The organism is Mesorhizobium sp. WSM4806 (assembly GCF_055811635.1).
In genome coordinates this window covers 1-56,178 of record NZ_JBVVQZ010000022.1, presented here as the reverse complement: position 1 = coordinate 56,178, position 56,178 = coordinate 1, and the positions used below count along the sequence as shown (strand labels likewise).

Annotated in this window: 51 protein-coding genes and 4 pseudogenes (1 of these 55 only partly in view); 25 read left to right on the top strand and 30 right to left on the bottom strand. The window is 62.1% G+C overall.

All coding sequences use genetic code 11. The features are described from left to right. A protein-coding gene (locus AC0L2M_RS28260; RefSeq protein WP_128168297.1) for an ABC transporter permease crosses the window boundary here: on the top strand, nt 1–82 show its end. The gene continues 734 nt to the left of window position 1, outside the view; only the last 82 of its 816 coding nucleotides appear in the window; its start codon lies beyond the left edge, outside the window; it ends in the stop codon at nt 80–82. A 29-nt stretch (nt 83–111) separates the two neighbouring features. After that, the gene (locus AC0L2M_RS28255) at nt 112–1,539 is read left to right on the top strand and encodes a gamma-aminobutyraldehyde dehydrogenase (RefSeq protein ID WP_128168296.1); all 1,428 of its coding nucleotides are present in this window, start codon (nt 112–114) and stop codon (nt 1,537–1,539) included. Between the two features lie 69 nt (nt 1,540–1,608). Here the strand turns inward: AC0L2M_RS28255 and AC0L2M_RS28250 are convergent, their stop codons facing one another. The 7 genes from AC0L2M_RS28250 to AC0L2M_RS28220 form a co-directional block, all read right to left on the bottom strand. After that, nucleotides 1,609–1,950 carry a formate dehydrogenase subunit delta gene (locus AC0L2M_RS28250; protein WP_128168295.1) on the bottom strand — a complete coding sequence of 114 codons (342 nt, stop codon included), beginning with the start codon at nt 1,948–1,950 and terminating at the stop codon, nt 1,609–1,611. Next, a complete protein-coding gene (gene fdhD / locus AC0L2M_RS28245) occupies nt 1,940–2,767 on the bottom strand; it encodes a formate dehydrogenase accessory sulfurtransferase FdhD (RefSeq protein WP_128168401.1) in 828 nt (275 codons plus the stop codon). The genes AC0L2M_RS28250 and fdhD overlap by 11 nt, the downstream gene beginning before the upstream one ends. Nucleotides 2,768–3,044: 277 nt before the next feature. Next, entirely contained in the window at nt 3,045–5,921 is a 2,877-nt protein-coding gene (gene fdhF, locus AC0L2M_RS28240; RefSeq protein WP_128168294.1) for a formate dehydrogenase subunit alpha, read from the bottom strand. A 10-nt stretch (nt 5,922–5,931) separates the two neighbouring features. Then, entirely contained in the window at nt 5,932–7,488 is a 1,557-nt protein-coding gene (locus tag AC0L2M_RS28235) for a formate dehydrogenase beta subunit (protein ID WP_473536476.1), read from the bottom strand. Beyond that, the gene (locus AC0L2M_RS28230; RefSeq protein ID WP_077377054.1) at nt 7,485–7,964 is read right to left on the bottom strand and encodes a formate dehydrogenase subunit gamma; all 480 of its coding nucleotides are present in this window, start codon (nt 7,962–7,964) and stop codon (nt 7,485–7,487) included. Before AC0L2M_RS28230 ends, AC0L2M_RS28235 begins: the two co-directional genes overlap by 4 nt. A 131-nt stretch (nt 7,965–8,095) precedes the next feature. Then, nucleotides 8,096–8,995, bottom strand: coding sequence for a LysR family transcriptional regulator (locus AC0L2M_RS28225; RefSeq protein WP_473515072.1), 900 nt, complete (start codon nt 8,993–8,995; stop codon nt 8,096–8,098). Between the two features lie 97 nt (nt 8,996–9,092). Further along, nucleotides 9,093–9,470, bottom strand: coding sequence for a VOC family protein (locus tag AC0L2M_RS28220; protein WP_023802882.1), 378 nt, complete (start codon nt 9,468–9,470; stop codon nt 9,093–9,095). Between the two features lie 236 nt (nt 9,471–9,706). Here AC0L2M_RS28220 and AC0L2M_RS28215 point away from each other — a divergent pair, with 236 nt between their 5' ends. Further along, on the top strand, nt 9,707–10,900 hold the full coding sequence (locus AC0L2M_RS28215) for an Mrp/NBP35 family ATP-binding protein (protein WP_128168292.1): 1,194 nt from the start codon (nt 9,707–9,709) through the stop codon (nt 10,898–10,900). Nucleotides 10,901–11,040: 140 nt separating this feature from the next. On the opposite strand, the gene AC0L2M_RS28210 is transcribed toward AC0L2M_RS28215, so the two are convergent. Further along, on the bottom strand, nt 11,041–11,502 hold the full coding sequence (locus AC0L2M_RS28210; protein ID WP_473536475.1) for an SRPBCC family protein: 462 nt from the start codon (nt 11,500–11,502) through the stop codon (nt 11,041–11,043). Between the two features lie 157 nt (nt 11,503–11,659). Here AC0L2M_RS28210 and AC0L2M_RS28205 point away from each other — a divergent pair, with 157 nt between their 5' ends. Next, on the top strand, nt 11,660–13,465 hold the full coding sequence (locus tag AC0L2M_RS28205) for an IlvD/Edd family dehydratase (RefSeq protein WP_128174072.1): 1,806 nt from the start codon (nt 11,660–11,662) through the stop codon (nt 13,463–13,465). A gap of 179 nt (nt 13,466–13,644) precedes the next feature. Here the strand turns inward: AC0L2M_RS28205 and AC0L2M_RS28200 are convergent, their stop codons facing one another. Further along, nucleotides 13,645–14,064, bottom strand: a complete 420-nt coding sequence (locus tag AC0L2M_RS28200; protein ID WP_473536474.1) for a GFA family protein — start codon at nt 14,062–14,064, stop codon at nt 13,645–13,647. Between the two features lie 187 nt (nt 14,065–14,251). Here AC0L2M_RS28200 and AC0L2M_RS28195 point away from each other — a divergent pair, with 187 nt between their 5' ends. The 3 genes from AC0L2M_RS28195 to AC0L2M_RS28185 all read left to right on the top strand — a co-directional run bounded on the left by AC0L2M_RS28195 (nt 14,252) and on the right by AC0L2M_RS28185 (nt 17,077). Beyond that, nucleotides 14,252–15,070, top strand: a complete 819-nt coding sequence (locus AC0L2M_RS28195; RefSeq protein WP_287174115.1) for a chromate resistance protein ChrB domain-containing protein — start codon at nt 14,252–14,254, stop codon at nt 15,068–15,070. Further along, entirely contained in the window at nt 15,067–16,494 is a 1,428-nt protein-coding gene (gene chrA, locus AC0L2M_RS28190) for a chromate efflux transporter (RefSeq protein WP_084833904.1), read from the top strand. The genes AC0L2M_RS28195 and chrA overlap by 4 nt, the downstream gene beginning before the upstream one ends. 184 nt (nt 16,495–16,678) lie before the next feature. Further along, the gene (locus tag AC0L2M_RS28185) at nt 16,679–17,077 is read left to right on the top strand and encodes a hypothetical protein (protein ID WP_287066908.1); all 399 of its coding nucleotides are present in this window, start codon (nt 16,679–16,681) and stop codon (nt 17,075–17,077) included. Nucleotides 17,078–17,258: 181 nt separating this feature from the next. On the opposite strand, the gene AC0L2M_RS28180 is transcribed toward AC0L2M_RS28185, so the two are convergent. Then, on the bottom strand, nt 17,259–18,848 hold the full coding sequence (locus AC0L2M_RS28180; protein WP_287174118.1) for a trimethylamine methyltransferase family protein: 1,590 nt from the start codon (nt 18,846–18,848) through the stop codon (nt 17,259–17,261). A 301-nt stretch (nt 18,849–19,149) separates the two neighbouring features. Then, a complete protein-coding gene (gene pdxR, locus AC0L2M_RS28175) occupies nt 19,150–20,643 on the bottom strand; it encodes a MocR-like pyridoxine biosynthesis transcription factor PdxR (protein ID WP_473536473.1) in 1,494 nt (497 codons plus the stop codon). A gap of 126 nt (nt 20,644–20,769) precedes the next feature. Here pdxR and AC0L2M_RS28170 point away from each other — a divergent pair, with 126 nt between their 5' ends. From AC0L2M_RS28170 to AC0L2M_RS28160, 3 genes are all read left to right on the top strand, one after another. After that, nucleotides 20,770–20,919, top strand: a complete 150-nt coding sequence (locus tag AC0L2M_RS28170) for a hypothetical protein (protein ID WP_287180570.1) — start codon at nt 20,770–20,772, stop codon at nt 20,917–20,919. Nucleotides 20,920–21,013: 94 nt separating this feature from the next. Beyond that, the gene (gene pgi, locus AC0L2M_RS28165) at nt 21,014–22,657 is read left to right on the top strand and encodes a glucose-6-phosphate isomerase (protein ID WP_023802892.1); all 1,644 of its coding nucleotides are present in this window, start codon (nt 21,014–21,016) and stop codon (nt 22,655–22,657) included. 5 nt (nt 22,658–22,662) lie between these two features. Next, nucleotides 22,663–23,385, top strand: coding sequence for an HAD family hydrolase (locus AC0L2M_RS28160; RefSeq protein WP_023802893.1), 723 nt, complete (start codon nt 22,663–22,665; stop codon nt 23,383–23,385). On the opposite strand, the gene AC0L2M_RS28155 is transcribed toward AC0L2M_RS28160, so the two are convergent. Both AC0L2M_RS28155 and AC0L2M_RS28150 read right to left on the bottom strand, forming a co-directional pair. Next, entirely contained in the window at nt 23,369–24,130 is a 762-nt protein-coding gene (locus tag AC0L2M_RS28155) for a class I SAM-dependent methyltransferase (protein WP_473480047.1), read from the bottom strand. The two genes, AC0L2M_RS28160 and AC0L2M_RS28155, sit on opposite strands and share 17 nt — an antisense overlap. Before the next feature lie 29 nt (nt 24,131–24,159). Next, nucleotides 24,160–26,076 (bottom strand): long-chain-fatty-acid--CoA ligase, encoded by a 1,917-nt coding sequence (locus tag AC0L2M_RS28150; RefSeq protein ID WP_473536472.1) that lies wholly within the window; start codon nt 26,074–26,076, stop codon nt 24,160–24,162. A gap of 428 nt (nt 26,077–26,504) precedes the next feature. On the opposite strand from AC0L2M_RS28150, the gene AC0L2M_RS28145 reads away from it, so the two are divergent. From AC0L2M_RS28145 to AC0L2M_RS28125, 5 genes are read left to right on the top strand one after another with little or no spacing between them, the layout of a single operon-like run. Then, nucleotides 26,505–28,097 carry an ABC transporter substrate-binding protein gene (locus AC0L2M_RS28145; RefSeq protein ID WP_023802896.1) on the top strand — a complete coding sequence of 531 codons (1,593 nt, stop codon included), beginning with the start codon at nt 26,505–26,507 and terminating at the stop codon, nt 28,095–28,097. 58 nt (nt 28,098–28,155) lie between these two features. Further along, nucleotides 28,156–29,163, top strand: coding sequence for an ABC transporter permease subunit (locus AC0L2M_RS28140; protein ID WP_023802897.1), 1,008 nt, complete (start codon nt 28,156–28,158; stop codon nt 29,161–29,163). A 1-nt stretch (nt 29,164) separates the two neighbouring features. Continuing rightward, nucleotides 29,165–30,082: an ABC transporter permease subunit gene (locus AC0L2M_RS28135; RefSeq protein WP_023802898.1), complete on the top strand. Its 918-nt coding sequence runs from the start codon at nt 29,165–29,167 to the stop codon at nt 30,080–30,082. A 2-nt stretch (nt 30,083–30,084) separates the two neighbouring features. Next, the gene (locus tag AC0L2M_RS28130; RefSeq protein ID WP_023802899.1) at nt 30,085–30,978 is read left to right on the top strand and encodes an ABC transporter ATP-binding protein; all 894 of its coding nucleotides are present in this window, start codon (nt 30,085–30,087) and stop codon (nt 30,976–30,978) included. Further along, nucleotides 30,975–31,805: a dipeptide ABC transporter ATP-binding protein gene (locus AC0L2M_RS28125; protein ID WP_027151638.1), complete on the top strand. Its 831-nt coding sequence runs from the start codon at nt 30,975–30,977 to the stop codon at nt 31,803–31,805. Before AC0L2M_RS28130 ends, AC0L2M_RS28125 begins: the two co-directional genes overlap by 4 nt. Nucleotides 31,806–31,880: 75 nt before the next feature. Here the strand turns inward: AC0L2M_RS28125 and AC0L2M_RS28120 are convergent, their stop codons facing one another. The 3 genes from AC0L2M_RS28120 to AC0L2M_RS28110 form a co-directional block, all read right to left on the bottom strand. After that, nucleotides 31,881–32,414, bottom strand: a complete 534-nt coding sequence (locus AC0L2M_RS28120) for a DUF2380 domain-containing protein (protein ID WP_473536471.1) — start codon at nt 32,412–32,414, stop codon at nt 31,881–31,883. A 127-nt stretch (nt 32,415–32,541) separates the two neighbouring features. Beyond that, nucleotides 32,542–32,868, bottom strand: a complete 327-nt coding sequence (locus tag AC0L2M_RS28115) for a hypothetical protein (RefSeq protein WP_473536470.1) — start codon at nt 32,866–32,868, stop codon at nt 32,542–32,544. A 64-nt stretch (nt 32,869–32,932) separates the two neighbouring features. After that, nucleotides 32,933–33,358: a globin family protein gene (locus AC0L2M_RS28110; protein ID WP_023802903.1), complete on the bottom strand. Its 426-nt coding sequence runs from the start codon at nt 33,356–33,358 to the stop codon at nt 32,933–32,935. Between the two features lie 295 nt (nt 33,359–33,653). On the opposite strand from AC0L2M_RS28110, the gene AC0L2M_RS28105 reads away from it, so the two are divergent. Continuing rightward, nucleotides 33,654–34,781 (top strand): PQQ-dependent sugar dehydrogenase, encoded by a 1,128-nt coding sequence (locus tag AC0L2M_RS28105; protein WP_473536469.1) that lies wholly within the window; start codon nt 33,654–33,656, stop codon nt 34,779–34,781. Between the two features lie 1,142 nt (nt 34,782–35,923). On the opposite strand, the gene AC0L2M_RS28100 is transcribed toward AC0L2M_RS28105, so the two are convergent. The 6 genes from AC0L2M_RS28100 to AC0L2M_RS28075 all read right to left on the bottom strand — a co-directional run bounded on the left by AC0L2M_RS28100 (nt 35,924) and on the right by AC0L2M_RS28075 (nt 42,964). Then, nucleotides 35,924–36,439: a hypothetical protein gene (locus tag AC0L2M_RS28100; RefSeq protein WP_473536468.1), complete on the bottom strand. Its 516-nt coding sequence runs from the start codon at nt 36,437–36,439 to the stop codon at nt 35,924–35,926. Between the two features lie 309 nt (nt 36,440–36,748). After that, on the bottom strand, nt 36,749–38,158 hold the full coding sequence (locus AC0L2M_RS28095) for an adenylate/guanylate cyclase domain-containing protein (RefSeq protein ID WP_473536467.1): 1,410 nt from the start codon (nt 38,156–38,158) through the stop codon (nt 36,749–36,751). A 406-nt stretch (nt 38,159–38,564) separates the two neighbouring features. Beyond that, nucleotides 38,565–39,680, bottom strand: a complete 1,116-nt coding sequence (locus AC0L2M_RS28090) for a 2-hydroxyacid dehydrogenase (RefSeq protein WP_473536466.1) — start codon at nt 39,678–39,680, stop codon at nt 38,565–38,567. Nucleotides 39,681–39,707: 27 nt separating this feature from the next. Then, nucleotides 39,708–40,871, bottom strand: coding sequence for a tetratricopeptide repeat protein (locus AC0L2M_RS28085; protein WP_473536513.1), 1,164 nt, complete (start codon nt 40,869–40,871; stop codon nt 39,708–39,710). After that, nucleotides 40,765–41,067: an adenylate/guanylate cyclase domain-containing protein gene (locus tag AC0L2M_RS28080; RefSeq protein WP_473536465.1), complete on the bottom strand. Its 303-nt coding sequence runs from the start codon at nt 41,065–41,067 to the stop codon at nt 40,765–40,767. The genes AC0L2M_RS28085 and AC0L2M_RS28080 overlap by 107 nt, the downstream gene beginning before the upstream one ends. A 772-nt stretch (nt 41,068–41,839) precedes the next feature. Further along, nucleotides 41,840–42,964, bottom strand: coding sequence for an AI-2E family transporter (locus AC0L2M_RS28075; RefSeq protein ID WP_473536464.1), 1,125 nt, complete (start codon nt 42,962–42,964; stop codon nt 41,840–41,842). 527 nt (nt 42,965–43,491) lie between these two features. Between AC0L2M_RS28075 and AC0L2M_RS28070 the strand changes: the two genes are divergently transcribed. After that, complete coding sequence (locus AC0L2M_RS28070) at nt 43,492–44,094, top strand: HdeD family acid-resistance protein (protein WP_287282882.1); 603 nt, start codon at nt 43,492–43,494, stop codon at nt 44,092–44,094. Nucleotides 44,095–44,212: 118 nt separating this feature from the next. After that, nucleotides 44,213–44,587, top strand: a pseudogene (locus AC0L2M_RS28065) (DUF3604 domain-containing protein); the annotation flags it as partial. 250 nt (nt 44,588–44,837) lie between these two features. Here AC0L2M_RS28065 and AC0L2M_RS28060 read toward each other — a convergent pair. Beyond that, a pseudogene (locus AC0L2M_RS28060) lies at nt 44,838–44,966 on the bottom strand (FMN reductase); the annotation flags it as partial. A 416-nt stretch (nt 44,967–45,382) separates the two neighbouring features. Here AC0L2M_RS28060 and AC0L2M_RS28055 point away from each other — a divergent pair. The 6 genes and pseudogenes from AC0L2M_RS28055 (at nt 45,383) to AC0L2M_RS28030 (ending at nt 50,926) form a co-directional block, all read left to right on the top strand. Continuing rightward, on the top strand, nt 45,383–46,441 hold the full coding sequence (locus tag AC0L2M_RS28055) for an adenylate/guanylate cyclase domain-containing protein (protein WP_473536463.1): 1,059 nt from the start codon (nt 45,383–45,385) through the stop codon (nt 46,439–46,441). A 924-nt stretch (nt 46,442–47,365) separates the two neighbouring features. Further along, nucleotides 47,366–47,957 (top strand): annotated as a pseudogene (locus tag AC0L2M_RS28050) (divalent metal cation transporter); the annotation flags it as partial. A gap of 559 nt (nt 47,958–48,516) precedes the next feature. Then, complete coding sequence (locus AC0L2M_RS28045) at nt 48,517–48,693, top strand: hypothetical protein (protein ID WP_023799002.1); 177 nt, start codon at nt 48,517–48,519, stop codon at nt 48,691–48,693. Nucleotides 48,694–49,157: 464 nt separating this feature from the next. Then, entirely contained in the window at nt 49,158–49,532 is a 375-nt protein-coding gene (locus tag AC0L2M_RS28040) for a PRC-barrel domain-containing protein (RefSeq protein ID WP_023799003.1), read from the top strand. Between the two features lie 11 nt (nt 49,533–49,543). Next, a pseudogene (locus AC0L2M_RS28035) lies at nt 49,544–49,719 on the top strand (YciI family protein); the annotation flags it as partial. Between the two features lie 640 nt (nt 49,720–50,359). Next, complete coding sequence (locus AC0L2M_RS28030; RefSeq protein WP_473536462.1) at nt 50,360–50,926, top strand: NnrU family protein; 567 nt, start codon at nt 50,360–50,362, stop codon at nt 50,924–50,926. A 183-nt stretch (nt 50,927–51,109) separates the two neighbouring features. On the opposite strand, the gene AC0L2M_RS28025 is transcribed toward AC0L2M_RS28030, so the two are convergent. The 4 genes from AC0L2M_RS28025 to AC0L2M_RS28010 all read right to left on the bottom strand — a co-directional run bounded on the left by AC0L2M_RS28025 (nt 51,110) and on the right by AC0L2M_RS28010 (nt 53,421). Next, nucleotides 51,110–51,343: a twin-arginine translocation signal domain-containing protein gene (locus AC0L2M_RS28025; RefSeq protein ID WP_353685274.1), complete on the bottom strand. Its 234-nt coding sequence runs from the start codon at nt 51,341–51,343 to the stop codon at nt 51,110–51,112. Between the two features lie 53 nt (nt 51,344–51,396). Then, on the bottom strand, nt 51,397–51,999 hold the full coding sequence (locus tag AC0L2M_RS28020; RefSeq protein ID WP_473536461.1) for a hypothetical protein: 603 nt from the start codon (nt 51,997–51,999) through the stop codon (nt 51,397–51,399). Beyond that, nucleotides 51,987–52,742, bottom strand: coding sequence for a hypothetical protein (locus tag AC0L2M_RS28015; protein WP_473536460.1), 756 nt, complete (start codon nt 52,740–52,742; stop codon nt 51,987–51,989). The genes AC0L2M_RS28020 and AC0L2M_RS28015 overlap by 13 nt, the downstream gene beginning before the upstream one ends. Before the next feature lie 385 nt (nt 52,743–53,127). Continuing rightward, nucleotides 53,128–53,421: a hypothetical protein gene (locus AC0L2M_RS28010; RefSeq protein ID WP_128244406.1), complete on the bottom strand. Its 294-nt coding sequence runs from the start codon at nt 53,419–53,421 to the stop codon at nt 53,128–53,130. 1,517 nt (nt 53,422–54,938) lie between these two features. Between AC0L2M_RS28010 and AC0L2M_RS28005 the strand changes: the two genes are divergently transcribed. Then, entirely contained in the window at nt 54,939–55,244 is a 306-nt protein-coding gene (locus tag AC0L2M_RS28005) for a hypothetical protein (protein ID WP_473536459.1), read from the top strand. Nucleotides 55,245–55,350: 106 nt separating this feature from the next. On the opposite strand, the gene AC0L2M_RS28000 is transcribed toward AC0L2M_RS28005, so the two are convergent. The 3 genes from AC0L2M_RS28000 to AC0L2M_RS27990 are packed head-to-tail and all read right to left on the bottom strand — an operon-like array spanning nt 55,351 to nt 55,978. Then, nucleotides 55,351–55,575, bottom strand: a complete 225-nt coding sequence (locus AC0L2M_RS28000) for a hypothetical protein (RefSeq protein ID WP_473536458.1) — start codon at nt 55,573–55,575, stop codon at nt 55,351–55,353. Nucleotides 55,576–55,604: 29 nt separating this feature from the next. Further along, nucleotides 55,605–55,790, bottom strand: coding sequence for a hypothetical protein (locus tag AC0L2M_RS27995; protein ID WP_128244403.1), 186 nt, complete (start codon nt 55,788–55,790; stop codon nt 55,605–55,607). Further along, nucleotides 55,787–55,978: a DUF3606 domain-containing protein gene (locus AC0L2M_RS27990; protein ID WP_128244402.1), complete on the bottom strand. Its 192-nt coding sequence runs from the start codon at nt 55,976–55,978 to the stop codon at nt 55,787–55,789. The genes AC0L2M_RS27995 and AC0L2M_RS27990 overlap by 4 nt, the downstream gene beginning before the upstream one ends. Between the last annotated feature and the right edge of the window lie 200 nt (nt 55,979–56,178).

The window sequence follows — 56,178 nt, the reverse complement described above, 5'->3', positions numbered from 1 at the left end:
CGTGCTGGTGACGCTGCTGCCCATCCTCGTCGCCTATTACCTGACCCGCGACGGCGACCAGATCGCCGGTTCGGGCAAATGACGTCAAGAATCCATAAGGGAGAGACTGCCATGGACACAAAGATGCTGATCGGCTCGAAATTCGAGAAGGGCACCGAGACCGAGGAGCCGATCCTCAATCCGAAGACCGGGGCGACTATCCTCAACCTGCCTGAAGCCAGCCAGGTGCAGATCGAGGCGGCGGTGCTGGCGGCCGAAAAAGCCTTCGTCACCTGGTCGCGCACCACGCCCGCGCAGCGCTCCGGTTATCTCCTGAAGATCGCCGATCGCATCGAGGCCGCGGCACAAGATTTCGCCGCCCTCGAGGCGCTCAATTGCGGCAAGCCGATCAATGCCGTGCTCAACGACGAAATCCCGGCGATCGTCGACTGCTACCGCTTCTTTGCCGGCGCTGTCCGCTCGATGCCCGGCCAGGTCGCCGGTGAATACATTCGCGGCCACACTTCGATGGTCCGCCGCGACGCCATCGGCGTCGTCGCCTCGATCGCGCCGTGGAACTACCCACTAATGATGATGGCCTGGAAGCTGGCGCCGGCGATTGCCGGCGGCAACACGGTCGTCTTCAAGCCGTCCGAGCAGACGCCGCTGACAGCGCTGAAGCTGGCAAAAATCCTTGCCGAGATACTGCCCGAGGGCGTCGTCAACGTCGTGCTCGGCAGAGGCGACAGCGTCGGCAACACGCTGATCAACCACCCGAAAATCAATATGATCTCGATCACCGGCGATGTCGCCACCGGCAAGAAGGTGCTGCAGGCCGCCGCCAAATCGGTCAAGCGCACGCATCTCGAACTAGGCGGCAAGGCTCCGGTCATCATCTTCGACGACGCCGATCTCGGCGCGGTGGTCAATGGCCTGCGCGCCTTCGGCTATTACAATGCCGGCCAGGACTGCACCGCCGCCTGCCGCATCTATGCCGGCAAGAAGATCTACGACAAGCTCGTCGCCGATCTTTCCTCCGCCGTCTCGACCATCAAATACAACCGCCCCGACGACACCGAAAACGAGATCGGGCCGTTGATCTCACGCCGCCAGCGCGACCGCGTCTCGAGCTTCGTTGAGCGCGCCTCGGAGCTTAAGCACATCGAGATCACCACCGGCGGCAAGCCGGGCGAGGGCACCGGCTTCTTCTATCAGCCGACCGTCGTCGCCGGCGCGCTGCAGGAGGACGAGATCGTGCGCCGCGAAGTGTTCGGGCCGGTTGTCTCCGTCACCCGTTTTGCCGAGGTCGACGAGGCGGTGAACTGGGCCAATGACAGCGATTATGGCCTTGCGTCCTCGGTGTGGACCAAGGATGTCTCGCGCGCCATGGCGACGGCCGCGCGGCTGCAATATGGCTGCACCTGGATCAACACCCACTTCATGCTGACCAATGAGATGCCGCATGGCGGACTAAAGCAGTCCGGCTACGGCAAGGACATGTCGCTCTATGCGCTGGAAGATTATACCGCCGTGCGGCATGTGATGGTTGCGCACGGGTAGCGCCTTTTCCTTCTCCCCGTTGACGGGGAGAAGGTGGCCCGAAGGGCCGGATGAGGGGCAGCACCGGGCCTACTTCTGCGAAGCGGCGATATTCGACTCACCGGCCCCAAGGCCCTTGCCGCCTGGAACGACGCCCCCGGCATCGGCGCCGAAGCCCGCTGCTTCCGGTGCGGCCGGCCGCTTGATCCTTGCCGAGGCGGCCACGACAAGCTCGTTGAAGCCTTCGCCACCATTGTCCAGCATCTCGAACAATTGCCGCCGCATCCTCGGTTCCCAGAATTTGTTGATGTGCTCGGCGACGCCGGCAATGCCTTCCTCGCGCGGCTTGGAGTGAAAAAAGGCGGCAATCTGGTTGGCCATGCGGACCAGCTTTTCGCTGGTGCTCATGATGTGGCCTTCGTCATGCGACATGCTGGGCAACTCCGGAAGCCACCCGCTCGGGGTGGGTGAAAATATCGAAATCATCGCCGCGCACCAAAGCCACCAGCGTCATGCCGGCGTCCCCGGCGGTACGGATGGCAAGTGCCGTCGGCGCCGAAACAGCGATGATGAACGCAGCGCCGATCGCCGCCGTCTTCTGCACCATCTCGACCGAAACGCGCGACGTCACGACGACGGCACCCAAGGTGCCATCGATGCTGGCTTTGGCGAGCGCCCCGGCCAGCTTGTCGAGAGCATTGTGGCGGCCGACATCCTCGCGCGCCATGACGATGCCCTTGCCTGGGATATAAAAACCGGCGGCATGGACCGCACCGGTCTCGGCATGAAGCGGCTGCGCTTTCGACAAAAGCCTGACCGAACGGACGATGTCGTCGGTGTCAAGTGTAAGTCTTGACGAACCAACCGCCTCGACCGAGCGCATCGCCTCCTCGATCGACTCGATGCCGCACAGCCCGCAGCCGACCGGGCCCGCCAGGCGTCGGCGCCGCGCCTCGAAGCGCGTATTGGCCTGGTCCTTCAGCCTGATCTGGATGTCGATGCCGGCGCCGTGATCCTCGACCTCGATCGCCTCGATTTCCCGGCCGTCGGCGATGATGCCTTCGGTCAGCGAGAAGCCGAGCGCGAAATCCTCGAAATCGGCCGGACTTGCCATCATCACCGCGTGAGTGGTGCCGGCGAAGGAGAACGCCACCGGCGTCTCTTCCGGCACCATCCGGTTGGCGGCCGCACTGCCGCCGGCGCGGTGGGCGAGGCGGGAGATCTGGGTGGTACCGCAACGTTTGGGCATCACGCGGCACCCCCCTCTGGCCTGCCGGCCATTTTACTTAGGAAGCGTCGAAGGTTTCTTGCTTCAATTGACAGTTGCTCTCCTAGGCCATCCCCCACTCCGTCGCTGCTTCGCAGCGCCACCTCTCCCCCCTCCGGAGGGAGAGGAAGGGAGCCTGGAGTTCGCGCGCTTTCCTCTCCCCCGTCGATCGGGGGAGTGGTGTCGAGCTAAGCTCGACGGAGTGGGGGTCGACCAACCGTCAAGATTGAAGCGCTTTCGGTCGAATGCCTCGGCACGATTACTCCGCTGCTTCCAAGGTCGCGATGCGACGGCTGTTGCGGGCCTGCTCGTCATAGTCGAGCTGCCATTCCGACGGCCCGTTGGACGCGCCGACCTGCACCGCCGTCACCTTGTATTCCGGGCAGTTGGTCGCCCAGTCGGAGAAGTCGGTGGTGATGACGTTGGCCTGGGTGTCGGGGTGGTGGAACGTCGTATAGACCACGCCAGGCGACACCTTGTCGGTGATCAGCGCGCGCAGCGTCGTCTCGCCGGAGCGGCTGGTCAGGCGGACCCAGTCGCCGTCGCGCAGACCGCGGTTTTCGGCGTCATGCGGGTGGATCTCGAGACGGTCCTCGCTGTGCCACATGACATTGTGGGTACGCCTGGTCTGCGCGCCGACATTGTACTGCGACAGGATGCGGCCGGTGGTCAGCAGCAGCGGGAAGCGCGGTCCCGTCCTCTCGTCGGTCGCCACATATTCGGTGCGGATGAACTTGCCCTTGCCGCGCACGAAGCCGCTGATATGCATGATCGGCGTGCCTTCCGGCGCCTGTTCGTTGCAAGGCCACTGCACCGAGCCCATCTTTTCCAGATAGTCGTAGGAGACCTTGGCGAAGCTCGGCGTCGTCCTGGCGATCTCATCCATGATTTCGGACGGATGCTGGTAATTCCAGGCAAGCCCCATCGCCTGTGCGAGCTTCTGCGTCACTTCCCAGTCGGCCAGCCCGTTCTTCGGCGCCATCACCTTGCGCACGCGGTTGATGCGGCGCTCGGCATTGGTGAAGGTGCCGTCCTTTTCGAGGAAGGTCGAGCCGGGCAGGAAGACATGCGCGTAGTTGGCGGTCTCGTTGAGGAAAAGATCGTGGACGACGACACATTCCATCGCCGCAAGGCCTGCGGCGACATGCTTGGTGTCGGGATCGGACTGCAGGATGTCCTCGCCTTGCACATAGAGGCCCTTGAACGAGCCGTCGACGGCGGCGTCCAGCATGTTGGGGATGCGCAGGCCGGGCTCGTCGTCGAGCTTGACCCCCCACAGGCTCTCATAAATGTCGCGCACCGCGTCGCCGGAGACGTGGCGATAGCCGGGCAGCTCATGCGGGAACGAGCCCATGTCGCAGGAGCCCTGGACATTGTTCTGGCCGCGCAGCGGGTTCACGCCGACGCCCGGCCGACCGATATTGCCGGTCGCCATGGCAAGATTGGCGATGGCGATGACGGTGGTCGAGCCCTGGCTGTGCTCGGTCACGCCGAGGCCGTAATAGATCGCGCCATTGCCGCCGGTGGCAAACAGCCGTGCGGCGCTGCGGATCTCTTCAGGATCGACATTGGCGAGCTGGCCGACCACCTCAGGGCTGTTTTCCGGCAGCGCCACGAACGACGCCCAATCCTGGAACTCGTCCCAGTCGCAGCGTTCGCGGATGAAGGCCTCGTCGAACAGTCCTTCGGTGACGATGACATGGGCAAGCGCGGTGACCACGGCGACATTGGTGCCCGGCTTCAGCGGCAGATGATGCTGCGCCTCGATATGAGCCGAGCGCACGATATCGGTGCGGCGCGGGTCGAGCACGATCAGCTTGGCGCCCTTGCGCAACCGCTTCTTCATGCGCGACGCAAACACCGGATGTGCGTCGGTCGGATTTGCGCCGATGATCATCACCACGTCGGTCTGCTCGATCGAGTCGAAATCCTGGGTGCCTGCCGAGGTGCCGAAAGTCTGGCCAAGGCCATAGCCGGTCGGCGAATGGCAGACGCGGGCGCAGGTATCGACATTGTTGTTGCGGAAACCCTGGCGGATCAGCTTCTGCACCAGATAGGTTTCCTCATTCGTGCAGCGCGACGAGGTGATGCCGCCGATCGAGGTGCGGCCATACTGGTACTGGATGCGGCGGAACTCGTTGGCGGTGTGGGTCAGCGCTTCCTCCCACGACACCTCGCGCCATGGATCGGTGACCTTTTCGCGGATCATTGGATTGAGGATGCGCTCCTTGTGGGTCGAGTAGCCGTAGGCAAAACGGCCCTTGACGCAGCTATGGCCACGGTTCGCCTTGCCGTCCTTGTAGGGCACCATGCGCACGAGCTCGTCGCCGCGCATTTCGGCCTTGAACGAGCAGCCGACGCCGCAATAGGCGCAGGTGGTGACGACCGAATGCTCGGGCTGGCCGATCTTGATCACCGATTTCTCGGAAAGCGTCGCCGTCGGGCAGGCCTGCACACAGGCGCCGCAGGACACGCACTCGCTGTCGATGAAAAGCTGGTGCATGCCGGGCGACACACGGCTTTCGAAGCCGCGGCCCTCGATGGTCAGCGCGAATGTGCCTTGCACCTCCTCGCAGGCGCGCACACAGCGCGAGCAGACGATGCATTTCGATGGATCATAGGTGAAGTATGGGTTGGACTCGTCCTTCGCCATCCATTTGAAGTTTTCGGCGCCGTCGTTCTTCTTGAAGACGTGGTTGTCGCCCTCATAGCCGTAGCGCACGTCGCGCAGGCCGACGACGCCGGCCTGCGTCTGCAATTCGCAGTCGCCATTGGCCGCACAGGTCAGGCAGTCGAGCGGATGGTCGGAGATGTAGAGCTCCATCACGCCGCGGCGGATGTCCTTCAGCCGACCGGTCTGGGTGTGCACGACCATGCCCGGCGCCACCGGCGTCGTGCAGGAGGAGGGCGTGCCGTTGCGGCCGTCGATCTCGACCAGGCAGAGCCGGCAGGAGCCGAAGGCGTCGACCATATCGGTGGCGCAAAGTTTCGGGATGGCAATGCCGGCCTCCATCGAGGCGCGCATGATGGATGTGCCTTCCGGCACGGTGACGGTGAAGCCGTCGACGGTCAGCGTCACCTGCTTCTCGGACGTCGAGGCCGGCGTGCCGTAGTCGATTTCCTGAATGAGACCCATCGCGAGGTTCCTATTCTGCTGCTTCGGCGACTGGCGCCGGCTTGAAATCTTCGCGGAAGTGGTTGATTGCGCTCATCACCGGATAAGGCGTGAAGCCACCCAGCGCGCAGAGCGAACCGAACTTCATCGTGTTACAGAGGTCCGTCACCAGCTCGATCTGCTTTTCCGGCTCGCTACCCCTGGCGATCTTGTCGATCGTCTCGACGCCGCGTGTCGAGCCGATGCGGCAGGGCGTGCACTTGCCGCAGCTCTCGATGGCGCAGAACTCCATGGCGAAGCGCGCCTGCTTCAGCATGTCGGCGGTGTCGTCGAAGACGGTGATGCCGGCGTGGCCGATCAGCCCGTCCTTGGCGGCGAAGGCTTCGTAGTCGAACGGCGTGTCGAACAGGGAGCGTGGGAAGTAGGCACCCAGAGGGCCGCCGACCTGCACCGCTTTGACCGGCCGTCCAGTCGCCGTGCCGCCGCCGATGTCGTCGACGATCTCGCCAAGCGTCATGCCGAACGCCGCCTCGAACAGGCCGCCATATCTGACATTGCCGGCGATCTGGATCGGAATGGTGCCGCGCGAGCGGCCCATGCCGAAATCCTTGTAGAAGGCAGCACCCTTGTCCATGATGACAGGCACCGAGGCCAGCGAGATGACGTTGTTGATCACCGTCGGCTTGCCGAACAGGCCCTGGATGGCCGGCAGTGGCGGCTTGGCGCGAACGACGCCGCGCTTGCCTTCGAGGCTGTTGAGCAGCGAGGTTTCCTCGCCGCAGACATAGGCGCCGGCGCCGACGCGGATTTCCATGTCGAAGGCGTGGGGCGAGCCCAGCACGTTGAGGCCGAGCAGGCCGGCCTTGCGGGCGGCCTCGACCGCCTTTTGCATCATCGCCACCGCATGCGGATACTCCGAGCGGATATAGACAAAGCCCTTGGTTGCCCCGGTGGCGACACCGGCGATTGCCATTCCCTCGATCAGCACGAAGGGATCGCCCTCCATGATCATGCGGTCGGCGAAGGTGGCGCTGTCGCCCTCGTCGGCATTGCAGACGATGTACTTTTTGTCGGCGATCGTATCGAGCACCGTCTTCCATTTAATGCCGGTCGGGAAGCCGGCGCCGCCGCGACCGCGCAGGCCCGACTCGGTGACCTGCTTGACGATGTCGGCCGGAGCCATCGCCACGGCGGTCTGCAGGCCCTTCAGTCCGCCATGCGCCTTGTAGTGATCAAGCGACAGCGGATTGATGACGCCGCAGCGCGCGAAGGTCAGGCGCGTCTGCCTGGCCAGGAACGGGATCTTGTCGGGCGCGCCCAGCCAGCGCTTGTGGTGACCGCCGGTGAGGAAGCCGCTGTCGAACAGGCTTTTGACATCGGATGGCTTCACCGGCCCATAGGCGACACGGCCATTTTCTGTCGCCACCTCGACCATCGGCTCGAGGAAATAGGCGCCGCGCGAACCGTTGCGCACGATCTTGGCCTCGATGCCGCGATCGGCCAATTCCTTCTCAATCGCCTTGGCGACCTTTTCCGCACCGAGCGCCAGCGCGCCGGAATCGCCGGGAATATAGATGCGCGGGATCATGAGCGCACCTCGGCTACGATCTCGTCGAGTTTTTCGTCATCGAGCCGGCCGATCACCTCGCCGTCCAGCATCGCCGATGGCGCGCAGGCGCAAAGGCCGAGGCAATAGACCGGCTCTAGCGTCACCGAACCGTCGCGGGCCGTCTCGTGGAAGCCGATGCCCAGCAATTGCTTGAGCTTGGCGGCAATCGCGTCCGAGCCCATCGATTGGCAGGCTTCGGCTTGGCAGAGCTTCAGCACATGCCGGCCGGCCGGCCGGCTGCGGTAATCGTGGTAGAAGGTGACGACGCCGTGCACCTCCGCCTTGGAGATGTTCAGCGCTTCGGCGATGACCGGCAGCGCGTCATGCGGCACATGGCCAAACTCTTCCTGGATGCCGTGGAGGATCGGCAACAGCGGGCCTTCGAGGCCCTTCAGCTCCTGGACGATCGCCGCCGTGCGCGACGCGATCTCGGTACTTGCAGGCTGCATGATCATGCAGCGCCCTCCCTGGTCGTAGTAATCCGCTAAGTGCCTAGGAAATCGGAGGAAACCCGCTAAATCAATAAAGCTGATCCGTTGCTCGATAGAAATCTTCTATCGCTGCCGTCCAGCCTGCAATCTCTAGCTCAGTGGCGGGCGCGGAAATCGTCTGCCAGCGCCATTGCCTCGTCCAGCAGCGCCGAGACCAGCGGGGTGTGCGGCTCGCGCAGCGTCGCCACCAGCCCGACAGTGTGGCTGGCGTCCGGCTCGACGATCGGAATGGCCCGGATCGGCTCGGAAAAGCCGAATGTTTCCGAGAGGTTGAGCGGCATGATCGACGACCATTTTCCGGTACGGATATGCGAGAACAGCACGATCATCGAATTGGATTCGAGTGTCGGCCGCACCTGCGTGCCGGCTTCGGCCAAATGCTGGTCGATGATGCGGCGGTTCTGCATGTCCGGCGTCAACAGGCAGAGCGGCAGCTGGCTGAGCTCCGCCCATGTCACTTTGTCGCGGTCGGAATAGGGGTTTCCGATCGCGGTGATCAGCTGATAGCGCTCGTCATAGAGCGGCACGCTGGTCACCCGCCCCAGCGGCTCGTTGTCGAGATAGGTGATGCCGGCGTCGATGTCGAAATTGCCGAGCAGCGACAGCACCTCGATCGAGGTGCGCGACAGCACCGAGAAGGTGACGCCGGGATGTTTTGTCCGAAAGGGTGTCGTCAGCCGCGCCACCATGGCCAGCGCCGTCGGAATGGCGGCGATGCGGATGCGCCCCGAAAGGCCGTGACGCGCCGCCCGCATCTCTTCGCGCATGGTGCGGGTATCGCCGACGATGCGGCGCGCCCACGCCAGCACCTGTTCTCCCTCCGGCGTCAGCCCCTGGAAGCGCGAGCCGCGCAGAACCAGCATCACGCCGAGCTGGCCCTCCAGCTGCTTGATGCCGGCCGAAAGCGTCGGCTGGGTGACGCCGCACACCTCCGCCGCCCGGCCGAAATGCTCCTCCCTGGCCAGCGCGATGAAGAATTCCAGCTTGTCGATCATGAGCGGACGCTACCCGGCCGAGTGAGGCTGCGCCAGATGCATGCTGTTTTTGCTTGGCGAATCCTCATTGCGGCCGAAGCTTCGCCGCCGTCCAGGCCTAGCTGTCGACCAAGTTCAGAATGTTGCCGTCAGGATCCTTGAACCATGCGACCTTCATGCCGTAGCCGACATGGATGTCGCCTTCCAGCTTCAGGCCCGGCATCTCGTAGTGCTCGAAGACAACGCCTTTCGATTTCAGCGCCTTGACGATGGTGTCGATCTCGTCGCCGACCATCCAGGTCACCGCCGTCGCCTTGTTGGTTCCGGCGAATTGCGAGCGATAGACATTGATGCTGGTGTCGCCGCATTTGTAGACGATCAGTTCGCCACCCTCGTTGTGAACCTCCGTCAGCCCCAGAACGTCTTCATAGAAGGCCTTGGCCTTGGCCAGGTCCTTCACCGCGAGATTGGCCGTTGCGTTGCTGTTTGCGAGCATGATTGGTCTCCTTTGCTTGCGGGCGAGCACGTCCGAAGCCTGCAAAGATAGGGCTGCTTCGTCTTCAGGCGACGCAGCCTGTGCGATCGGCGTGCTTCTTCCCTAAAGACGTTTCGTCCTCTGCAAGACCGACAAACGGACGCAAGTCTTTGCAGCCACGCCCGTGCGTGTCGTTCCGCCGCTTGGTTCTGTTCGGGAACTGCACTATCTCAGGCGTAAAAGCAGAGGAAAAGCTGATGCCCGCCGTCCAGGAAAACGTCACCAAGGAAATCGTCATCGAGCGCCTGAAGACGGTCAACGGACCGGACTTCACCGGCAACATCGTCGACCTCGGCATGGTCTCCGAGATTTTCATTGCCGATGCCAAGGTTTTCTTTTCGATCACCGTGCCGGCTGCCCGGGCCCAGGAGATGGAGCCGCTGCGTGCCGCCGCCGAGCGTGTCGTCAAGGCGATCCCGGGTGTCGCCGGCGCCGTGGTCGCCCTGACGGCGGAAAAGAAGGGTGGCGGCATGGAGGCTCCGGTTCCGCAAAGGCCTGCCACCAGGCCCGTACCGCCGGCCGCACCCGCTGCCGCGCCGCGTCCGGCTCCGCACGCTCCGGCCTCGCACAGTCAGGGCAAGCGCGGCGTGCCCGGCATCGAGGCGATCATCGCTGTCGCTTCCGGCAAGGGCGGCGTCGGCAAGTCGACCACTGCCGTCAATATCGCGCTTGGCCTCGCCGCCAACGGCCTGAGGGTCGGCGTGCTCGACGCCGACATCTACGGCCCGTCGATGCCGCGGCTGCTCAACATCCATGGCCGGCCGCAGACGGTCGACGGCAAGGTCCTGAAGCCGATGGAGAATTACGGCCTGAAGGTGATGTCGATGGGCTTCCTCGTCGATGAGGAGACGCCAATGATCTGGCGCGGGCCGATGGTGATGTCGGCATTGACGCAAATGTTGCGCGAGGTCGAATGGGGTCCGCTCGACGTGCTCGTCGTCGACATGCCGCCCGGCACCGGCGACGCGCAGCTGACCATGGCCCAGCAGGTGCCGCTGGCCGGCGCCGTCATCGTCTCGACGCCGCAGGATCTGGCCCTGATCGATGCGCGAAAAGGCCTCAACATGTTCAGGAAGGTCGACGTGCCGGTGTTGGGCATCGTCGAGAATATGAGCTATTTCCTCGCCCCCGACACCGGCAAGCGCTACGACATCTTCGGCCATGGCGGCGCGCGCCGCGAGGCCGAGCGTCTCGGCGTCTCCTTCCTCGGCGAAGTGCCGCTCGAAATGGGCATCCGCGAAAGCTCGGATGCCGGCACGCCGGTGGTGGTCTCCAAGCCCGACAGCGCCGAGGCCAAGATCTACCGCGACATCGCCGCGAACGTCTGGGGCAGGGTCAAGGAAGAACGCGGCGCGGCCGAAGCCGCCGTGCCGAACATCGTGTTTGAGTGATCCTCCCCCTTGAGGGGAGGGTGGCCCGCAGGGCCGGGTGGGGTCGGTGGCGACGCACTCCACCTTTCTTGGTCAACGCCAGTTGTAGGTCGAGGCGGTTGAGGCGACCCCTCCCGCCCGCTTCGCGCGGCACCCTCCCCTCAAGGGCGAGGGGAGCCGCCCACCTTGTCGCCAAAGCTCGAAAAAAACTGTCCGGCCAGTTTCTTCGATGTCGATTCGATCAGACGGCTGCCGAGCTGGGCGATCTTGCCGCCGACATCGGCCTTGGCCGCATATCTGAGAATCGTCGCCTCCGGGCCATCGGCGGTCAGCGTCACATCGGCGCCGCCTTTGGCGAAGCCGGCGATGCCGCCCTTGCCCTCGCCCTGGATGGTGTAGGAATGCGGCGGGTTGAGATTCCTGAGCGTCACCTCGCCTTTGAACGTCGCCTTGATCGGGCCGATCTTGACCACCACGGTCGCCGCCATCTCGGTGTCCGACTTCTTTTCGAGGCTCTGGCAGCCCGGAATGGTCTGCCTCAGAACGTCCGGGTCGTTCAGCGCCTCCCACACCTTTTGCAAGGGTGCGGCGATGCGTTCCTCGCCTTCGATAACCAAAGCCATCAAAATCTCCCGGATACGAATTGACAAACCCCGATCCGGTCTAGCGTGGGGGTAAACACATGTCTATCGCACCAAAGTCCGGAATCGGATGGCGCGTGCCTCTTGCCTGCTCTCGCGCGTTGTCATATCGATTTGTCATACAAATACGGAGACCATGATGGCCGGCGCCCCCACGCAGAAAAAGAAATTTCGCTCGCAGGAGTGGTTCGACAATCCGGACAATCCGGGGATGACGGCGCTTTACCTCGAGCGCTACCTGAATTACGGGCTGACGCGTGCCGAACTGATGTCGGGCAAGCCGCTGATCGGCATCGCCCAGACCGGCTCGGATCTGTCGCCCTGCAACCGCCATCATCTCGAACTGGCCAAGCGCGTGCGTGAGGGCATCGTCTCGATGGGCGGCATCCCTTTCGAGTTCCCGTGCCACCCGATCCAGGAGACGGGCAAACGCCCGACCGCCGCACTCGACCGCAACCTCGCCTATCTCGGCCTGGTCGAGGTGCTCTACGGCTATCCGCTCGACGGCGTCGTGCTCACCATCGGCTGCGACAAGACGACGCCGGCCCTGCTGATGGCCGCCGCCACCGTCAACATTCCGGCTATCGCGCTGTCGGTCGGCCCGATGCTCAACGGCTGGCACAAGGGCAAGCGCACCGGCTCCGGCACCATCGTCTGGGAATCGCGCCAGCGCCTGTCGGCCGGCGAGATCGGCTATGACGAGTTCATGGACATCGTCGCCTCTTCGGCGCCGTCCACCGGCTATTGCAACACCATGGGCACCGCCACCACCATGAACTCGCTGGCCGAGGCCCTCGGCATGCAGCTGCCGGGCTCGGCCGCCATTCCGGCGCCCTACCGCGAGCGCGGCCAGATCGCCTATGAGACGGGAAAGCGCATCGTCGACATGGTGCATGAGGACTTGAAACCCTCAGACGTCATGACCCGCCAGGCCTTCGAGAACGCCATCGTCGTCAACTCGGCCATCGGCGGCTCGACCAACGCGCCGATCCACCTCAACGCCATCGCCCGCCATCTCGGCGTGCCGCTCGACAATGACGATTGGCAGACGGTCGGCCTCCAGATACCGCTCATTGTCAACCTGCAGCCGTCGGGCGAGTATCTCGGCGAGGACTATCACCATGCCGGCGGTGTGCCGGCGGTGGTGGCCGAACTGATGAAGGCCGGGCTGTTGCCTCATCCCGACGCCATGACGGTCAACGGCAAGACGATCGGCGCCAATTGCAGCGCGGCCGTCAACGAGAATCTCGATGTTATCCGCACCGTCGCCGAGCCGCTGAAGGACAATGCCGGTTTCATCAATCTTAGGGGTAATCTGTTCGATTCGGCGATCATGAAGACCAGCGGCATCTCGCCCGAATTCCGCGAGCGCTATCTGTCGAACCCGAACGACCCCGAGGCCTTCGAGGGCAACGCCATGGTCTTCGACGGGCCAGAGGACTACCACGCCCGCATCGACGACCCGGCGCAAGGCATCGACGAGCACACCATCCTGTTCATGCGTGGCGCCGGCCCGATCGGTTATCCCGGCGGCGCCGAAGTCGTCAACATGCAGCCGCCGGCCCATCTCATCAAGAAGGGCATCCATGCGCTGGCCTGCATCGGCGACGGCCGCCAGTCAGGCACGTCGGGCTCGCCGTCGATCCTCAACGCCTCGCCCGAAGCCGCCATAGGCGGCGGGCTGGCGCTGTTGAAGACCGGCGACCGCGTCCGCATCGACCTGCGCAAGGGCACTGCCGACATTCTCGTCACCGATGACGAGATTACGCGCCGGCGCGCCGAGCTGCAGAACAGTGGCGGCTATCGCTACCCCAAGCACCAGACCCCATGGCAGGAGATCCAGCGCGGCATGGTCGACCAGTTCTCCGAAGGAATGGTGCTGAAGCCCGCGGTGAAATACCAGGATGTGGCGCACACCGCAGGCGTGCCGCGGGACAATCACTGAACGCGTCTTTTTTTGCCTTCTCCCCTTGTGGGAGGTGTCGCCGAAGGCGACGGATGAGGGGTGCTCCAGCTTGGCACCGACGCACTCCGTCCAGCACCCCTCATCCGGCTCGTCGCTGCGCGCCGATCCACCTTCTCCCACAAGGGGAGAAGGAAGAGCGCCAAGCCGCACCCAAGCGCCTATAAATAGCCAACAATCTCAGGCGTCTGGTCCTGCCTGTCGTGCTTGCCGTCCTCGTAGACGATTGGGGCTGCGGCGAGTTCCTCTTCGGTGACGTCGTCGAGGCAGGCGACGTTCACCGCCCAGAAATTCCCGCCCATGAAATCGAGATAGCCGCGCGAGAGAAAATTCGCGCCGCAGTTCGGGCACATATAGTGGTTGATGTCGCCTTCCGGCCAGTTCGACGGCGTCGCCTTGTACTCCCGCATCCGGTCGCGGCCGTCCGTCACCCGCACGGCCTCATAGGCGGCGAAGGATTTCCGGTAGCTGAGTTTCCAGCAGAAGCTGCAATTGCATTTGCGGATGCCCTCAGCGAGGTCGATTTCGGCTTCGAAACGCACTGCACCGCAATGGCAGCTGCCGTGATAGGTCTTTTTCATGGGTTTCCTCCCAAACATGTCCTGGCTCCGCCGCCCGCCGGAGCCAGAGCATCCTTTGCTCCAGGCATGGCGCTTGACAAGCGGGCGCGACAAATCCACGATCATGGCAAGGGGTGCATCGCGACGACCCCGTGAGGCGTCAGCCCAACGTTCGCGTCCAAGCTTCTCTCTCAAGGAGGTGGACGCCATGCCGTCGACAACCGCTATCACCGTATCGCAACTGTCCCGTCTGATTGGTCTGCCGGGCGCGCCCGCGATCATCGATGTTCGCATCGAAGAGGATTACAGCGCCGATCCGCGCCTGCTGCCGGCCTCAAACCGGCGTGATTTCAAAACCGTCTCGACCTGGGCATCCGAATTCGCCGGCAGCCGAGTGACGGTCGTCTGCCAAAGAGGGCAAAAGCTCTCGCAAGGCGTGGCCGCATGGCTGCGGCATGAAGGCATTGCCGCCGAATCCCTCGAAGGCGGGTTCGAGGCCTGGCGCGATGCCAAGGGGCCTTTGATCAATGCCGGCAAGATACCGCCCCGCGACGAAAGGGGCCGCACCGTGTGGGTGACGCGGAGCCGCCCGAAGGTCGATCGCATCGCCTGCCCCTGGCTGATCAGGCGCTTCATCGATTCGGGCGCGGTCTTCCTCTTTGTCGAGGCGGCCGAAGTGTCGGCCGTTGCGGACCGCTTTCAGGCCGTGCCTTTCGACATCGACAATGTGTTCTGGACTCACCGGGACGAACGCTGCACCTTCGACACGATGATCGAAGAGTTCGGGCTCGAATCCGAGGCGCTCGACCGCCTGGCCATGATCGTGCGCGCCGCCGATACCGCACGCCTCGATTTGGTTCCCCAGGCAGCCGGATTCCTGGCCGCCTCGCTTGGCCTGTCGCGGATGTTTCGCGACGATCTGGAACAGCTGGAGGCAGGCATGCTGCTCTACGACGCGTTTTTCCGATGGTGCCGCGATGCCACCGAGGAGACGCACAATTGGCCAAGCGCGAGCAAGCCATCATGAGCGCCCCGGCTTCTGACAAAACGGGGGCTTCTGACAAAACGGGGGCTTTGGGAAAAACGGCCGAGATCGTCGAAGCGCCGGCTGCGCCAAGCTTCCGTGAAGGCGTAAAACTCTGGGCGAAAATCGGCCTGCTCAGCTTCGGCGGGCCGGCCGGCCAGATCGCGCTCATGCACAGGGAATTGGTCGAGGAACGGCGTTGGATCGGCGAGCAACGTTTCCTGCATGCGTTGAACTACTGCATGCTGCTGCCCGGCCCTGAAGCCCAGCAACTCGCCATCTATATCGGCTGGCTGCTGCACCGGACGATCGGCGGCCTGGTCGCCGGCATCCTGTTCGTCGCGCCGGGCGCGCTTGTGATGCTCACCTTGAGCATCCTCTATGCGCTGTATGGCGACGCTCCGCTCGTCGAGGCACTGTTTTTCGGGGTAAAGGCGGCCGTGCTCGCCATCGTGATCGAGGCGATGATCCGGATCGGACGTCGTGCCCTGAAGAACCGGGTCATGGTTTCGATCGCGCTCGCCGCCTTCATCGCCATCTATGCATTGAACATGCCGTTTCCGCTCATCGTCCTGCTTGCCGGCCTGGCGGGCTGGATTGGCAATCGTGTTGCGCCGGCGCTTTTTTCCGGCGCGGCGCACGGCAAGGACGCGGTTCCCGACATCAAGGGCGCGGTCGACCTGATGTTCGAGCGCGGCGAGCTGGCCCACGTCAGGCCGACGCGATGGCATGCGCCGCGCACCGTCGCGATCTGGCTGCCGATCTGGCTCGGGCCGGTGCTGCTGATCTGGGCGTTCACCGGATCCGCCAGCGTGTGGACGCAGATCGGCGGCTTCTTCAGCGTCATGGCGGTCGTCACCTTCGGCGGCGCCTACGCAGTCCTTGCCTATGTCGCGCAGGCAGCGGTCGAGTCCTTCGGCTGGCTCGCACCCGGTGAGATGGTCGATGGCCTCGGGCTTGCCGAAACCACGCCGGGTCCACTCATACTCGTCCTGCAGTTCGTCGGCTTTCTGGCCGCGTTCCGCCAATCCGGATCGTTGAGCCCGCTGCTTGCCGGATCGCTAGGGGCGATGCTCACCCTGTGGGCGACGTTCACGCCTTGCTTCTTCTGGATATTCCTCGGCGCGCCCTATATCGAATCCCTGCGCGACAACAAGGCGCTGTCGGCGGCGCTGGGCGCGATCACCGCCGCCGTCGTCGGCGTCATCATGAATCTCGCTCTGTGGTTCGGCTTGCACGTCATCTTCGGCGAGGTGCGCAACGTCGGGCTTGGAACCGACGTGCCGGTGCTCTCGTCGATCGACTGGCGCGCGGCGCTGCTGTCATGTGCTGCCATGATCGCCATTCTGAAGCTGAAGATCGGCATGCTGCCGACGCTTGCGGGATCGGCCCTCGCCGGTGTTCTGTTGCTGGCAGCGAGTGGTTAATGCATGTCGCGCAAAAGCATGCCCTCGGGCCTGACCCGAGCGTGTCCAGCGATTTTGCGATAACGACATGCATAAAACAACAACCTAAAGCGCGTCGCATGCGGCCGGATCAAATGCGACGCGCTTTAGCGGCTGCCTGCGGACGGCGCTTCGCTGCGGTTTCGGGCATTCGGATAGCAAAATCATGGCGAGACGACGTTCCTCCCTAGGCTTCCTTGGAATGTTCGGCCGTTCAGGCGACCTCAGGCAACTCGACGCCGCGTTACGCGACGTTGACCTTCATCCCGCCCTTGTGCCGGAGGGAGCAAAGCTCACCATCGTCAATCTGATGAAGGACCACTGGCCCGACGAGCCGCCGCCACAAGCCTACCCGCCGGTGGCGCAGCTGCTTGGCTATTGTATTGCCGGGCCGGAAGCATTCGAGCAATCCAACGGCCTTCGACATAGGCTGGATGCGGAGCGCCGGCTCGAGGCGGCACTCGAGGCCGGCGACAGCTTCGATGCGCAAATCATACTGATGACGCTGCATGCCAAGCTGATCAGTGGCGAGGTCGTCGACCGCTACGGGTTGAGCGCCGACTAGACCATGATCCCGAAAAGTGGAGCCCGGTTTTCGGAAAAGATCATGGTCAAACAGACTAGACCATGATCCCGAAAAGTGGAGCCCGGTTTTCGGAAAAGATCATGGTCAAATAAAGAGGTAGCGCCCCATCCCGATTTTGTCGGGATGGATTAGGCTCTGACCGTTTTGACGGGAACCGTCTTCAGCCGCCCATGCCGCTGCGCGGCAGTTGGATCAGATTGCCGAAGCGGGCCCGCAACTTGTCGTCGACCGGCTTCGGCACGTGGCGCGGGAAGCGCTCGGCGAGGATGCGTTTCTTCTCGATGATCGCCCGCTGCAGGATGTCAGGCCTGCCTTTCTCGTTCCATTCCTTCGGCGAAAAGCGGTCGCCGACCGCCGGATAGAAATATTCCGTCTGCATCAGCCGCAGTGTCTGCTCGTTGCCGAGGTAATGACCCGGCCCCTTCAGGCAGACGTCGGCGATGGTGTCTATCGACAGCGACTCATCGGTCACCTCGATGCCGCGCACGCAGCGCAGGCAATGGCCGAGCATGTCGTTGTCGATGATCAGGCTTTCCAGGCAAAAGCCGAGCAGCGAGGCGTGCATGCCGGCCGATTCGTAGACGAGGTTGAGGCCGGCAAGGCCGGCCATCACATCGGTGATGCCCTTTTCGTAACCGGACTGAATGTCGGGCAGTTTCGAGTCCGTCATGCCGGCGGCCGAACCGCCCGGCAGGTCGTAGAATTGCGCCATCTGGGCGCAGGCAGCGGTCAGCACCGCTTGCTCGGCCGAGCCGCCGGACATGGCGCCGGTCCTGAGGTCGGAGACGAACGGCCAGGTGCCGAAGATCGCAGGATGGCCAGGCTTGATGGCGTTGACATAGACGAGGCCGGCGAGCACCTCGGCCACCGCTTGCACCACCGCACCGGCGATCGCCGCCGGCGCCGTGGCGCCCGCCTGGCCGGCCGACAGCAGCAGGATCGGAATGCCGCCTTCGACGCAGGCCTCGAGCACGCCGCAGGCATCCTCGGCAAACTTCATCGGCGGCACGACAAAACAGTTCGAATTGGAGACGAAAGGCCGGGCGCGAAAATTCTCTTCGCCGCCGGCAATCGCATAAAGCATGTCGAGCGCCGGCTTGACGTTCTCGCGCACCGTGAAGGATGTGCCGACATGCTTCGACGTGCCCATCACGCAGGCGTAAAGCGTGTTGAAATCCATATCGAGCGGATCGGGGATGTCGCGCGGCACCATCGGCCGCTGGAAGAAATGGATGTTGTCGAGCCCTTCGACGATGCGGGCGGCGTCATAGATGTCCTGCAGCAGCGACTCGCGATAACAGCGCTTCTCGACGTCGACCAGATGCACCGCGGCGCCCGCCGTGCCGTAATGCACGCGCTTGCCCTGGATCAGCATGTCGTGCTTGGGATCCTGGCCATGCAGGGTGAAATGGCGCGCCGCTTTCTTGATGGTGTCGAGGACGAGCGCGCGCGGAAAACGGATGCGGCCGTCCTCGCCGAGCGTGGCGCCGGCCTCGGTCAGCGCCTCGATGCAGGAGGGGATGGCATTGGCGAAGCCGACCGTCTCAAGCAGCGTCAGCACCGCTTCGTGAATGCGCTCGCGGTCGTTTTCGCTGAGCGGTCCGTAGCTTCCGCCTTCAAGGCCGGCGCGCACCGGCTTGATATCGTCGGCAAGGGGTGCTGCCCGCATGGCGCGACGCGCTTCGCGCCCGCCGGAACGCCGCGAACGCTGGTCCGAGGGCGTATCCGGCTTCTCAACAGCCACTGACATGGGAGGCACTCCACCTTTAGCTGCGAAGCGGGCGGCGGTGGTTGGTCCACCAGGTGGTTGGTCCACCATCGTCCGCTTCGTCCCCCTTAGAGCGCCGCGCGTCCACTTGGACGCGCAAAGGACGCTCTAACACTTTCTTGCTTGCGCATGATCCTTTCCGGAAACCGAAGATTGGTTTCCGGGGTCATGCGCTATGCCTCGAACTATGCCGCCGGCATTGGCACAGCCTATGAGCCAGACGGTCCCGTCGCATATACCAGGGGGCTAAACAACGGTGGCCGGTCATGGCCCCGACGAGGCATCAGGCGGCGGCCGGCCTGCGCCCGGCCGCCGTCGCCAGCTCGCGGATGCCGGGCTCGATGTGCTGCAGCGCGATCGAGGAGATGCCGAGCCGCATGAAGCGCGACGGCTTTTCGGTGCGGTCGAAGAAACGGTCGCCGGGCTCGATGATGACGCTGCGCGAGGCGGCGGCCTCGGCCAGCCCGCGCGAATCGGTGCCGCGCGGCCCTTCGAGCCAGAGCGACGCGCCGCCGGCGGAATCGGTCGAGCGCCACTCCGGCAGGAAGGCGGAAATCGCATGGATCAGACGCTTGCGCCGTTCGTCGAAGGCGCTCGACAGCCGCCGCACCAGCGCCTCGTGATGGCCAAGCGACAGGAACAGCGCGACCGCGCGCTGGTTGTTGGCCGGCGGATGACGCAGCATGAAGCGGCGCAGCGCGCGAAGCTCGGAGATCAGCCCGGCCGAGGCGACGATGTAGCCGAGCCTAAGGCCCGGAGCCAGCGTCTTCGACATCGAGCCGACATAGATGACGCGGCCGGAACGGTCGAGGCTCTTCAGCGCCTGCTGCGGCGCCTCGTCCAGAAGCTGGCTGTCATAGCCGTCCTCGATGATGATCTGGTTGTGGCGATTGGCGCGCGCCAGCAAATCCTGCCGGCGCTCCGCCGACAGCGGCACCATGGTCGGGCAATGGTGGCTGGGCGTCACGAAGACGAAGCCGGAAACGTTGGGAATAGAAGCGGTTACAATGCCGGAATGGTCGACCGGGACCGGTGCGACGTCGGCACCCGCCAGCCGGAAGATCGAGCGTGCGTCGGGATAGCCGGGGTCTTCCATGGCCACCTTGGAGCCCTTGGTCATCAGCAGCGTCGCCAGCATGTAGAGCGCGTTCTGCGCGCCGAGCGTGACGATGATCTCATCGGGATTGGCGAAGATGCCGCGCCGCGGCAACAGCCGCGCCTGGATCTGCTCGATCAAAAGCGGATCGTCGCGGTCGACCATGTCGGACGCCCAATTGCGGATCTCGAGCACGGCCAGCGCCATGCGGTTGCACTCGCGCCACTCGGCTGTCGGGAACAGTGCCGGATCGAACTGGCCATAGACGAAGGGGTAGGACGACTTGATCCAGTTGTCGTGCTTGGCCGGCGGCGGCATGTCACTGGCCGCGATCTGCCGGCGCGCCTTCCAGTCGATCTCATTGGCCTGGTCTGGCGCCTTCTGGTGCGGTTTGGCCGGCGTCGCCAGCACGTCCGGATTGACGAAATGGCCGCGCCGTTCGCGCGCCACCAGGAAACCCTGGTCGACGAGCTGCTGGAATGCCAGCACGACGGTGCCGCGCGCCACGCCGAGTTTCTCGGCCAGGATCCGGCAGGACGGAAGCGGCATCGAAGCGGCGATTTGCCGGTCGAGGATGGCGGCGACGATTGCTTGGCGGATCTGCGCCTGCAGGGTCTGGCCGGATTCCGCCGAAATCCGGAACAGGCCGGACCATATGGCCGTGTCGTTTCGCTGTGGCATGGGGATGTTCCTCGATGGCCAGCCTTTTTCACCTGGCTGGACCAGTCGAATGTACCGGTGGCACAAGCTGTTGCGCCAATCAATTTTTCTGATCACTGGGATTTACGCCAGTGATCCTTCCCAAGGGTGACGCAAAGCGTCATCCCGCTGGTGACGCAGCGCGTAATCCCGCTGGTGACGCAAAGCGTCATCCGGCTGCCTGACGCAGCGCGCCATCCCCCGCGTGCCGCGTTGCGTCATCGCTGCCTGACGCAACGCGTCATCGCGGCGCATTGAAACCAGTCGATTTCGGCTAGATAGTTCGGCGCGACGACACGCGCCGGAAACACCCGGTCTGTTATGTTGGCATTTCAAGGCTCGGAGTAAGGCAGTGGATCAATCGTCCTTTCAAAAACAGCTCGACGCCCTGCGCGATCACCGTGCGGCCAAATCGGGCAGCATGCGCGAGGCTTTCGCCGCCGATCCGCAGCGCTTCGAAAAATTCTCCGCCACCGACGGGGACCTGCTGCTCGACTGGTCGAAATGCGCGGTCGATGCGCAGACGATGGATCTGCTCGAGAAGCTGGCGGCAGCCGCCGATCTCGAAGGCCGGCGCGCTGCGATGTTCTCGGGCAAGAAGATCAACGTCACCGAAGGCCGCGCCGTGCTGCACACCGCGCTGCGCAACCTGAACGGCAAGGGCATCGTGCTCGACGGCCAGGACGTCAAGGCGCAGGTTGTCGCCGTGCTCGATGCGATGGGCGGCTTCGCCGATGCCGTGCGCTCCGGCAAGGCGGCCGGCGCCACCGGCAAGAAGATCACCGACATCGTCAACATCGGCATCGGCGGGTCCGACCTTGGCCCGGCCATGGCGACGCTGGCGCTGGCGCCCTATCACGACGGGCCGCGCACGCATTACGTGTCGAACATCGATGGCGCCCATATCCACGACACGCTGAAGGGCCTCTCCGCCGAAACCACGCTGTTCATCGTTGCTTCCAAGACCTTCACCACCATCGAGACGATGACCAATGCCGAGACGGCGCGCGAATGGGTGCAGAAGGCGCTCGGCAAGGAAGCGGTCGGCAAGCATTTCGCCGCCGTCTCGACGGCGCTCGACCTGGTGGCCAAGTTCGGCATTGCGTCCGACCGCGTCTTCGGCTTCTGGGACTGGGTCGGCGGACGCTATTCGGTGTGGGGCGCGATCGGCCTGCCGGTGATGATCGCCGTCGGCCCGAAGAATTTTCGCGCCTTTCTCGATGGCGCGCATGCGATGGACGAACATTTCCAGACGGCGCCGCTGGCCAGCAACCTGCCGGCGCTGATGGGGCTGATCGGCTGGTGGCATCGGGTGATCTGCCAATACCCCGCCCGCGCCGTCATTCCCTACGACCAGCGCCTGTCCAGGCTGCCGGCCTATCTGCAGCAGCTCGATATGGAATCGAACGGCAAGAGCGTCACCCTCGACGGCGGCGCTGTCCAGACGCCGACCGGCCCGCTGGTCTGGGGCGAGCCCGGCACCAATGGCCAGCACGCCTTCTTCCAGCTGCTGCACCAGGGCACCGATTTCATTCCGGTCGAATTCCTCGCCGCAGCCATCGGCCATGAGCCGGATCTCAATCATCACCACGACCTGTTGCTCGCCAACTGCCTGGCGCAGTCGGAGGCGTTCATGAAGGGTCGCACGCTGGAGGAAGCGCGTGCGCAGATGCTGGCAAAGGGCATGGCGCCCACCGAGGTCGACAGGATCGCCCCGCATCGCGTCTTCTCCGGCAACCGGCCCTCGGTGACGATCCTCTACAGACAACTCGATCCGCATACGTTCGGACGGCTGATCGCGCTCTATGAGCACCGCGTCTTCGTCGAGGGCACGCTCTTCAACATCAATTCCTTCGACCAGTGGGGCGTCGAGTTGGGCAAGGAACTGGCGACCGGGCTGCTGCCTGTCGTGGAAGGCAAGGAGAATGCCGCAAAGCGGGACGCTTCGACTGCCGGACTGGTGGGACACATCCATCGATTGCGCGGATCGGAGTAAGCGGCTTGGCCGAGATCAAGGGAATATTGTTCGACAAGGACGGCACCCTTGTCGACTTCAACGCGACGTGGCTCGGCGTTGCCGATTTCATGGCGATGGATGCGGCGGAGGGCGACCGCTGGAAGGCCGACAGGCTGCTTGCCGCGGCGGGCTACGATTTCGCCACCAAACGCTTCAAGCCCGATTCCATCTTTGCCTCCGGCACCAACATGGATGTCGTCGAGCTTTGGTTTCCGCGACTGTCGGATGAAGACCAGATGCTTGCCGTCGCCCGCTTCAACGAGATCACGTCGGTGCAGGGCTCGTCGATGGCGGTGGCGCTGCCGGGCATCGTCGAGACGCTTGGCGTTCTTCACAGGAAATCCTACCGGCTCGGCGTCGCCACCAACGATTCGACCACTGGCGCTGAGAAGACATTGCTCACGCTGGGCGTCGCGCAGCTGTTCGACGCCGCCTATGGTTACGACGCGGTGGCCAATCCGAAACCGGCGCCCGACACGATCCTCGCCTTCTCGGACCTGACCGGCCTGAGGCCTGCCGCGATCGCCGTGGTCGGCGACAATCGCCACGATCTGGAGATGGCGCGGGCCGGCGGCTGCGGTCTGGCGATCGGCGTGCTTTCCGGCACCGGCACGCGGGAATCGCTGTCGCAGATCGCCGACGTCATTCTGGATTCGGTTGCCGATCTGCCCGACTTTCTTTCGGCAAAGGTCAAGGAGACGATCTGAACTCGCCTCCGGGTTGCTCCGGCTCGAACGAGAAGACGCCGCTCGGCTTCGTCGCCGTGCCTTGGCCGACATCCGGCACCTGGTATTCGGCCAGAAGGTGAAGCCGCGAGCGGGGCAAGTAGGCGCGGCCCGGGTCGCCGATCAGCACATTGATGCCGGCGGCCAGGCAGCGGTCGAGGAAGGGGATGACCCGGTCGGCGAGATCTTGCCGGTAAAACAAGTCGCCGGCTGCCACGACGTCCACTGGCGGCGGCGGACCAGCGGTGATGTCCTCGCCGACGACCGTGATTTCGACGCCGTTCGCCGCCGCATTGAGACCGAGCGCGGCGACGCCATTGCGGTCGATCTCGGATGCAATCACTTGGCTGGCGCCGGCCCTTGCCGCGGCGATACCGACGAGGCCAGACCCGGCGCCGAGATCGAGCACGCGAAGCCCAGCCACGGTCTCCGGCCGATCGAGGATGTAGCGGGCAAGCACCGCGCCGCCGGCCCAGGCATAGGCCCAGTAAGGAGGCTGCGGCTCGGGGCCATCCTCGTCGGCTTCGTTTGCTTCTTCTTCCGGCTCGGCTGCTCGTCCTTGTGGACGCGTCAGCCGCCACAGTCCGCTCGCTGGATGGGCTGCATAAAGCCGGATTTCGGGAAGCGCGGCAACAGGGGCGATACGCATGTTCGCCTTGATGAACGTTAGCGGATCGGGACGGGAAAGCGTATCCGCCGCGTCATCGACAGTAAGGCTATCGGCCAAAATTGTCCCTATTCCCGCCCAAATTCTTCCTATTCCCGCAACGCCCGCCGCAGGATCTTGCCGACCGGCGTCTTCGGCAGTTCGGTCCGAAACTCGATGTATTTTGGCCGCTTGTAACCGGTCAGGTTCTCGCGGCAATAGACAGTCAGCACCTCTGCGGTCAGCGACGGGTCCTTCTTGACGACGAACAGCTTCGGCACTTCGCCTGAATGCTCGTCCGGCACGCCGATCGCGGCCACTTCGAGCACGCCCGGATGCAGCGCCACCACTTCCTCGAGTTCGTTCGGATAGACGTTGAAGCCGGACACAAGGATCATGTCTTTCTTGCGGTCGACGATCTTGGTGAAGCCGCGCTCGTCCATGAAGCCCATGTCGCCCGACTTGAAGAAACCGTCCTTGGTCATCACCTTGGCGGTCTCGTCCGGCCGGTTCCAGTAACCGGCCATCACCTGTGGTCCGCGGATGCAGATCTCGCCGACTTCGCCGGGCGGCAAATCATTGCCGTCTTCGTCGCGGATGGCGATCTCGGTCGAGGGCAGCGGCAGGCCGATCGTGCCGGTGAAGTTGCCGTCGCTGAATGTGTTGGCGGTGGCCACCGGCGAGGTTTCCGAAAGCCCGTAGCCCTCGGTGACCGGGCAGCCGGTCAACGCCTTCCAGCGTTCGGCGACACCCTTCTGCACCGCCATGCCGCCACCCAGCGTCAGGATCAGCGGCCTGAAGTCGAGCTTGCGGAAATCCTCATTGTTGAGCAGCGCGTTGAACAGCGTGTTGAGGCCTGGAAAGATGTGGATCGGGTATTTGCCGAGTTGCTTGACGAAGCCGGGAATGTCGCGCGGATTGGGAATGAGTATGTTCTGGCCACCCAGTTGCATGCCCATCAGCGCGTTCACCGTCAGCGCGAAGATATGATAGAGCGGCAGCGCGCAGATGAAGTTGAGATGCGCCGGCTTGGGCTTGACCGTGAAGGCGTCCTCGATCCACAGCGCGTTCTGCGCGACGTTGGCCAGCACGTTGCTGTGCAGCAGCACCGCGCCCTTCGAGATGCCGGTGGTGCCGCCGGTATATTGCAGGAAGGCGACGTCGTCGGCAGCGACCTTCGCCGGCTTGAAATTCATGCCGGCGGCTGCCTTCAACGCTGCGTTGAACTTGACATGGCCCGGCAGCGACCAGGCCGGCACCATCTTCTTCACGCGGCGCACGACGAGATTGACGATCGTCCCCTTCAGGCCGCCAAGCATGTCGCCCATCGCCGCGACCACGACATGCTTGACCGCCGTTTTGGCGATCACCGCCTGCAAGGTGCTGGCGAAATTCTCGAGAATGACAATGGCTTGCGCGCCGGAATCCTTGAGCTGATGTTCCAGCTCGCGCGGCGTGTAGAGCGGGTTGACGTTGACCATGACATAGCCAGCGCGCAGCACTGCCATCATCGCAACCGGATATTGCAGCACGTTCGGCATCATCAGCGCCACGCGTGCGCCTTTCGGCAGTCCCGTCGATTGCAGATAGGCGCCGAAGGCGGCCGATTGCCGCTCGACTTCCGCATAGGTGATGGTCTTGCCCATGCAGGTAAAGGCAGGCCGGCTGGCGTACTGCTTGCAGACGTCGGCGAGCAGATCGCCGATGGAGCCGAAGGGCAGAGCGCCGATCTCGGCCGGAACGACTTTCGGATAGCTTTTGAGCCAGGGTTTTTCCGGCAATCCGGCGGCAACCACATTCGGCAGCCTTGTGGCCGGACCTGGGTTTGACGTCGATGCAGCCGCTGTCGGTGCTGCCTTCGCCGCTGGTTTGGCGGCGGCGGGCTTTGCGCCACCCTTGGCGGGCACCGCGGCCGCCTTCGGCTTGGCTTTGGCCGTCGGCGCTTTTAGCTTGTCGGGGCTGGCCGGTTTCGCAGCAGTTTTGGCCTTGGCTGTCGCTGGTGCCGTCGTCCTTGGTGTTTTTGCCACTCGTCCCTCCCTCGATTGTTCTTATTGTCTCTGCCTGCTCGCCGCGTCGCCTCCGAATGACAGAGACGTCCTCCACTGCTGCCGGCATCCAGGAAATCCAGCCTGTCATCTATGTATTGCGACTATCGGCAGCCGTGCAAGTCTGTGCCTGCGGCAAGGTGGGAAGAAATCGTCCGCGGCAACGACCAGCCGAAGGTCGCAGTTCCTCACCAACGCCGGGTTGAAGATCAATAAAAAAATGCAGTCGTTAACATTACCGTGATAGGCGGTAACTGACATTTTTTTCTCCTTTTTGGCGAGTGCGCAGAAATAAATTCTGCTTCCCATGGGGTAGGCAAACGGGGTGTTCCAAAGCCGGAAAAACGGTGCTTATATGCGCGCTTCACGAGCCTGATAGAGGGGCTTGGAAGAACATCAGGGAGTCCTCCATGAAAAAGAAACTGACTTTTGCGGCCGCGTTGCTGGCCGCAAGCGTCCTCGGCGGCATGGCCAATGCGAAACAGCTGGTCTACTGCTCGGAGGCGTCGCCGGCCGGCTTCGACCCGTCGCCGTGGAGCGGTGGCAACGATTTCGACGCGTCGTCGCGCACCATCTATTCGCGCCTGGTCGAGTTCGAACACGGCAAGACCACCATCACGCCTGGCCTCGCCGAGAGCTGGACGGTTTCCGACGACGGTCTCGAATACACGTTCAAGCTTCGGCCGGGCGTGAAGTTCCAGACCACCGACTACTTCACGCCGACGCGCGATCTCAACGCCGACGACGTGATCTTCTCCTTCGAGCGCCAGTGGAAGAAGGAAAACCCGTGGTTCGACTATCTGGCAGGCACCGGCTGGGAATATTTTGCCGGCATGGGCTTCCCGGATCTTCTCAAGGAAATCGTCAAGGTCGACGACCTGACGGTGAAGTTCGTGCTGAACAAGCCTGAGGTCGCTTTTCTGCCGGATCTCGGCATGGATTTCGCTTCGATCGTCTCCAAGGAATATGCCGACCAGCTCGACAAGGCTGGCACCAGGCAGCAATTCACCCAGAAGCCGATCGGCACCGGTCCGTTCCAGTTCGTCGACTACCAGGTCGACGCGGTCATCCGCTATGCGGCATGGGACGGCTACTATGGCGGCCGCCAGAAGATCGACGATCTGATCTTTGCCATCACCACCGATCCGGCCGTGCGCGCGCAGAAGCTGAAGGCGGGCGAGTGCGATATCATGTCGTACCCGGCGCCGGCCGACATTGCCGGCCTGAAAGCCGACCCGAACCTCAAGGTCGACGAGCAGGAAGGCCTGAACATCGGCTACATGGCCTACAACACGACGCAGGCGCCCTTCGACAAGGTCGAGGTCCGCAAGGCCCTCAACATGGCCGTCAACAAGCAGGCCATTCTCGATGCGGTCTATCAGGGTGCTGGCCAGGCGGCGATAAACCCGATCCCGCCGACGATGTGGTCCTATAACAAGGAGGTCAAGGACGATCCGTACGATCCCGACGCGGCCAAGAAGATGCTGACGGATGCCGGCGTCACGGATCTGTCGATGAAGATCTGGGCAATGCCGGTCAGCCGCCCGTACAATCCGAACGCCCAACGGGTCGCGGAACTGATCCAGGCCGACTACGCCAAGATCGGCGTGAAGGCCGAGATCGTCAGCTACGAATGGACCGAGTATCGCGAACGCGGCAAGCAGAAGGACCGTGACGGCGCCTTCCAGCTCGGCTGGACCGGCGACAATGGCGACCCGGACAACTTCCTGTTCCTGCTCGGCTGCGATGCCATCGGCCAATCCAACTATGCGATCTGGTGCAACCAGGAGTTCGAAGCCCTGCTGCAGAAGGGCAAGGCGACCACGGACGTCGCCGAGCGCACCAAGATCTACGAGGAGGCTCAGGTCGTGTTCAAGCGTGAGGCGCCGTGGCTGACCATCGCCCATTCCAAGGTCTTCATGCCGATGAACAAGAAAGTTACGGGCTTCGTCATGGATCCGCTCGGCATTCATCGGTTTGACGGCGTCGACGTCGCCGAATAACTGCTGAGAAATAGAACGGCGACGCTGGACTTAAAGCGCCGCCGTTCTATGAAGCAAGATGCTCCGCTATCTCCTCCACAAGCTCGCCTTGATCATCCCGACCGTGTTCGGCATATCGCTGGCGGCGTTCGCTTTCGTCCGGCTTCTGCCGGGCGACCCGATCACGGCCCTGGCCGGCGAGCGCGGCGTCAGCCCGGAACGCTACGCCGAGCTTGTCGAGCGGTTTGGCTACAACCGGCCCTATGTCGTCCAGTATCTGGAGTATATCGGCAGGGTCCTGACCGGCGACTTCGGCATATCGCTCGCCACCAAGCGGCCGGTGCTCGGTGAATTCCAGGCGCTGTTTCCGGCGACGCTGGAACTGGCGACGATCGCGCTGATCATCGCCGTGCTCATCGGCATTCCCGCCGGCATCTTCGCCGCGGTCAAGCGCGGATCCTGGTTCGACCAGGCGACGATGGGCGTGGCGCTGACCGGCTATTCGATGCCGATCTTCTGGTGGGGACTGCTGCTCATCATCTTCTTCTCCGGCTATCTCGGCTGGACGCCGGTTTCCGGCCGTATCGGCCTTCAATATTTCTTCAAGCCGACGACGGGGTTCATGCTGATCGACAGCCTGATCTCCGGCAAGAGCGGCGCTTTCAGGTCCGCCGCCAGTCATCTTGTCCTGCCGGCGATCGTGCTGGCGACAATCCCGCTCGCCGTCATAGCGCGCCAGACGCGGTCGGCGATGCTGGAGGTGCTGGGCGAAGACTACGTCCGCACCGCCCGCGCCAAGGGCCTGGCGCCGCGTCGCGTCATCGGGCTCCACGCTTTTCGCAATGCGCTGATCCCCGTCGTCACCACCATCGGCCTGCAGGTCGGCACGCTGATGGCGGGCGCCATCCTGACCGAAACGATCTTTTCCTGGCCCGGTATCGGCAAGTGGATGATCGACGCGATCGCCAAGCGCGACTATGTTGTCGTCCAGAGCGGCTTGCTGATCATCGCGCTGATCGTCATGGCGGTGAACCTGATCGTCGACGTGCTCTACGCCGTCATCAACCCACGTATCCGGGTGCAGTGAGATGACCGACCAAACCACGGCAGAAGCCACCGCCGCCTCCATTCCGACCGGCGGCCGGCAACGCGCCTTCACCGAGTTCTGGCATTACTACTCGATGAACACCGGAGCCGTCATCGGCCTGGTCGTGTTCACTGCCCTGGTGCTGGTGGCGATCTTCGCGCCGCTGGTCGCACCGCATTCGCCTGACGAACAGTTTCGCGATGCGCTGCTGGCGCCGCCGGCCTGGCAGGAGGGCGGCAGATCGACGTTCCTGCTCGGCACCGACGCCGTCGGCCGCGACATGCTTTCGCGGCTGATTTTCGGGGCGCGGTTCTCGCTGTTCATCGGACTGGTCGTCGTCGTTTTCTCGCTGACCAGCGGCATCGTCCTCGGCGTGCTCGCTGGCTACTTCCGCGGCTGGGTCGATACGCTGATCATGCGCGTCATGGACGTCATCCTGGCCTTCCCGTCGCTGCTGCTTGCCCTGGTTCTGGTGGCGATCCTCGGACCCGGCCTGTTCAACGCCATGCTGGCGATCGCGCTGGTGCTGCAGCCGCATTTCGCGCGGCTCACCCGTGCGGCGGTGATGGCCGAAAAGAATCGCGAATATGTGATCTCCGCCAAGGTGGCCGGTGCCAGCCATCTCAGGCTGATGGTGAAGACGATCCTGCCGAACTGCATGGCGCCGCTGATCGTGCAGGCGACGCTGTCCTTCTCCAACGCCATTCTCGAGGCCGCGGCTCTTGGCTTCCTTGGCGTCGGCGCGCAGCCGCCAACCCCGGAATGGGGCACCATGCTGGCCACGGCGCGCGAGTTCATCCTGCGCGCGCCATGGGTGGTGACCTTCCCCGGCCTTGCCATCCTGATCACGGTGCTTGCGATCAACCTGATCGGCGATGGCCTGCGCGATGCCTTCGACCCCAAGCTGAAGAGGTCGTGACCATGCCTCTTCTCGAGATCAAGAACCTCACCGTGTCGTTTGATACCGCCGCCGGACCGTTCATGGCCGTGCAAGGCATCGACCTGTCGATCGAGCCGCGCGAGGTGCTGGCGATCGTCGGCGAATCCGGCTCCGGCAAATCGGTGGCGATGCTGGCGGTGATGGGGCTGTTGCCGAACACGGCGACGGTAAAGGCCGATCGCATGGCCTTCGACGGCATCGACCTGCTTGAGCTCAGCCCGTCCGAGCGCCGCAAGATCGTCGGCAAGGACATCTCGATGATCTTCCAGGAGCCGATCGCCAGCCTCAACCCGTGCTTCACCGCTGGTTTCCAGATCGAGGAGGTGCTGCGCTTCCATTTGGGCATGGACCGCGCCCAGCGCCGCGCCCGTGCCATCGAACTGATGAAGCTGGTCGGCATCGCCGATCCGGAAGAGCGGCTGAACTCATTCCCGCACCAGATGTCGGGCGGCCAGTGCCAGCGCGTCATGATCGCCATCGCCATCGCCTGCAATCCGAAGCTGCTGATCGCCGATGAGCCGACCACCGCGCTCGACGTCACCATCCAGAAGCAGATTCTCGACCTTTTGGTCGGCCTGCAGGCCAAATACGGCATGGGGCTGATCATGATCACCCACAATATGGGCGTCGTGGCCGAGACAGCCGACCGCGTCATCGTCCAGTACAAGGGCCGCAAGATGGAAGAGGCCGACGTTCTGTCGCTGTTCGAGCAGCCGAAGAGCAACTACACGCGGGCGCTGCTGTCGGCGCTGCCGGAAAACGCCGTCGGCGACCGGCTGCCGACCATTTCCGACATGCTGTTCGAACCGGCCCCCTCTGCTGCGGGAACCGGGCCTGCTGCTGGAAGCGGGCCTGCAACGGGAGCCGCGTCATGAGCGTGACGGTTCTCGAAGGCAAGAACATCGTGCGCGACTACCATGTCGGCGGCGGCCTGTTTCGTCCCTCGCGCACGGTGCACGCGGTCAAGGGCGTTTCGTTCAGCGTCGACAAGGGCAAGACGCTGGCGATCGTCGGCGAAAGCGGCTGCGGCAAGTCAACGCTCGCACGTATCATCACGCTGATCGATCCGGCGACGGCGGGCGAGCTCTTCATCGACGGCAACAAGGTCGACATCGCCAGGGATGGGCTGACGAAGGAGATGCGCCGCAAGGTGCAGATCGTCTTCCAGAACCCCTACGGTTCGCTCAATCCGCGCCAGAAGATCGGCGACGTGCTGGGCGAGCCGCTGCTCATCAACACCGATACGCCGGCCGACGAACGGCGCGATCTCGCCATGAAGATGCTGAAGAAGGTCGGCCTCGGACCGGAGCATTACAACCGTTACCCGCACATGTTCTCGGGCGGCCAGCGCCAGCGCATCGCCATTGCCCGCGCGCTGATGCTCAATCCGAGCCTTTTGGTGCTCGACGAACCGGTCTCGGCGCTCGATCTGTCGGTGCAGGCGCAGGTGCTCAACCTGCTCGCCGACCTGCAGGACGAGTTCGAGCTAACCTATGTCTTCATCAGCCACGACCTGTCGGTGGTGCGCTACATCGCCGACGAGGTGATGGTCATGTATTATGGCGAGGCCGTCGAGTACGGCTCGCGCGACGAGGTCTTTGCCGACCCCAAGCACAGCTACACCAAAACGCTGTTCGCGGCGACGCCGCGCGCCGACGTCGCCAGCATCAAGGCGAGGCTGGCGAAGAAGAAGGCCGCCTGACGCCGCAATTGCGGTACCCAGCCCATGCTGAGGTTCAGGGCGCCGGCTGATCAAAGGCTACAGCGACCGCGATTCCTACGGAATGCAGTGCTTCTCGACGTCACGCGCCGTGAACTCTGCTGCTCGCCGCCATGCTTCGTCGGTATCTCCCCGGAAAGTCAGGTATCGATCGCAGACAGGTTTGTTGTTGCTCAAATCCAGCACTGCAAACTTCACCCAGCCGACCAGCGTGCTCATCTTGTGCACCTGGCCGATCAGGAGATATTTCGCGCTGGCTGTTTTTGCCTGTTTCGAGAGATCGACAAGGCCGGGGTCCTTGATGGTGCACTGTTCTGCCTGACAGGGTAACGCGACGAGCTTGATCTTCTCAGAAAGGCCATCCTGCAACGCAACGCCAAATGCCTTCAGTCGCGCTTCGTGTTCGGCAGTCTGGTCCCTGACTTCGCCTGATGTATCCCTGAACTCGAAATCCGCGACGGCGAGGGTCGCTGGCTCGACGACATCGGCAAAAGCGGCCGGCGCAAGTAGACCAGCGACCATCAGGATCAGGAAAAATTGTCCACACTCAAAAAGTCGAAATCGAACTTCCGCACTTTGCACCTTGAGCATCTCGTTTCTCCGAGGTTAGGACGATACCCATCCCAATGACGGTGCCGATTTGTCTCTTCGCGCTGCTGGAAGACGCGGAAGCGGGCGCAGACTACCCGGTTGCGTCGCGACGTCAACTTTCAACCTGTTACTGGGTGGACTCCACCTCCGCCACAACCAGCTTGCCTTTGGCGCGCGAGATTTCGAGTGCCTGGCCGGCCCCTGCCAACGCGCCCGGGACCGAGATCACGAACGCCTGGCCCTCGCTGAGGGTCGCGACGAAGCGCACTGGCAGGTTTTCTTCGCCCGCCGCCATCGTGGTGACCACCCGGTAGCCGTCATCCGCCTCCGTGTAGTAGACGACGCCATGAAAATTGCCGAGATTAACGGTCCCACCCTGACGGGCAGTGAGTTCGCCGGCAGAAGCGGAACCTGCCACGACGCAAAGCGCCGCAAGTGCTGTGTATCTGAACATCGTGTTTCTCTCCATTTGGAATTGTCGTTGGGTGGGTGGTCGCCTGCGGCTGCATCCCCCAAAATTACGCTGCGAGCTGATCCTCACGGGCAGCCGCGATCATTACGCTGGCGAGCAACCCGTAGGCCGCCTCCCAAGCCTCGCGGACAGCCGGCGTAAAAGCCGTGCCGAGGCCGGCCGCCAGCGTCTCGATGAGCGCTTGCCCGACGATCGGGTAATGACGCTCCTCGACACCGTAAGTCACGTGACGCCTGGCGAGCACGCGCACCGTCGGCAGGATCGTGTCGGCTCGGTCCAGTCCATGCACGACGAAGCCGAGGCTCGCTATCAGCTTGGCGCCTTGCTTGGTCATGTCTGTCACCGGAAACAGCGCGCGAAGATCCGCGTCGATCGCGAACAGGCGCTCGTAGAACAGCGCGGCGGCGGCCACGCGGATCGGCACGATCTCGCGAAAACTGTCCTGGACAAGTCTGGTCTGGTCGGGTGTCATCGGCGACGCTCCTGCGTTCCTGGTCTTGCGGCGACCATCACCCCAAAGCGTTTCGCATGCATGTCGCCTGCGCCTGGATGTGTTTCAGTTGTGTCTCAATTGGTTTCAGTTCGCGCTCATTTGTCTTCTTTATCTAGAGGCATGCCGAGAGTGCCAGGCCGAACTCTCGCCGACCTCGACCTGGCCATAGCTGAAAAACCTGGCGCGGCGCCAGCTTGGAACTGCATCGGCAGTCGGTCATTATATCGGAGAGCCGGCGGCTCCTCCCCTATGCCTCCGTTCGGATGGAGAAATCATGCTGCGGATATTCATTGCTTCGTCTTTTCTTCTCGCCTTCGGTGCCCCCTCGACCACGCTCGCGCAGGGCAGCAGCATCGAGAGCGAGACAGGCCGCGTTGCGGTCGAGACCTTTGCCGAAGGGCTTGAGCATCCCTGGGGCGCGACTTACCTGCCCGACGGCGCGTTGCTGGTCACCGAGCGTCCGGGGCGGCTGCGGCTTGTCTTGACCGACGGAGCCGTTTCCGATCCGATCGACGGTGTGCCGGACGTCCTTGCCAGCGGACAAGGCGGTCTGCTGGATGTGGCGCTCGATCCGGACTTTGCCAACAACCGAACGGTTTATCTCTCCTATTCGGAGCAACGCGGCGGCGGCGCGGCCACCTCGGTCGGCCGTGGACGCCTGGACAAGAACGGCAGCGCGCTTTCGAACTTCGAAGTGATCTTCCGGCAGGAACCAGCCGTATCCAGCCGGCTGCACTACGGCTCCCGCCTGGTATTCGCGCCGGACGGCAAGCTCTTCGTCACGCTCGGTGAGCGCGGCAAGATGCGAGAGGCGCAGGACCCGAACAATCATCTCGGCACGATCGTCCGCATCAACCCCGATGGTTCCGTGCCTGACGACAATCCCTTCGTCGGCAAGGACGGCGCCGACGAGATCTGGTCCTACGGCCATCGCAATGTGCAAAGTGCTGCGCTCCAACCCGAATCCGGCGTGCTCTGGACGGCGGAAATGGGACCGCTCGGCGGCGATGAGCTGAACATTCCGCAAGCGGGCAGGAATCACGGCTGGCCCGTGGTCAGCTGGGGCCGGCACTATTCGGGCGAACGCATCCCCGAACCGTCGACGCGGCCGGAGTTTGCCGACTCCATCCATAGCTGGACACCCGTCATCTCGCCTTCCGGCATGACCTTCTACACCGGCGACATGTTTGCCGATTGGCGCGGCGACCTTTTGATTGGCGGACTGTCGGCGGAAGGCATCGTTCGTGTCAGGATCGACGGAAAGCAGGTCGCCGGCGAGGAAGTCCTCGCTCTCGGCAGGCGCATCCGGGACGTGGTGCAGGCTCCCGACGGCGCGGTCATGGCGTTGACCGACGAACCAGGGGGAAAGATATTGCGACTGACGCCGGGAGCGTCGCAATGATGCCGCGCGGTGCGACAGGCGCGTTTTCTGAACTGGTCGCTCTACCCTCGGAATCCCGCTAAGCCTTGAGAAATATTAGTGTCGCTTAGTGACGCGAAGACCTGAGTGAAATTCAAAAGTCCTGCATTTGCCACAGAAATTGCTGATTTTGTTGCGCTCTGCGTGACGCTGAACTCATTTGAGGACGGGATTAGACTGCGGCCCGGCGAAGTGGGTCCGAATATTCTGTCCGGCTTCTTTAGAAAGCTAAAGGCCAGTTCTCCGCGCGGCAGTCGCGACCCTGGCCGACAAATCGCCCGACAGTGCCGCTGCGAGCCTGACGGGTGCGCCTGTAGCGGCAACGCTAGCCAACTACCCGACAGCCTTACGTCCAGGTGCATGACTGAAGCGGCCGGTGCCGGTGGTCGTCGGTACCTCGGCGAGCACGCCTCATGTACTGTCTAGATTTGCCGGCCTAGCCGGTCCTGTGGGCGTAGCTAATGACGTTCTTTGTCTTCTTGCACGTGGAGCAGACCTCTTTTCGTCGGCTGAATCCGAATGCGCAGGCAAGCTCTCGTGTCTTGTGATTGGCGTGCTGGCGAATTGACAGTTCGATACTGTCCGCAATGCAGTCGTCGCAAACGGCGCGGGGAGCTTTCCCTTGGATGAACTCCCGTACAGTGTCCAAGACCGTCATGTGCTATCCATTGCTTGAGGGGCTACAGCTGCAGTTTGAGTTTCAAAGGCTTCCGGGAGCGGCAGGGCTGCCGAGCCTGTCCCATGCTTCTTGATACTGAGGAAGCGCATAGGACTTTGGCTGTAGCCAATACGATATCGTGCCAGTTGCACTCATTCCCCGATGCGCTGCGGCTTTCACTTCGTCCTTCGTGAGGACATAGCACGTTGGTGCTGCGGTGTTCGCATTGATCGTTACAACCCACCAATCTGAGCGAAGGGTGTCCAGCGAACCACCCAGCGGCACTGGGTCTTTCTTCGATAGAGCTTTTGACTGAATCGGTAGGACGCGGCTCTCATCGTCGCTTGCGGCATAGAGGTCTGCGCCCCGTGCGTTTCGCACGGTGGGCATGACATGCCAACCGCGCCGCGATAGTTCCCGCGCTACGTGGTACAGACCGGCGTTGCCAGTCAGCTGATGTCGCATTTCAACCCCCTTTATTAGACTTGCCGCTTTCGGTACGGTCCGTGCTCGCCCGGCCTGCGGCGCGACGCCCGTAGACATTCATATTTCCAACGGCGGTAATAGTCACAATCAGTCCCAGGGAGGGGCCGGTCCCGATTTTCGGCACGGAGGGATACACGTCGGAGAAAACGTTGCTTCGAAATCCCGCCAGATTTTTTCTGACTCCCTGCTGTTTCACCGCGCACGTCAAGGCGACCTGGAGCGCAAATAAGTCGCCCAACCACAAACAGCCTTGTCGTGACGATAAATGGCCTGACAGCGGCATATCCCCGACAGCCAGCATAGACGCGCGGCATCCGACACGTGCAGCATCAGACTTCTTTGAGCAGGCTGAAGAACTCTGCCTTCGCCTACGAAACGTCTCCCTTTGATCGTTACCGTCGTCTGGGCTGCGCGCCTTCAGCAGCGCGCGATTGCTGAGTTTCGCGACGGCTCCCATCTTGCCTGCCTTAAAGCCTTTCAATTGCGAGTCGCACATTGGCAGCCCCTTGACTGCCGGCACGAGTTAGATACCTTTCCAGCGCGTCTTGAGAGAAGCGGCCCCTGGGGCCTTTGGATAAGCCGCATGATAACCGACGACTTTACGTCGAAGAGAAGCAAGAAGCAGCACGACTGCCCGACATAACTCCCGAACAACAACAACCCGGCCTGCCGCCCGCGACGGGCGTTGCGGCCCCTAAAGAGTAACGGAGAAGGTCATGCCTAAACTTGTTGAGTATCAGGATGGCGAGGTGGACGTGAAATCGCGCAATCCGCTGAGGGGAGCGCTTGCGCTAGCCTTCTCGGTCTACGCAAGGCCTTCGACCGGATGCCCCTTTGTCACCAGGAGATCCCCCATCGAAATCGCACCGTCCGCGTCATTCGGGTTCAACTCTACGGCCCGCCTGGCGTGATGCTCGGCGACGTCAAGTTCGCGCACGTATAGAAGAACTTGTCCGAGGATGCGGTGGCAACCGCCCTCCTGCGGGTCCAGGTCGACGCCACGCCTCGCCATCACGCTTGACGCTCTTCTTATGTCCAGGGGGGCAGCCCCATAGCCGTGGAGGGCAATCCGGGCGAGCGCGAGATAGGAGTGCGCCAAGGCGTAGTTCGGATCGTTTGCGATGGCCTTCTCAAGGAAGGTGCAGGCTTGCCGATTGTCGTCCTCTGAGTAACCTCTGAAACGCGCGATGCGCCGCAGAAGGAAGTCATAGGCTGCGAGGCTGACTGTTGGCTTGCGCAGCGATTGCTTGAGTTTTGCGTCCTCGATCCGCCCAACAAGCGTCGAAACGATGGTCATGGTGACCTCGTCCTGTACCGCGAAGATGTCGTCGAGACTGCGGTCGTACCGTTCGGCCCAAAGATGCGCCCAGGTCGCCGCCTCGATCAGCTGCGCGGTGATCCGCACGCGTGCCCCGGCCCGCCGCACACTGCCTTCGAGAAGATAAGACACGCAAAGCTGCCGTCCGATCTCGGCGAGGCTGGTCGCCTTGCCGCGAAAGGCAAAGGACGAGTTGCGGGCGATCACGAACAGCGAGCGGAAGTGCGCCAGGCCGGTGACGATGTCTTCGGTTATGCCGTCGCTGAAGTATGTGTCTTCGGGCTGGCCACTTAGATTGTCGAATGGAAGCACTGCGATGGATGGCCTGTCAGGCAAGGCCAACGGCGCAACGGTGTCTCCGAGACCCGGCTCCCTGGTCCAGCGCCAGACGCGGACCGGCTGCGCGATGTTCTTCAGCGGGCGCTCGCCGGTGTCTTCAAAGGCGAAGTCAGTCTTGCCGGCCAACTGTTTCTGCACCGCATCGGCAATGCAAATGCCCCCAGGCTCCGCCAGTGCCTCAAGCCGCGCGGCGATGTTGACGCCGTCTCCGAGTAGGTCGCCGTCGTCCACGACGACGTCACCGACGTTGATCCCGATGCGGTACACAATACGGCTCTCAGGCGGGACCTCCTGCTGATGGATAGCCGTCCCTTCCTGCATGGCGACAGCACAGGCCACAGCCTCGACAACGGAGCCAAACTCCACGATTGCGCCGTCCCCCATCAGCTTGACGATGCGGCCCCTATGTTCGGCGATCAGCGGCTCTATGATTCGCGATCGAATGGCCCTCATTGCAGTAAGCGTGCGCGCCTCATCCGTTTCAATCAGGCGTGAATATGCCACGATGTCGGCGGCCATGATCGCGGCAAGCCGCCGTTCCGCTCTTACAACTGGCATACGTGCCTTCCTGCACAGCCAACAGGTGAGCTCTAATCTTCGCAGCTTTAACGACGGGCAGCAATCGAAACAGTGGCAACCATCGGCGAAGTGGTTCAATGACTGCTCATAGTAAAACCAGCCATTCGGACTACCAGCGCCGAACGGCTGCTGATGGCGCGACCGAGCCACGCACGGTGTTGGATCGACTTCGTCGCCTGAAACGCCTTGTACGGCCGGCCCGGGTGGAATGTTGCCATTCGTCTCGTCGACCGGAACGAGCAGGTAGCGCCATTAACGGACTAAGAGTAAATTCTTAACCCGCACTTGGTCGGTACAGAAATTATCGAATCGATTAGTTTCATAAGGCCGCCGCAATTGGCCGAATCCCGTCAAGGAACTGAAGCAGTTATTGCCATACGGGCCCTTAGTAGCCCCGTTCAAGGTCTACGAGATTGGTGATGTCATTGCCCAACTTGATCTGCTCGCACAGACCTGCCACCTGCGCTATGCCCGAATAGACCCAATAGCTTGCCACATGTGGTGTGATGGTCACCTTCGGATGGGCCCATAGCGGGCTCGCCTGGTCGAGCGGTTCCGAGGTAAAAACATCGAGGCAGGCGCCTGACAGTTGCCCAGCGTCAATGGCGTGCAGAAGTGCAGCCTCGTCGACGTGTGCTCCGCGTCCGACATTAACGAGGTAGGCGCCGCGCTTCATCAGACGGAAAGTCTCGGAATTAAGTATTCCTCGAGTTTCGGTGGTCAGCGGCAGCGCGCAGACGACGAAGTCTCGTTCAGCCAAGGCCTCTTTAAGCGCTGGGGCACCAGCGTAACAGGCCACATCGGCGATTTGCTTAGGGTTGCGGGACCACGCCGCCGAGCGATATCCCAGCTCGGCGAAGAGTCGCGCGGCCCATCCACCGATACGCCCAGCCCCAAGGATAACGATGCCGGTCTCGCTGATCTTCCGTGGCGCGATGGGGCGCCATCTCTTCTGGGTCTGTTGGACAGCATATTCAAATACATGGCGTTGCTGGCACAGTACTCTGAGAACAATGTACTGCACAACCTCCGAGGCAAGTTCGCGGGTCGCCAAACGTACGACGCCAACGCCCGCAGACAGCTCACCCAGTTGCAAGCCGTCTATGCCCGCGCCGAGATAGGCAACTGCACGCAATCGCGTCATACCTTCAAAAAACCCGCGCGGCGTACCCTTATCGATCAGCACCAAGTCAATGTCGCCGGGATCGCCGTGATGGGGCCATAATCGGAAGTCGAGGCCAGAAACGCGCGCCTTGAGAGATCGCGCCCACTCCCCCGCGTCGATATAGTCGGGATAATCATTCACCATCAGTAAAGTGAGCGCTTTCACCAATACCTCCCAGACACTCTGTTCGACGTACATCCGCCGGAATGGGTCGAAGCGGCTATCCGGGCACGCCAGCCATGCGCATCGCCTCTGCGAAGTGATCACGATCTTCTTGACGGCGGAACGGGTTGTTGTCGAGCAGAAGCTGGATGCATCCTTTGGCTGCTTGCTCAACGCCCCCCGGCCTTGCCTTCAGCCTCGCTACTGCTTTTTCCGCCCATAACTTTGCCTCGGCAAGCCTATCAAGCTTGGCAAGTATAGCTGCGCGGAAAAAAAGTTGAATCGATAGTAGTCAGGGACTCTGATCCGCGCGGCTAGGGCCTCGGGATACCGCCTTGCGGTAAATAGGGCAGTCGCCTGAAAGGCGATATACCAATCGGCGTATCGTGGATTGAGACGCATTGCCGCTTCGCCGCAGGCAACCGCCTTTTCCGCTTCACCATACATTGCGAGCATGTAGCTGGCATTGGTGAGGCTGTCGGCATCGTTAGGGTTGAGCATGATGGCGCGATCCACATGTTTCTTCATGCGCTCATAGTCGCCGCGATAGAGGCAAGGCCATGCCAGCGCGATGTGGGCTTGATAATCGGCTTCATCGAGCGCGAGGGCCCGTTTGGCGCAATCAAAGGCCATGTCATAAGCGCCTCTACCTTCTGCCGCAATTAGCAAATCAAGCGCTTCCATCTGGTAGGTCACCGCTAAACCGGAATAGGCGCGCGAAAAGCTTGGGTCTGTGGCAGCAGCCTTTTCGAAGTGTTGGCGCGCTTCAAGATTGTTCTGACCCACCGTCCACAAGAGACGTTTGCCGCGCAACCAATGATCATAGGCGATGAGGTTTTCAGGCTGCTTACGCTTAGCCCGCTCCAAGGAAACGTCTTCGAGGCCCACCGCCAGCATGCCCACGATCCTCTGGGTTATCTCGTCCTGAACCGCAAACATATCGGCAATTTCTCGATCATAGCGCTCCGCCCAGATGTGGCTGCCGGTCTCAGCGTCGATGAGCTGCGCGGTGATGCGCAGACGATTCCCGGCGCGACGAACGCTTCCCTCGAGTACATAGGTCACGCCCAAGTCGCGTGCCACGTCGGGGATCTTCATCGTCCGTGCCTTGTAGGTGAAAGAGGAATTCCGGGCGATGACGGACAACGACCGAAAGCGCGAAAGTTCGGTAATGATGTCCTCTGTGATGCCGTCGGAGAAGTACTCCTGCTCTGGATCGCCGCTCATATTGACAAACGGCAAGACGGCGATCCACGACTTATCGGGTAGCGACAGTGCGCGACGCACCAAGGCAGAGGTATCGGCTAGGCGCACTCGGCAAACGCGCACCAGCTGCTCGATGTTCTTCAGCGCCTGCTCGCCCATACTCCTCGAACTGCAGACCGAGCCGGTTGCCGAGGTGGTCACGCACTGTGCCCGACACCGCTATGCCACCGGCCGGGGCGACGCTCTCAAGCCTAGCCGCAATATTCACTCCGTCTCCGAAGATGTCCTCGCCTTCGACGATGACATCGCCCAGGTTGACCCCGATCCGCAGTCGGATCGCGCGGTCCTCTGGCATGTCGGCGTTGCGCGCCTCCAGCCGCCGCTGGATGTCGACCGCACAGGCAACGGCGTTAACAACGCTCGGGAACTCAGCCAGGACCCATCGCCGGTCGCCTTGAAAATCCTACCCATGTGTTCGGCGATCTTTGGATCGACCAGCTCGGCCCGCAGCGCCCTCAGCGTAGTCAGCGTGCCCATCTCGTCATGGCCCATGAGCCGGCTGTAACCGACCACATCGGCAGCGAGTATGGCCGCCAAACGGCGCTTCACGCTCGGACTCCTCCCACGTGTGACGGCTCCGCTTTGGAGCCCACTCAACTACACAATACCAGCGCCTTATGTCAGGGCAATCGGGCGCTCGGATATGATCCCTCCCATCGGCAGAGCCATTAGAAGCTACGACACGTACGGGCGAAATGACAGCTTTGGGTCATGGGCGTGAATTCAGCCGGGGGCGAACGAGCTTCCGCTTAGGGTCGAGTCGAGCCGTTTCGCGAAGGGCAGCTTTTGAGAAGAGCCATGAATGGCAGCAAATGGCGCTACCTGCTCGTTCCTGTCGACGAGACAAATGGCAACATTCCACCCGCATGGAACGTAGGAGGCGTCACGGCTATGGAGGCCAACCGAGTGCTCCGATCGGCTTGGTTGCGCCAGCTTCTCACCTTGGCGAATAGCATCTCGAACGTCGTGTTTGGACCGCACGGCGGACGTTCGCAAATGCGATCGCTGCTGCTCTCGTGATCGAGCAACGAGAGCATTGGTCTCGGAAGGGCGGCGCCGTGATGGTGTCATTGGGGATTGGCGGGGATCGCACCTTCGACCGAACTCTCAGGCCTGAGCCCAAGACGAACGGGCGTGCGTCGGCGATCATTCTTGGGGATGGTTTTCCTCAATGAGTTTTCCAAACCGCCATAAACAGCGCGGCGACCACAGGTCCCAAGACGAAGCCGCTGATGCCAAGGACACTGAGCCCGCCCAAGGTGGAGAAGAGCACCAAGTAGTCGGGCATCTTCGTCTGGCGACCCACTACCATTGGCCGCAAGACCATTGTCTGACATGCTGATCACGAAAGTCCCGAATGCCGAGAGGATCAGTCCCTTGATCCAGGCCCCGCCGACGATGAGGATCACTGCCGCCGGCACCCAGATCAGGGCTGTGCCTACAGCAGGCAGGACTGAGACCATTGCCATCACAGCGCCCCAGAACACTGCCCCGTTTATGCCGAGAACGGCGAAGATCAAACCGCCGAGCGCACCCTGAACCAGCCCGACGATGAACGTTCCCTTCAGCGTGGCAATCGACACGTCGGCGAACTTTTTGAAGAGGAGCTGCTTCTGATTAGTCGGGAGTGGCTCCGCTCTGAACACTTGCCGGTACATGTCCTCTCCGTCCCGAAGAATGAAAAACAGGAGATAGAGCATCAGGAAAAAGTTGATCAGAAAGGCGGCTGCGTTCTGGCCTGCGCTGAGGAACAACGAAAGCACGAATTCGCTACTGCGTAGTATCGCCGATTGGAGCTTTTCAGTGATTGCGCCGAGATCGATCCCGATCCCGGTCATCAATTGCCCAAGCTCAGGCTGGAACAGGTTTTCCAGTCTGAGAAGCTCCGCGCCAGGATCGACGGCGCCACTCTGGATGCGGGTGTAGAGCGACACGCCCTCGCGGATGACCATGGAGCCCAGGAGAAGCGCCGGGATCTGGACGAAGACGAAGATCGCCAGCACTGTCAACGCGGCCGCAAGGCTGGGCCGCCCGGATAGCCGCGAGTCGATCCATTTCATCAGCGGGTGGAACAGAATGCCGATCACGATGGCCCAGAATATCGGCTGCCAGACGACACCCAGGACGTTCGCAAGCGCGACGGTTGCACCTATGGCCAATAGGATCAGGATGGCGTTGGGACTCAGGGACAACGCCTTGGCTCCTCCTTAAAATGGTGCAAAGGGCCAAGCCCATGCAGTGCGGCTTTCAACCACCGAGCGCGATCGTAAGTGCAACAATGGCGCTTCCGAGGACGGCCATTGCGAGGCCGGTCAGCCAGGGGGCGATGTTCCTCGCACGGATGAAGTCCGATCATAGTTATATAGCGCCATCCTTCGCGCGAGCGGTAGGAACCGTTGTCGGGGCCAATTGCCCAATTTTCCACCATCGCGGAATAGCCGTTCAGAGAAATGTGGCTGAAGATCGTTGAGGCGTACGCGAATGGCAAGGTCGCGCCGATACCGTTGAAAAAGTCCGTGACCAAGCGCAGGATTGTTCGTCGTCTCCGCGTGGCTTGATTCGCGGCGGGGGAAAGCCGCCCAGATAGTCAACGTCAGGTCACGACGCGTTGAAGGCACTGGCAGAGGCCAGCACAAGCGAGCATTAGACACGCTGCGGGCGACGAGCATACCTCGCTACGCCGGCGCATCGACCGATCGCAACTGAACGGAGGTGAACAATGAGCACGACACGTCCAGCCGGGCCAATAGCCGGCAGAATGATGCTTCATGCGCTGGCGCGGAACTGGTGGCTGATCCTGCTGCGCGGCATCTGTGGGATTCTGTTCGGCGTGCTGACCTTCATCTGGCCGGGTATCTCGCTTGTGACGCTCGTCCTGCTCTACGGCGCCTTTGCGCTCGTCGACGGCGTGCTGGCGCTCATTGCAGCCATCAAGGGCGGGGCGCCGGCGCCGCGATGGTGGCTGGCGCTGGTCGGCGTGCTCGGCATCCTTGCGGGTCTGGTCGCGATGGCCTTGCCGGGCATGACCGCGATCGTGCTTGTCTTGTTTATAGCCGGCTGGATGATCGCCACCGGCGTCATGCAGATCATCGGCGCGATCCGGCTCAGGAAGGAGATCGACAACGAGTGGTGGCTGGTCGCGGCGGGAGCGCTATCCGTGCTGGTCGGCGCAATCATCGCGATAGCTCCGGGCGCCGGGGCGCTCGGTCTGCTCTGGGTCATCGGCGCCTATGCCATCGTCTTCGGCGTGATGCTGGTAGGGCTGGCGTTCCGGCTGCGCAGGCACAGCCATGAGGGCCACGCCCATGGGGCGGCCGCATAATGCCGGACCCGCTTCCCTCCCGGAACGAAGGCGTGGCGAAGTCGGTCGTCCGCGACTTTGTCGCGAGGGTGACGAAGGACGGCGGCCCGGACTGCGTGCCGCCGGCCGAACGCATCGCGCCAACCTTGACCGCTACCAGATCGTCAAAGGTTGGCTCGACAAGAATGGCAATCTGCACGAGAAAATCTACGATGTCGCATGGTCGGGCGACCGCAAGCCAGGCGGCGACGGCAAATTTCGTTCGGTAGGCAGCACCGTCGATGTGGAGAATGCGACCTGGACGAATACGATCAGCGCGCCCGAGCTCATCAAGGTGTGGAAAAACCCGGAGTTCGACCCGAGCTTGCCCGCCCTCTACTGCGACCGAGTGATCGAGATTCCGACGCCGCGCCGGACTGCCTACGATGCCAAGCGATATGGGGTCGACTCTCTGCCGGGGACAGCAATGACGATCACCGAGCGAGCCTACACATCGCCGATCTGGTACACGCCGCTGACCTTGCGCGGTGTCTCAATTCACCCCTTTCCAGACCTTCTTCCAACAAAACAGGAAGGCCTGGCTTGGGTCAGATCGCGTCATGCAACGCTCGCAACTGAATGACCGTAGAGAGCGAAAAGTTGCCCTTGGCTCATCTGCGCGAGCAGGTCGCGCCAGACATTGCTGGCGCCTGCTTCGGCGGAGTGACCAGATCCACCTGCTGGCACAGGGCTTTGCAGTCACCTTTCCGCTAATCTCTCGCCTTCAGGTCGAGAATTTCCACATCGAGTTCTTCGCGCTTCCGGGCCAGTTCGAAGATCCGCTGTGCGGGCGCCGGCCCGAAACGGGAATCGCGCGTGAAACCAACGATGACCGCGATTTTCAGCTTGGACATGTTGCTACCTCATGCTCCCGATCACGGAAGTCTACGAAAGGAACGTAGGGAGAAGCAGAAGTCGGCAAGATCGTTTTGTAGACAGTGATGGGCTCAAAGGCCCTATGATAGGAGCTTGGCGATTGCCCCTCGGAAGCCTATCTGTCGTTTGAATGACGCCGCGAGGAATGATGCCGGCTCAACGATCTGAATTCGCTGAAGCATCGCTGTCGACTGGTCCGGTGGGGTTGGAATATCCGCCTGATCTCCAGTTGGTCCGGCGCCGACCCATTTCGCTAGTCACGACAGAACATGGCACGGCGCTCGACTGGCTGATGTCGGGGACGGCAGCATCCGCCGGACCGGCAGAGCTGCTGGACGGCGTCATCGCCCGACTGGTCGCGGCAGGCCAGCCGATCGAGCGGGCAACGCTCAACATGTCGACGCTGCATCCGCAGCTTGTGGGCATCACGGCGCACTGGCGCGGAGATCTCGGTGTCTGTGATGAGGTGGAAGTCAACGCGCATGTCCGCGAAACAACCGACTACCTGACCAGCCCCCTCAGGCCGATCATCGAGGAGGGCCGGTCAATTCGGGTGAACCCCCAGGATTCAGTGGCGCAGTCGACATACCCGATCATGCGGACCCTCGCGGAGGCCGGATACACGGACTATTGGGGCTTCGCGCTGAAGCGGGACGACCGCCAGTTTACGCTGATGACGCTTGCCACACGGCAAGCAGGGGGCTTTTCCCGCGCCACCATCGAAGCCGTCGAGGCGTTGCGCCCGGCTCTGGCGCTCAATGTCGAGATCGTCTCGCGTGGCAAGATCGCGGAGCACGTGCTCGATGCGTATCTCGGCCGACGCATTGGCAAGCGGGTCCTCGCCGGTGACATAAGGCGCGGATTTGGCGAGACCATCGAGGCGGTCATCTGGGTATCCGACATGCGCAACTTCACCAGCCTCTCGGATCGCATCGATAGCGCCGAGATGATCTGGTTGCTGAACGCCTTTTTCGAAGGTCTCGTGGATGCGGTGCATGAACAAGGCGGTGAGGTCCTGAAATTTGTCGGTGATGGCATGCTGGCGGCCTTTCCCATTTTCGGCATGCAGTCGGCGCCGGCCGCCGCCGCTGCGGCACTCGCCGCCGCTCGGAACGGTTTGGTTGCGGTGGACAGCCTGAACGAGGTTCAGTCCGGCGAGCCGTCGCGCGACCTTTCCTGGCGGCCGCTCAGCATGGGAATTGCGCTGCATCGCGGTCCCGTATTCTTCGGCAATATCGGATCCAGGGATCGGCTCGACTTCACCGCCATTGGGCGCACTGTCAATCTGGCGGCGCGGATCGAACCGCTATCGAAAACGACCGGGCGGCGCTTGCTCCTGTCCGACAGGGTTGCTGAATTGATCGAAGAGCCCGTCGAGGAACTGGGCGACTTCCCCATCCGCGGCATCCCTGACCCTGTGAGCCTGTTCACCGTACCGGAACACGGACTCTGACGCCGCTGGTTGAAGCGACGCATTGGAGCTCCAAACCTCGCGTCAGCCGGGTTCGGCGGTCGCAAGGCGCAACATGGTCGCCAAACGCCGCGAAGCTGCAAACACAATCGGCAAAGGTGGAGCCGCAGCGGGTCCGACGGTCTTCCTGTCTTGGAAAGTCCAAGCGCACCTACCATCAGCAGCTGTGGCCTCCAGTACGAGCGGCGTCCCCCTCATTAGGCTGGGCTCCTGTCAATGCCGCTTTCCGGTTCGCGAAGACCCGTTAGTGCCCGGCGGCCACCGCTTTTGTGCTGGGCCAACCTCGCCGGACCGCGTCTATTGCGATCACCACCACAGCATCGCTACTGCCGTCGATCCTCGTCGACCCCGTTCGGGGTTCCACCTCGCCCAACGACGCGCCGCGTAAACTAGGTGGCGGGCGGCGGCCCCGAACCGGTCTCAAGGGCTTGACGCGATGGCTCCACGTCAGGTCGCACACCGCCGATCAGTGCAGTGGGAGACCGCAGACCATGCACTTCTGTTGAAGCGAGCGGTGGGTATTTGTGATCATTACCTCCCCAGCTGTCGACTGGGCCTGCCGCTGAAACCAGCCGCCTGCATATCGGGTAGGCCCCACATTCGACCCCACCCCCGCCCGAGCGCGTGCCGGCGACCGGCCGTCCCGGCAGCGGCTATCTCGCAAGCCGACGTGCAGCGTCAAAACTCCACCAGCTGGCCGCCGCCAACGCCGAAATGGATGGGAAGTTGCCATTCGGCTCAACAGCCAGAACGAGCACGTTGCGCCACTACCGGTCATTCGCAGCGCGCCTCGTTAGCTGACCTTCAGCCACCGGCAGGAGTCGACCCCCTTTTGCGGACACTGGTTGTCATCTGGATAGGAGAACACAGGATAAAGGTTCATGATGCTAACATCCCGATTATTAGCCCGCCCAAGGCCCGGCTGCTCTTGAACGTATAAGCTTCGACACGATGGCCGGGATGGCAGCCTCGAACATCGTCGGCTTGGCGATTATTCTGACCGCGGCGTCCACGCTGCACCCGGGCGGCATCACCGAGATAGAGACCTCGGCACAGGCGGCGGAAGCGCTGCGCCCTCTTGCCGGCCCCTTGCTTCGACGCTCTTCGCCCTAGGCACCGTCGGCACGGGCCTCCTTGCAGTGCCTGTTCTGGCCGGCTCGGCACAGCTTACGCGATCGGCGAAGCGCTACGCTGGCCCACCGAGCTGACGCGAAAGCCCCTGAAAGCACAAGCCTTCAACGGAACAATCATGCTCGCGACCGTGATCGGGGCGGTGCTCAACTTCACGCCGATAAATCCGATAAAGGCGCTTGTCTGGACGGCGGTGATCAACGGCATCGTCGCCGTTCCGGTCATGGGGATCATGATGTATTTCGCCACACGCCGGGATGTCCTCGGGCAGTTCGTCGTCACCGGGGTGCTCAAATCGCTTGGATGGCTGACCACCGTCGTGATGGCTGTGGCTGTTGTAACGATGGGGGTGGCCGCCTTCGCCTGACGTGCCGGGCGTAGGAGGGGCCCGATTCCCTGGCAAATCAAATTCGGTCAATCTTCGCGGCCTGCCTGCATGTCCTTCACAGTATTTGGCGATCGGGCGAGCCGTTTCGTTGGTCAGCGTTAGCCATTCCGGCATGATGCCCGATCCAACCGCTCGACTACGCCGTCAGGCGTGAGGGAGGCCTGCGGGGCAAAGATGCAGCCGATTGCGCAGCGAGCCGATGGGAAGGCGTCTACCGGCTGTGGAATTCAAATGCCGATTACGCGGGTCGATCCCACGCTGCGGAAACCGGGTTTGGACATCACCGCGTCCATCTTGCCCACCTGGACCGGGGCCTGAGCTTGGCGGCATGGCGGAGTTGCTCCCAATTGATCGCATCTTCGACTATCCGGCCATCTTGGCATTCCGTCGAACGCGTTCATCGACGCACCCATTTTCCTTCGTTCACGCGTGAGATGTGCGATCGATTTCATTTCGGAGCCGGCCATGCTTATTTTCCTTGGCTACTGGAACTTTCAGTGAGAGCGCATGTTGGTTTCCCAGCTATGGGAGAGAAACCATGAACAAGGATGAAGTGAAGCGCTCTGCGAAAAGCGGCGAAGTGAAGGCAAAGCCTGGCAAACCGGCTGGTGACAAGAAAATGAGTGCCGGCGGAACTGCCGGCAAGCTTGACGAAAGCACCAAGAAGGGCCTTGGGAAGACCGAGGACAAGATCAAGGATCGTCTCAAGGGTTGATCAGACGTCAGGGCCGCAACCGTATCGCGGCCCTGCTGCCTAGACCCTTACATTCGGATCGTTGACGGTCACCGACCGCAGCACCTACACAGCCTGTTCTCACCCGCATCAGTGACTTCAGGCTCGTCGCTTGCCAAGTTCACGGAACTCGCGACCTTGTTCGGCGGCGATGCCGGTTTCCCGCACCAAGCCTTGGATATGCATTAAGGTCGGACTTAGAGCGCTAAACAACTCTGCCGGTTGGGACGTCAACGGCCGATTCTGCACAATAACGGTTGCGGCGATCGCGCCGCCATGTTTCTGATGGACTACAGCATGGAGCAAAAAGTTGCCTACGATCCGGTCGTCACCCGGATGGTTCGCTCGCTCAAGCCAGAAGATTGCTGACGGCTGGTCCGCACAATCCTTGGAACTTCGAGGGCACGGACCCGTTTTTGCTCCATACCGACGGGAAGGAGCAAATCATGACAAACCAGGACCCCGACATTCGTGAGACCCACGATCTTATCGCCAGCGACATGGTCGTCGGCACCAACGTCTATGACATCCAGGGAAATCACATCGGGCAGGTCGAAAGGCTGATCCTCGAGAAGAGGGGCGGCAGGGTATCCTATGCCGTTCTCAGCTTTGGTGGTTTTCTTGGAATTGGCGACGACTACTATCCGCTGCCGTGGCAGAAGCTCGACTATGACGAGAGCCTTGCAGGCTTCCGCATTGACATCACGAAGGAGCAAGTTGAAGGCGCTCCGCGCTATGCTCGCGACCAGGATTTCGACTGGAATGCCGAGAGTGGCCGCCGCGTTTACGACTACTACGGCGTCCGACCGTATTGGGTGTAGCGAAGCCTCTATTGCGCGTTCGTGCCGGCAAGGCGAGTTGGACCGACGGGCCCTTCGCAGAGACCAAGGAGCATCTGGGTGGCTTACTGCTCATCGAGCGAAGAACCTTGCGGAGGCGACGGAGATCGCGGAGGGGGACTCGCTCGCTCGGATGGGGGCGATCGAGGTGCGCGAGACCGCCGGTTTTTTAGCTTCGAAATGCCCCGGCTACTTCCACCAGCCGCAAACGTCCGCTTCCGTGACGCCAATAGGCGGCCGGAATGGCCGATTCGGGTCATGCGCGCTGGTTGGGCCCGAATGTCCGGTTTCTGAAAGTAAAATCGGTCCCGGAAGGTCCGGTCAGGGTCAGGTTTTACCGTTCGAGCTGGCCACCGGAATGGGCAACTAGCGCCAGAAACGGATCTATAGGCTGGTCAAACTCAAGGTCGTGTTCGACCATTTCCGGACCTTCATGTACCATGTGCGGAGGGCCGGCAATTAGGTCGAAGCAGCATACCGCTCAGCCTTGGATGCCGTGACGACGAGAACGGGCATGTCGAGCGCTACAGCGCCGCCCGCCCGTTGCCCTCATGCAATTTATGTGAACGGAACGTCGCCACAGGCATTCACCGGGGCGGTTCCGTGCTGAACGCGAAGAACCTGCGCGCAGGCGATGCCGCTGTGCCGTGCCAATCGGCAGCTTCGCCCATTCCAAGATTGCGGGTCCCTGATATATTACTCTGACCATCTGGTTCGAAGGATCCGTTTTGCGCATATGCAGCCGGCAACTCGAGCGAGAGCGTAAGCAAGCCTTCCTTCCCGCCGACGCGCCGAACCTCGGAGGTGTTATGCTAGTACTGGTTTTCGGCCTCGTGATCTTCTTCGGAATCCATTCTGTTCGGATCGCCGCCGGCAGCTTTCGTGATGCGCAAATCGCCACAAACGAGCGGCGCTGGAAGGGACTTTATTCGCTCGTATCGATCATCGGCTTCGTGCTGATCGTCTGGGGCTGGAGTCTTTATCGGCCCAATGCGCCTGAGATCTACGAGCCGCCCTCTTGGGGCCGCCATGTCGCGTCGGTGTTGGTGCTCGCCGCATTCGTCTTTCTGGCAGCCGCTTACTTGCCCACGGGTTCAATCAAGCATCGGCTGAAGCACCCGATGCTGGTGGGCATCATCCTTTGGGCCATCGGCCACCTCCTGGCCAATGGCGACCTTGCCTCGCTCCTAGTCTTCGGAGCGTTTCTGGTTTACGCGATTGTCGATCTCATTGCTGTCATTCCACGCGGCGATCCGGCACCCGCGGTCGTGCGACCGCGTAGCGACCTGATTGCTGTGGGCATCGGCTTGGTGGCTTTCGCATTGTTCGGGCTCTGGCTGCACGGCTGGCTGTTCGGAGTCTCGCCCTTCGCTTGAACGTCCGCAGCGACGGCGCGCCTTCGAGGATGTCCTGGCGAATCCCACCAGTTGCCGCGGATCGAGCGCCTCGCAGACGCCACAGTGAACCAATGCTTGGCATAAGGTCGGCACATCAGAATTTTGATCCATAGACGGCTCCAGCCGGCAACGTTGCAGTAATTCGGCTCGGATTGCGCCTTGCTATGGCCAGTGGACGCGACCCTTGTTTGGAGAATCCTGATAAAGCGCCACAGGCTTTGGCGTTGTTCCCGCGCCTCGCGCCGTAGGCTGGCCCGTCATGCAGGAAGCAAGCCCACCTGCACCGGCAATCGCCGCGCCGGTCATCGACACCTTCAGAAATTTCCGGCGAGACAGCGTTTGGCTTGGCGCACCGTGTGCCGACCCGCCGTTTGCCTCACCACGATCGTCTTTCATGATCTTTCCTCCCTTAGCAACCCAAAGAAGCGCCGGTGCCGTCAAGTGCCGGGTCAGATCGATTTGAGGTACTCGATCAGATCACGCTTTTCCTGATCGGTCAGATCAAGGCCCAGATGGCCGTCATAGTGTTCGACAACATCGTTGAGCGTGGCGAACCGGCCGTCGTGGTAAAATCCGCCCTTGTGGATCTTTTCCACGTCCCACAAGGCCCGCAAGGACGCCGTCCTGTAGCGCTCGTCCGGAGATCGCATCGCCTGGAAATCGTCGATACCGATCTCATCGGCGGTATGCAGGTTCCAGCCGGGTTCGGTGAAGAGCGGCGGGACGTGGCAAGTGCCGCATTTGGCCTTGTCGTTGAAGAGAGCCTCTCCCTTCTCCGCGGCGGCGCTGTTGAAGGCGCCCTCCGGCGGTTTCGGGGTTGGCAGCGAGAGCTGATAGAAGTGAAGCGCCGGCAGCTTGGCGGTGATCCGATCTTCCTTGTCCTGCTTGTGGCCCTGCTTCGTTCGTGCTGCGACCGGATACTTCTCGGCGTCATCAAGGCGTGGATCGTAAAACACACCCTTGCCGTGCATCTCGAGATTGCCGACATAAGCGTTCCAGTAGCTAACCGTGCCCCAAGCTCCGGTCCAGGTGTGGTTGTTTACACCGGCCAATCCGAACGCCGCCGATTGAGCGTGGCGGCCGTCTTGCCGTCCGGCCGGAATGCTTTGCCGTCGAGGTTCAGTTCGGCATCGAACTTCCCGGGACCCCACGCCTCAACCGCCTTCTTCACCTCCGCTTCGGATATCTGCAGCATCTCGGTGAACGCCGTGAGATCAGGCGCGAGGGCAACGATCGCCCCTATGTTGAGGTCGCGGTTGGGCCAGCCATCGAGCCTGTGCCCGATGCCAGGGGCGTAGGTATCGTCGACCGTCGAATGGCACACGGCGCACTGGATGCCGACCGAGGTCAGCGTCTTTCCATCCTCGGCAAAAAAGCCGGTCACACCGACAACGGCGTTGGCCCTGAGTAGGACGAGCGTGCTGGCCGGGTCCGCGAGATCGACCTCGCCTTTGTTGAGCGCCTCGGCCACGTCCTTGGGAATGGCATTCACATCGACCTTGAGCCCGAGTTCGAGGGCTTTCTGCGGGCTCAGGCCGGGCCCTGTGCCGCCCAGCTTCTCGCCGGCAATCGCTTCATGCAGCTTAAGCTTGCCGCCCCAAAAATCCTCGCTGCCGAACGTGTCGAAGCGGAATGTCTCGCGGCCTTCTTCCAGATATCGCTTGGCCTGCTCGGCGGCCGCGTCGTCAAAATCCTTCCCGCTTATCGGTCCTTTTGCGCTCATTTGAGCGACGGCGGGGATCAGCGTTGATGATAGGAAAACAGCGAAAAATACACCGTGGAGACGCTTTTGCATGTCACGATCCTCCCGAAGAAGATTGCCACTCGGCGGACATCTCGGATTCGCGGGTTCTGGTTCCGCGAAACGGAATGCAGCCGAACGATAATAAACGCTGCACGGGACCAAAAAATTCCGTCACCCCCTGCCGCCTCGTGAGCGATGCCGACAACATGGTGCGGGGACTATCGGGCCGCCTATCTGCCCGTGCGCGAAATCGATGAAGAGAGCGAAACAGACGGGAGCGCGTAGGGCTTCAGTCCACCGCTCTCGCGTAATTAGCGGGTTCGCCAAGCTCGATACTATTCACCGCGGCCAACCCCATCCGCCCGGCCGGCGCCAATACAGGCTATCTATCCCAACTCCCCTAAGCGGCGCCGGCCTTCCCCTTGGTGTTGCCCAATCAGCAATCGTCGGTGGTTTTCTTCATTTGGCCGGGGGCGGCGGTCTTGGCGTCCGTGTCCTGCTGACCAGGGGCGGCCTCCTGCGCGCTGCCGGTCTGCTGGCCAGGTGCGCAATCCTTGGCCGGGTTCGTGCCGCTGGTGGTGGTTGTGTCAGTTCCCTGATCAGTGCTGGGCGTGGTCGTGGTCGTTGTCGTTGTCGTAGAAGTTCCGCCCGAAGTTCCGCTCGTCGTCTGGGCAAAGGAAAGCCCGGCGGAAAGCGCCAACGCGGCCGCTGCCAGAAGTATCCGTTTCATATTTCTTTCTCCTCTGTTAAGCGCACGAACGCGCTCACAAACCAACCTGCGGACAAAAGGAATGTTCCAGTGATGGTGCTCATCCCCGGAATCTTTCCGTGTGCCAAAGGATCTTGCCGTCGACCTTAATCGGCTTGTGGATCATCAATCGCTTGGGAAGGTACTTGGGATGCAATTCGAGCAGGGTAATCGTGATCTGCGGCTTGCAACGAAAAGCATCGGGAGGCAGTAGCATGAACCGCGAACCGCAGCAGCTTGAGGTTATCGTAGAGTCCCGAAACCTCGGCGGCGCCGCGGTCAACGATCCGTTAATATCGGAACTAATCCCAATGAAGCGAGCCGACGGCTTCCAGACAGCTGCTTGGCGGTGAGCTAGTGATGATTGTGGGTCTCCCGATCGAGGGCGCGACGGGCTTCGGCCAAATTCTCGATCAGAACTTCTAGCAGGGTTTCGCTTTCCGGGAGGATATGTCCGCACCGGCGCTCATGCTCTACAGCTCTGTCTTGGAATGACACCGCCCTCTCATAGTGAGTGACGAGGTTGGAATAGAGCTGGTGCATCGTGCTTCTCCCTGGTCAGGCGAAAGCACGTTGCTCGCTCTCAAGCGCTCAATTGCCGGAAGGTTTGGGCGACCGGGAAACCTTACTCTCCCTAAGGGCAAAGCGCCACCGTAAGCCCGCGGTGCCGCGAGGTGCCAACCGCCGGTTGCTAGACGCGACGCAGCCGGCGCGCGTAGGATTTCCGGGCACTGGGCACACCACCCCCGCCCACCCCTCGTGCCTGGTGAACGACTAGGACTCTCGCCCGCCGTGCCGAATGGTGCGGCGGGCTTTTTTGTTCTCTTAAAGGAACACGATCTCGCTACAGCGGTTCGGTGGGGCAAGGCTGCACCGCGTCAGATCGGTGCCAACAATCAGGGAAAGGCAAACCTTCGCCCATAAAACACGACAGACAGGAGCGCACGTCAGACGCTGCTCGGGCGTTGATAAAGGTTTAGCGCCTGGCACGAGATGCAAAGACGGCTCGGCTGCGGGAGCAACGACTAAAGGCCGAAACCACACTTCCTGCTGAATCGGCAGCGAAACCGAAGAGGAACCGAAAGGACAAGAAGGCCTAGCTGCACCCCGCGGATTTCCTTATGGAACGCAACCTTGGGCCCGCGGGTTAGATATCCGCAGCATTGATACGAGACCAATGCTGTGATCGGGGGTCCTCCGATCGGCCCGCGTCCTCTCCCTCAGGACGCGGGCTTTCTTGGCGGAACACCGGGCGCGGGTGCGCGTTTCGCCGGCATGAAGCAACTTCTCAGCGAAATGGCCGCTTTGGCAGATCCAGCTTTTGGGTGGCGTTGGCGGTTGTTCTGATTCCCTACGCCATCGGCGTCGCACTGCTTGTCTGGGTGGCTGGTTGAGGGTTGGTTGTGTTGTTCCTTCCCGGCGCCGTTGGACCGGCTCTTGGTCAAAATTTTACATTAGAAACTTGGAACATAAGTGAGGCAGAGAACATTGTTGGCGCCATGGACAAGAACGATGGCGACAATCTTCCTGAGGGGTTTCGGGGCAACCTGCCCGAGGATCCAGTGATCCTCGCCGATATCAAGAAAAGAATTTCAAGAGAGATCGACGGTAAAATTGGGCCGGACGGTTTGGCGGTCACGGAGGCCGGGCGGGATCGCAATCTGGTTGAGGAATGGGAAGAAGCTGACGCCGCCCTCGACAGCCAACCGTCCGTGGTTGCGTTTTTCCTGGTTCTGTATGTGCTCTCAATGTTGGGCTTGGTAGGGTACGCCATCGCTCGTTGGTACTTTCTATGGCGTGCTTGAGTTTCCTTCTCTCATTTAACTCACAGGCGGCAGCGCCCTGGGGGAGCTGATTTCCTTCACGGTCAACCTCGCCATGGAACAAGCCACGCTGCCTCACGGTGGCGGGCTACCTACCTTGCAGGTCGCTAGTCAGAACTCTAACGCGGCCCATCTCGTCCAACTGCCCTGCATCGTATTTTTTAGATGCCATTTCACGGACGGCATCCAAGCCGAAGTCTTCGATCGCTTCGGTCGATGTCACGACGAGGACACGCTCTGTTCCATCAAAGGCTTCAAGCAACAACTCGAACCGCTTAGTGATTCCCTCTTCGCCAGTAAAAACCAGACCCATATGCCCTCTCCCTGACCAAATAGGAGGGTCTACTGTTCTACCGGAAGCGGCTGGTGCTCCGGCTCGGCATGATGAAGCACCTGGCCAAGATCGCGCTTGTCGAAGTCCTGTCCACAAACGGGGCAATGCTCGAAATGCTCCGCCTCGGGCTTGATTGGCTGGTCGTGGTCCTTGCCTCGATATCCTGTGCCTTCGTTGTTGGTCCGATATCTCATTTCCGCTCCCGCAATACCCTCGCGGCTTCTATCAGGGCTTCACGATCGTTGCCGTTGGCTTCGATGAGTTCGCGGACCTGCTCGATCGTCACGTCATTCTCGCGAGCGAAATATTCCAATTCGTAATCTTCGTCGGCGGACACGCGATTGCGATCGCGAAAGTCTCGCTTGCTCTTATCGTCGGCCATGTCATTCTCCTGATGAGCTTCGGATCGGTGGCAACGTCGAAAACGGGATTTTGTTGCTGCAGCCCTGGGAATCACGTTCCGTTCACTCTGGCTAATGTAAGCCTGCCGCCTAGAATCGAACGGGTGCGTAAAATTGTAAGTACCGGCGTCGGCCGGCTTGAATTCATTCCGCCGATGATGCCTACCTTGGTCGCCAAGCC

Bases quoted from the DNA above. Each gene is read 5' to 3' on its own strand.
- AC0L2M_RS28255 (WP_128168296.1), top strand. From the start codon at position 112: ATGGACACAAAGATGCTGATCGGCTCGAAATTCGAGAAGGGCACCGAG.
- AC0L2M_RS28250 (WP_128168295.1), bottom strand. From the start codon at position 1,950: ATGTCGCATGACGAAGGCCACATCATGAGCACCAGCGAAAAGCTGGTC.
- fdhD (WP_128168401.1), bottom strand. From the start codon at position 2,767: ATGCCCAAACGTTGCGGTACCACCCAGATCTCCCGCCTCGCCCACCGC.
- fdhF (WP_128168294.1), bottom strand. From the start codon at position 5,921: ATGGGTCTCATTCAGGAAATCGACTACGGCACGCCGGCCTCGACGTCC.
- AC0L2M_RS28235 (WP_473536476.1), bottom strand. From the start codon at position 7,488: ATGATCCCGCGCATCTATATTCCCGGCGATTCCGGCGCGCTGGCGCTC.
- AC0L2M_RS28230 (WP_077377054.1), bottom strand. From the start codon at position 7,964: ATGATCATGCAGCCTGCAAGTACCGAGATCGCGTCGCGCACGGCGGCG.
- AC0L2M_RS28225 (WP_473515072.1), bottom strand. From the start codon at position 8,995: ATGATCGACAAGCTGGAATTCTTCATCGCGCTGGCCAGGGAGGAGCAT.
- AC0L2M_RS28220 (WP_023802882.1), bottom strand. From the start codon at position 9,470: ATGCTCGCAAACAGCAACGCAACGGCCAATCTCGCGGTGAAGGACCTG.
- AC0L2M_RS28215 (WP_128168292.1), top strand. From the start codon at position 9,707: ATGCCCGCCGTCCAGGAAAACGTCACCAAGGAAATCGTCATCGAGCGC.
- AC0L2M_RS28210 (WP_473536475.1), bottom strand. From the start codon at position 11,502: ATGGCTTTGGTTATCGAAGGCGAGGAACGCATCGCCGCACCCTTGCAA.
- AC0L2M_RS28205 (WP_128174072.1), top strand. From the start codon at position 11,660: ATGGCCGGCGCCCCCACGCAGAAAAAGAAATTTCGCTCGCAGGAGTGG.
- AC0L2M_RS28200 (WP_473536474.1), bottom strand. From the start codon at position 14,064: ATGAAAAAGACCTATCACGGCAGCTGCCATTGCGGTGCAGTGCGTTTC.
- AC0L2M_RS28195 (WP_287174115.1), top strand. From the start codon at position 14,252: ATGCCGTCGACAACCGCTATCACCGTATCGCAACTGTCCCGTCTGATT.
- chrA (WP_084833904.1), top strand. From the start codon at position 15,067: ATGAGCGCCCCGGCTTCTGACAAAACGGGGGCTTCTGACAAAACGGGG.
- AC0L2M_RS28185 (WP_287066908.1), top strand. From the start codon at position 16,679: ATGGCGAGACGACGTTCCTCCCTAGGCTTCCTTGGAATGTTCGGCCGT.
- AC0L2M_RS28180 (WP_287174118.1), bottom strand. From the start codon at position 18,848: ATGTCAGTGGCTGTTGAGAAGCCGGATACGCCCTCGGACCAGCGTTCG.
- pdxR (WP_473536473.1), bottom strand. From the start codon at position 20,643: ATGCCACAGCGAAACGACACGGCCATATGGTCCGGCCTGTTCCGGATT.
- AC0L2M_RS28145 (WP_023802896.1), top strand. From the start codon at position 26,505: ATGAAAAAGAAACTGACTTTTGCGGCCGCGTTGCTGGCCGCAAGCGTC.
- AC0L2M_RS28140 (WP_023802897.1), top strand. From the start codon at position 28,156: ATGCTCCGCTATCTCCTCCACAAGCTCGCCTTGATCATCCCGACCGTG.
- AC0L2M_RS28135 (WP_023802898.1), top strand. From the start codon at position 29,165: ATGACCGACCAAACCACGGCAGAAGCCACCGCCGCCTCCATTCCGACC.
- AC0L2M_RS28130 (WP_023802899.1), top strand. From the start codon at position 30,085: ATGCCTCTTCTCGAGATCAAGAACCTCACCGTGTCGTTTGATACCGCC.
- AC0L2M_RS28125 (WP_027151638.1), top strand. From the start codon at position 30,975: ATGAGCGTGACGGTTCTCGAAGGCAAGAACATCGTGCGCGACTACCAT.
- AC0L2M_RS28120 (WP_473536471.1), bottom strand. From the start codon at position 32,414: ATGCTCAAGGTGCAAAGTGCGGAAGTTCGATTTCGACTTTTTGAGTGT.
- AC0L2M_RS28115 (WP_473536470.1), bottom strand. From the start codon at position 32,868: ATGTTCAGATACACAGCACTTGCGGCGCTTTGCGTCGTGGCAGGTTCC.
- AC0L2M_RS28110 (WP_023802903.1), bottom strand. From the start codon at position 33,358: ATGACACCCGACCAGACCAGACTTGTCCAGGACAGTTTTCGCGAGATC.
- AC0L2M_RS28105 (WP_473536469.1), top strand. From the start codon at position 33,654: ATGCTGCGGATATTCATTGCTTCGTCTTTTCTTCTCGCCTTCGGTGCC.
- AC0L2M_RS28100 (WP_473536468.1), bottom strand. From the start codon at position 36,439: ATGTGCGACTCGCAATTGAAAGGCTTTAAGGCAGGCAAGATGGGAGCC.
- AC0L2M_RS28095 (WP_473536467.1), bottom strand. From the start codon at position 38,158: ATGCCAGTTGTAAGAGCGGAACGGCGGCTTGCCGCGATCATGGCCGCC.
- AC0L2M_RS28085 (WP_473536513.1), bottom strand. From the start codon at position 40,871: ATGGGCGAGCAGGCGCTGAAGAACATCGAGCAGCTGGTGCGCGTTTGC.
- AC0L2M_RS28080 (WP_473536465.1), bottom strand. From the start codon at position 41,067: ATGCCAGAGGACCGCGCGATCCGACTGCGGATCGGGGTCAACCTGGGC.
- AC0L2M_RS28070 (WP_287282882.1), top strand. From the start codon at position 43,492: ATGAGCACGACACGTCCAGCCGGGCCAATAGCCGGCAGAATGATGCTT.
- AC0L2M_RS28055 (WP_473536463.1), top strand. From the start codon at position 45,383: ATGTCGACGCTGCATCCGCAGCTTGTGGGCATCACGGCGCACTGGCGC.
- AC0L2M_RS28045 (WP_023799002.1), top strand. From the start codon at position 48,517: ATGAACAAGGATGAAGTGAAGCGCTCTGCGAAAAGCGGCGAAGTGAAG.
- AC0L2M_RS28040 (WP_023799003.1), top strand. From the start codon at position 49,158: ATGACAAACCAGGACCCCGACATTCGTGAGACCCACGATCTTATCGCC.
- AC0L2M_RS28030 (WP_473536462.1), top strand. From the start codon at position 50,360: ATGCTAGTACTGGTTTTCGGCCTCGTGATCTTCTTCGGAATCCATTCT.
- AC0L2M_RS28025 (WP_353685274.1), bottom strand. From the start codon at position 51,343: ATGAAAGACGATCGTGGTGAGGCAAACGGCGGGTCGGCACACGGTGCG.
- AC0L2M_RS28015 (WP_473536460.1), bottom strand. From the start codon at position 52,742: ATGCAAAAGCGTCTCCACGGTGTATTTTTCGCTGTTTTCCTATCATCA.
- AC0L2M_RS28010 (WP_128244406.1), bottom strand. From the start codon at position 53,421: ATGAAACGGATACTTCTGGCAGCGGCCGCGTTGGCGCTTTCCGCCGGG.
- AC0L2M_RS28005 (WP_473536459.1), top strand. From the start codon at position 54,939: ATGGACAAGAACGATGGCGACAATCTTCCTGAGGGGTTTCGGGGCAAC.
- AC0L2M_RS28000 (WP_473536458.1), bottom strand. From the start codon at position 55,575: ATGGGTCTGGTTTTTACTGGCGAAGAGGGAATCACTAAGCGGTTCGAG.
- AC0L2M_RS27995 (WP_128244403.1), bottom strand. From the start codon at position 55,790: ATGAGATATCGGACCAACAACGAAGGCACAGGATATCGAGGCAAGGAC.
- AC0L2M_RS27990 (WP_128244402.1), bottom strand. From the start codon at position 55,978: ATGGCCGACGATAAGAGCAAGCGAGACTTTCGCGATCGCAATCGCGTG.